This window comes from Rhodococcus sp. NPDC057014, from assembly GCF_042673295.1.
In the GTDB taxonomy this organism is placed as follows: domain Bacteria; phylum Actinomycetota; class Actinomycetes; order Mycobacteriales; family Mycobacteriaceae; genus Rhodococcus_F.
The window spans coordinates 1-57,671 of sequence record NZ_JBHUSF010000016.1 but is presented as its reverse complement, the minus strand read 5'-3'; the positions used below and the strand labels follow the sequence as shown (position 1 = coordinate 57,671).

50 protein-coding genes and 1 pseudogene (1 of these 51 running past the window's edge) are annotated in these 57,671 nt (G+C 65.2%); 15 read left to right on the top strand and 36 right to left on the bottom strand.

Features of this window, described 5'->3' with window-relative positions:
- From ACFTZB_RS05750 to ACFTZB_RS05730, 5 genes and pseudogenes are all read left to right on the top strand, one after another.
- Positions 1-567, top strand: the final stretch of a protein-coding gene (locus ACFTZB_RS05750) for an LLM class flavin-dependent oxidoreductase (RefSeq protein ID WP_072949192.1). 603 nt of this gene lie to the left of the window's left edge; the window shows 567 of its 1,170 coding nt (coding positions 604-1,170); its start codon lies beyond the left edge, outside the window; it ends in the stop codon at positions 565-567.
- 4 nt (positions 568-571) lie between these two features.
- Positions 572-829, top strand: a pseudogene (locus ACFTZB_RS05745) (SRPBCC family protein); the annotation flags it as partial.
- 231 nt (positions 830-1,060) lie between these two features.
- Positions 1,061-1,591, top strand: a complete 531-nt coding sequence (locus ACFTZB_RS05740; protein ID WP_378430524.1) for a flavin reductase family protein — start codon at positions 1,061-1,063, stop codon at positions 1,589-1,591.
- A complete protein-coding gene (locus ACFTZB_RS05735) occupies positions 1,588-2,220 on the top strand; it encodes a GTP cyclohydrolase II (RefSeq protein WP_378430519.1) in 633 nt (210 codons plus the stop codon). Before ACFTZB_RS05740 ends, ACFTZB_RS05735 begins: the two co-directional genes overlap by 4 nt.
- A gap of 16 nt (positions 2,221-2,236) precedes the next feature.
- Positions 2,237-2,581, top strand: a complete 345-nt coding sequence (locus tag ACFTZB_RS05730; RefSeq protein WP_378430518.1) for a hypothetical protein — start codon at positions 2,237-2,239, stop codon at positions 2,579-2,581.
- Here the strand turns inward: ACFTZB_RS05730 and ACFTZB_RS05725 are convergent.
- From ACFTZB_RS05725 to ACFTZB_RS05705, 5 genes are all read right to left on the bottom strand, one after another.
- Positions 2,571-3,344, bottom strand: a complete 774-nt coding sequence (locus ACFTZB_RS05725) for a LuxR C-terminal-related transcriptional regulator (RefSeq protein ID WP_378430517.1) — start codon at positions 3,342-3,344, stop codon at positions 2,571-2,573. The genes ACFTZB_RS05730 and ACFTZB_RS05725 overlap by 11 nt on opposite strands.
- A 65-nt stretch (positions 3,345-3,409) precedes the next feature.
- A complete protein-coding gene (locus ACFTZB_RS05720; RefSeq protein WP_378430516.1) occupies positions 3,410-4,759 on the bottom strand; it encodes an MFS transporter in 1,350 nt (449 codons plus the stop codon).
- 13 nt (positions 4,760-4,772) lie between these two features.
- The gene (locus ACFTZB_RS05715; protein ID WP_378430515.1) at positions 4,773-6,347 is read right to left on the bottom strand and encodes an acyl-CoA synthetase; all 1,575 of its coding nucleotides are present in this window, start codon (positions 6,345-6,347) and stop codon (positions 4,773-4,775) included.
- Entirely contained in the window at positions 6,344-7,573 is a 1,230-nt protein-coding gene (locus tag ACFTZB_RS05710) for an acyl-CoA dehydrogenase family protein (RefSeq protein ID WP_378430514.1), read from the bottom strand. The genes ACFTZB_RS05715 and ACFTZB_RS05710 overlap by 4 nt, the downstream gene beginning before the upstream one ends.
- A gap of 35 nt (positions 7,574-7,608) precedes the next feature.
- Positions 7,609-8,694, bottom strand: a complete 1,086-nt coding sequence (locus ACFTZB_RS05705) for a phosphotransferase family protein (protein ID WP_378430513.1) — start codon at positions 8,692-8,694, stop codon at positions 7,609-7,611.
- Positions 8,695-8,910: 216 nt separating this feature from the next.
- On the opposite strand from ACFTZB_RS05705, the gene ACFTZB_RS05700 reads away from it, so the two are divergent.
- A complete protein-coding gene (locus ACFTZB_RS05700) occupies positions 8,911-10,224 on the top strand; it encodes an MFS transporter (RefSeq protein ID WP_378430512.1) in 1,314 nt (437 codons plus the stop codon).
- Positions 10,225-10,272: 48 nt separating this feature from the next.
- Complete coding sequence (locus tag ACFTZB_RS05695; RefSeq protein ID WP_378430511.1) at positions 10,273-11,817, top strand: acyl-CoA synthetase; 1,545 nt, start codon at positions 10,273-10,275, stop codon at positions 11,815-11,817.
- A 4-nt stretch (positions 11,818-11,821) separates the two neighbouring features.
- Here ACFTZB_RS05695 and ACFTZB_RS05690 read toward each other — a convergent pair whose 3' ends face one another.
- The 4 genes from ACFTZB_RS05690 to ACFTZB_RS05675 all read right to left on the bottom strand — a co-directional run bounded on the left by ACFTZB_RS05690 (position 11,822) and on the right by ACFTZB_RS05675 (position 15,251).
- Positions 11,822-13,069: an MFS transporter gene (locus tag ACFTZB_RS05690; RefSeq protein WP_378430510.1), complete on the bottom strand. Its 1,248-nt coding sequence runs from the start codon at positions 13,067-13,069 to the stop codon at positions 11,822-11,824.
- A gap of 211 nt (positions 13,070-13,280) precedes the next feature.
- A complete protein-coding gene (locus tag ACFTZB_RS05685) occupies positions 13,281-13,643 on the bottom strand; it encodes a PH domain-containing protein (protein ID WP_378430509.1) in 363 nt (120 codons plus the stop codon).
- On the bottom strand, positions 13,640-14,641 hold the full coding sequence (locus ACFTZB_RS05680; RefSeq protein WP_378430508.1) for a YihY/virulence factor BrkB family protein: 1,002 nt from the start codon (positions 14,639-14,641) through the stop codon (positions 13,640-13,642). The genes ACFTZB_RS05685 and ACFTZB_RS05680 overlap by 4 nt, the downstream gene beginning before the upstream one ends.
- Positions 14,642-14,645: 4 nt before the next feature.
- On the bottom strand, positions 14,646-15,251 hold the full coding sequence (locus ACFTZB_RS05675; RefSeq protein ID WP_378430507.1) for a TetR/AcrR family transcriptional regulator: 606 nt from the start codon (positions 15,249-15,251) through the stop codon (positions 14,646-14,648).
- A 109-nt stretch (positions 15,252-15,360) separates the two neighbouring features.
- On the opposite strand from ACFTZB_RS05675, the gene ACFTZB_RS05670 reads away from it, so the two are divergent.
- The 3 genes from ACFTZB_RS05670 to ACFTZB_RS05660 are packed head-to-tail and all read left to right on the top strand — an operon-like array spanning position 15,361 to position 17,643.
- On the top strand, positions 15,361-16,218 hold the full coding sequence (locus tag ACFTZB_RS05670) for a crotonase/enoyl-CoA hydratase family protein (RefSeq protein WP_378430506.1): 858 nt from the start codon (positions 15,361-15,363) through the stop codon (positions 16,216-16,218).
- A complete protein-coding gene (locus ACFTZB_RS05665) occupies positions 16,215-16,619 on the top strand; it encodes a nuclear transport factor 2 family protein (RefSeq protein WP_378430505.1) in 405 nt (134 codons plus the stop codon). Before ACFTZB_RS05670 ends, ACFTZB_RS05665 begins: the two co-directional genes overlap by 4 nt.
- A 46-nt stretch (positions 16,620-16,665) precedes the next feature.
- Positions 16,666-17,643 carry an NAD(P)H-dependent flavin oxidoreductase gene (locus ACFTZB_RS05660; RefSeq protein ID WP_378430504.1) on the top strand — a complete coding sequence of 326 codons (978 nt, stop codon included), beginning with the start codon at positions 16,666-16,668 and terminating at the stop codon, positions 17,641-17,643.
- Between the two features lie 66 nt (positions 17,644-17,709).
- Here the strand turns inward: ACFTZB_RS05660 and ACFTZB_RS05655 are convergent, their stop codons facing one another.
- The 20 genes from ACFTZB_RS05655 to ACFTZB_RS05560 form a co-directional block, all read right to left on the bottom strand.
- Positions 17,710-18,861, bottom strand: coding sequence for an acyl-CoA dehydrogenase family protein (locus tag ACFTZB_RS05655; RefSeq protein ID WP_378430503.1), 1,152 nt, complete (start codon positions 18,859-18,861; stop codon positions 17,710-17,712).
- A gap of 10 nt (positions 18,862-18,871) precedes the next feature.
- Complete coding sequence (locus tag ACFTZB_RS05650) at positions 18,872-19,861, bottom strand: NAD(P)H-dependent flavin oxidoreductase (protein WP_378430502.1); 990 nt, start codon at positions 19,859-19,861, stop codon at positions 18,872-18,874.
- Positions 19,862-19,886: 25 nt separating this feature from the next.
- Positions 19,887-20,528, bottom strand: a complete 642-nt coding sequence (locus tag ACFTZB_RS05645; RefSeq protein ID WP_378430501.1) for a TetR/AcrR family transcriptional regulator — start codon at positions 20,526-20,528, stop codon at positions 19,887-19,889.
- 10 nt (positions 20,529-20,538) lie between these two features.
- Positions 20,539-21,300, bottom strand: coding sequence for a 3-hydroxyacyl-CoA dehydrogenase (locus ACFTZB_RS05640; protein ID WP_378430500.1), 762 nt, complete (start codon positions 21,298-21,300; stop codon positions 20,539-20,541).
- A gap of 40 nt (positions 21,301-21,340) precedes the next feature.
- Positions 21,341-22,534, bottom strand: a complete 1,194-nt coding sequence (locus tag ACFTZB_RS05635) for a thiolase family protein (RefSeq protein ID WP_378430499.1) — start codon at positions 22,532-22,534, stop codon at positions 21,341-21,343.
- 232 nt (positions 22,535-22,766) lie between these two features.
- Positions 22,767-23,819, bottom strand: a complete 1,053-nt coding sequence (locus ACFTZB_RS05630; protein ID WP_378430498.1) for an acyl-CoA dehydrogenase family protein — start codon at positions 23,817-23,819, stop codon at positions 22,767-22,769.
- 8 nt (positions 23,820-23,827) lie between these two features.
- Entirely contained in the window at positions 23,828-25,009 is a 1,182-nt protein-coding gene (locus tag ACFTZB_RS05625) for an acyl-CoA dehydrogenase family protein (protein WP_378430497.1), read from the bottom strand.
- A 73-nt stretch (positions 25,010-25,082) separates the two neighbouring features.
- Positions 25,083-25,904 (bottom strand): enoyl-CoA hydratase-related protein, encoded by an 822-nt coding sequence (locus tag ACFTZB_RS05620; RefSeq protein ID WP_378430496.1) that lies wholly within the window; start codon positions 25,902-25,904, stop codon positions 25,083-25,085.
- A gap of 249 nt (positions 25,905-26,153) precedes the next feature.
- Positions 26,154-26,450: a putative quinol monooxygenase gene (locus ACFTZB_RS05615; RefSeq protein ID WP_378430495.1), complete on the bottom strand. Its 297-nt coding sequence runs from the start codon at positions 26,448-26,450 to the stop codon at positions 26,154-26,156.
- Positions 26,451-26,629: 179 nt separating this feature from the next.
- Positions 26,630-27,379, bottom strand: coding sequence for a glucose 1-dehydrogenase (locus tag ACFTZB_RS05610; protein ID WP_378430494.1), 750 nt, complete (start codon positions 27,377-27,379; stop codon positions 26,630-26,632).
- Positions 27,380-27,592: 213 nt separating this feature from the next.
- Positions 27,593-28,714 carry an LLM class flavin-dependent oxidoreductase gene (locus ACFTZB_RS05605; RefSeq protein ID WP_378430493.1) on the bottom strand — a complete coding sequence of 374 codons (1,122 nt, stop codon included), beginning with the start codon at positions 28,712-28,714 and terminating at the stop codon, positions 27,593-27,595.
- A gap of 383 nt (positions 28,715-29,097) precedes the next feature.
- Entirely contained in the window at positions 29,098-30,762 is a 1,665-nt protein-coding gene (locus ACFTZB_RS05600) for an AMP-dependent synthetase/ligase (protein WP_378430492.1), read from the bottom strand.
- 33 nt (positions 30,763-30,795) lie between these two features.
- The gene (locus ACFTZB_RS05595) at positions 30,796-31,608 is read right to left on the bottom strand and encodes an SDR family NAD(P)-dependent oxidoreductase (protein WP_378430491.1); all 813 of its coding nucleotides are present in this window, start codon (positions 31,606-31,608) and stop codon (positions 30,796-30,798) included.
- 20 nt (positions 31,609-31,628) lie between these two features.
- Positions 31,629-32,414 (bottom strand): enoyl-CoA hydratase/isomerase family protein, encoded by a 786-nt coding sequence (locus ACFTZB_RS05590; RefSeq protein ID WP_378430490.1) that lies wholly within the window; start codon positions 32,412-32,414, stop codon positions 31,629-31,631.
- On the bottom strand, positions 32,401-32,871 hold the full coding sequence (locus tag ACFTZB_RS05585) for a Zn-ribbon domain-containing OB-fold protein (protein WP_378430489.1): 471 nt from the start codon (positions 32,869-32,871) through the stop codon (positions 32,401-32,403). The genes ACFTZB_RS05590 and ACFTZB_RS05585 overlap by 14 nt, the downstream gene beginning before the upstream one ends.
- The gene (locus tag ACFTZB_RS05580) at positions 32,871-33,614 is read right to left on the bottom strand and encodes a thiolase family protein (RefSeq protein WP_378430488.1); all 744 of its coding nucleotides are present in this window, start codon (positions 33,612-33,614) and stop codon (positions 32,871-32,873) included. The genes ACFTZB_RS05585 and ACFTZB_RS05580 overlap by 1 nt, the downstream gene beginning before the upstream one ends.
- Positions 33,615-34,048: 434 nt before the next feature.
- Positions 34,049-35,134, bottom strand: coding sequence for a hypothetical protein (locus tag ACFTZB_RS05575; RefSeq protein ID WP_378430487.1), 1,086 nt, complete (start codon positions 35,132-35,134; stop codon positions 34,049-34,051).
- Between the two features lie 47 nt (positions 35,135-35,181).
- Positions 35,182-36,333, bottom strand: a complete 1,152-nt coding sequence (locus tag ACFTZB_RS05570; protein ID WP_378430523.1) for an acyl-CoA dehydrogenase family protein — start codon at positions 36,331-36,333, stop codon at positions 35,182-35,184.
- Between the two features lie 435 nt (positions 36,334-36,768).
- On the bottom strand, positions 36,769-37,782 hold the full coding sequence (locus ACFTZB_RS05565; RefSeq protein WP_378430486.1) for an alpha/beta hydrolase: 1,014 nt from the start codon (positions 37,780-37,782) through the stop codon (positions 36,769-36,771).
- 793 nt (positions 37,783-38,575) lie between these two features.
- A complete protein-coding gene (locus ACFTZB_RS05560) occupies positions 38,576-40,141 on the bottom strand; it encodes a TetR family transcriptional regulator (RefSeq protein ID WP_378430485.1) in 1,566 nt (521 codons plus the stop codon).
- Between the two features lie 542 nt (positions 40,142-40,683).
- Here ACFTZB_RS05560 and ACFTZB_RS05555 point away from each other — a divergent pair.
- The 3 genes from ACFTZB_RS05555 (at position 40,684) to ACFTZB_RS05545 (ending at position 46,195) form a co-directional block, all read left to right on the top strand.
- Positions 40,684-41,187 carry a flavin reductase family protein gene (locus ACFTZB_RS05555; RefSeq protein ID WP_378430484.1) on the top strand — a complete coding sequence of 168 codons (504 nt, stop codon included), beginning with the start codon at positions 40,684-40,686 and terminating at the stop codon, positions 41,185-41,187.
- Entirely contained in the window at positions 41,184-42,461 is a 1,278-nt protein-coding gene (gene ribB / locus ACFTZB_RS05550) for a 3,4-dihydroxy-2-butanone-4-phosphate synthase (RefSeq protein WP_378430483.1), read from the top strand. The genes ACFTZB_RS05555 and ribB overlap by 4 nt, the downstream gene beginning before the upstream one ends.
- A 431-nt stretch (positions 42,462-42,892) precedes the next feature.
- A complete protein-coding gene (locus tag ACFTZB_RS05545) occupies positions 42,893-46,195 on the top strand; it encodes a protein kinase (protein ID WP_378430482.1) in 3,303 nt (1,100 codons plus the stop codon).
- 289 nt (positions 46,196-46,484) lie between these two features.
- On the opposite strand, the gene ACFTZB_RS05540 is transcribed toward ACFTZB_RS05545, so the two are convergent.
- Together ACFTZB_RS05540 and ACFTZB_RS05535 are read right to left on the bottom strand one after the other, a co-directional pair.
- Positions 46,485-46,937 (bottom strand): MarR family winged helix-turn-helix transcriptional regulator, encoded by a 453-nt coding sequence (locus ACFTZB_RS05540; protein ID WP_378430481.1) that lies wholly within the window; start codon positions 46,935-46,937, stop codon positions 46,485-46,487.
- Positions 46,938-47,003: 66 nt separating this feature from the next.
- On the bottom strand, positions 47,004-48,062 hold the full coding sequence (locus ACFTZB_RS05535; RefSeq protein WP_378430480.1) for an alkene reductase: 1,059 nt from the start codon (positions 48,060-48,062) through the stop codon (positions 47,004-47,006).
- Positions 48,063-48,696: 634 nt separating this feature from the next.
- Between ACFTZB_RS05535 and ACFTZB_RS05530 the strand changes: the two genes are divergently transcribed.
- Positions 48,697-49,086, top strand: coding sequence for a hypothetical protein (locus ACFTZB_RS05530; protein WP_378430479.1), 390 nt, complete (start codon positions 48,697-48,699; stop codon positions 49,084-49,086).
- Between the two features lie 1,673 nt (positions 49,087-50,759).
- On the opposite strand, the gene ACFTZB_RS05525 is transcribed toward ACFTZB_RS05530, so the two are convergent.
- From ACFTZB_RS05525 to ACFTZB_RS05505, 5 genes are all read right to left on the bottom strand, one after another.
- Positions 50,760-51,389: a TetR/AcrR family transcriptional regulator gene (locus ACFTZB_RS05525; RefSeq protein WP_378430478.1), complete on the bottom strand. Its 630-nt coding sequence runs from the start codon at positions 51,387-51,389 to the stop codon at positions 50,760-50,762.
- Between the two features lie 418 nt (positions 51,390-51,807).
- Positions 51,808-52,014: a hypothetical protein gene (locus ACFTZB_RS05520; protein ID WP_378430477.1), complete on the bottom strand. Its 207-nt coding sequence runs from the start codon at positions 52,012-52,014 to the stop codon at positions 51,808-51,810.
- A 455-nt stretch (positions 52,015-52,469) separates the two neighbouring features.
- A complete protein-coding gene (locus ACFTZB_RS05515) occupies positions 52,470-53,909 on the bottom strand; it encodes an aldehyde dehydrogenase (RefSeq protein ID WP_378430476.1) in 1,440 nt (479 codons plus the stop codon).
- A 1-nt stretch (position 53,910) separates the two neighbouring features.
- Positions 53,911-54,156 carry a 4-oxalocrotonate tautomerase family protein gene (locus tag ACFTZB_RS05510; RefSeq protein WP_378430475.1) on the bottom strand — a complete coding sequence of 82 codons (246 nt, stop codon included), beginning with the start codon at positions 54,154-54,156 and terminating at the stop codon, positions 53,911-53,913.
- Positions 54,157-54,158: 2 nt separating this feature from the next.
- Positions 54,159-54,956 carry a 2-keto-4-pentenoate hydratase gene (locus ACFTZB_RS05505; protein WP_378430474.1) on the bottom strand — a complete coding sequence of 266 codons (798 nt, stop codon included), beginning with the start codon at positions 54,954-54,956 and terminating at the stop codon, positions 54,159-54,161.
- A 585-nt stretch (positions 54,957-55,541) separates the two neighbouring features.
- Here ACFTZB_RS05505 and ACFTZB_RS05500 point away from each other — a divergent pair.
- Positions 55,542-56,888: an FCD domain-containing protein gene (locus ACFTZB_RS05500; protein ID WP_378430473.1), complete on the top strand. Its 1,347-nt coding sequence runs from the start codon at positions 55,542-55,544 to the stop codon at positions 56,886-56,888.
- Positions 56,889-57,671 lie beyond the last annotated feature (783 nt).

Genomic DNA, 57,671 nt, shown 5'->3' with positions numbered 1-57,671 from the left:
ACGGCGGACGGATTCAGTGCTCTGCAACATCATTGGGGAATGCTCGAGGAATTCGCGACGCTCGCGGGCCGGAGCGAGGACGTCGATCGCTCCAAGTGGCGGCTGGTGGGTCCCTTCCACATCGCGGAGACCCGGGAGCAGGCCTACCGCGACGTCGAGCACGGCATCGAACACTGGTTCAAGTACCTGCAGCACGTTGCCGCGTTCCCGCAGATGGCGGTCGAGGGTGAGAACAAGCGCGAGATGATCGACTTCATCAACAATTCGGGCATCGGCGTCATCGGCACGGCCGAGGAGGCCCGCGCACAGGTCCAGCGGCTCGTCGATCAGTCGGGCGGTTTCGGCACTCTCCTTCTGCAGGGCCATGATTGGGCCAACCCGCAGGCCACCGCGCGGTCGTACGAGTTGTTCGCCCAGGACGTCATGCCGTTCTTCCAGGGTCAGGCGCAGCCACTGCTCGACGCGGACGAGCGGGCCCGCCGTGTGCGGGAGGGGCAGGCGGACGAGCACAGGAAGGCCGTCGCGCACATGACGAAGAAGTACGAAGCCGAGCTGGGGCGGGTGTAGTGCGATGGCCGAGATCAGCATTCAGAAGCAGTTCCCCGTCGGCGCCGACACGATCTGGGCCCGCGTCGGCGACCCGGGATCGGTCGCCGAATGGATTCCGTCGGTGGCGGCAGCCCGGATGGAGCAGGGGATCCGCCACATCGTCTTCGCCGACGGTCAGCCCGCCCGTGAGCGGATCGCCGAGCACAGTGACGGCGAACGCCGGTACACCTACGAGTACATCGACGGCCCATTGCCGTTGACGCACTACCGGTCCACCATCTCCGTGCTCGGCACGTCCGCGGAGTCCTGCACCGTGGAGTGGGCCGCGACGTTCGCCGCCGACTCGGCGGAGGTCGAGTCGGAGTGGCGACGGCGATCGAGTCGATCTACCGCGCTGCGCTCGAGGAGTTGTCGATCCTCGTCTCGAATCCGTCCGTCCGCGGATAGACCTCGTTCGGAGTCCGCCTTCCGTCCGGCGGACTCCGAACATTCAGCACCGAAGAAGGTACCGATGCGAACCCCCACCTCCCCGCACATCACCGCCACCACCCCCGAAGACATCGCGGACGCCTACCGCACCGTGCTCGGTAAATTCTGCACCGGCGTCGTCGCCGTCACCGCGCTCGACGACACCGGCGATCCCGTCGGACTGACCGTCGGCTCCTTCAGCTCCGTCTCCCTCGACCCCGCCCTCGTCGCGTTCTTCGTCGGCCGGGGTTCGACGACCTTCCCCAAGGTGGCCGCGTCCGGCCGGTTCTGCGCCAACATCCTCGCCGCCGACCAGCACGAACTGGGCCGCACGTTCGCCCGCAGCGGCGCCGACAAGTTCCGCGGAATCGACTGGACCCCCGCCACCACGGGATCTCCCCGCCTCGCCGGCGCGCACGCCTGGGTCGACTGTCACATCGACCTCGTCCAACCCGTCGGCGACCACGACCTCGTCGTCGGCCGCGTCGTCGAACTCGGCGCCACCGACACCCCCGACCCGCTGCTGTTCTACACGTCCACGTTCCACCAGCTCACCACCGCGAGCCCGGCATGACTGCGGTGGACCCGACCACGTGCGTCGTCCGCTGCGCCGACGCCGTCGTCCCCACCGATCACGGCGCGTTCACCGCGATCGCCTACCGCTCGGCCACCGGGATCGAGCACCTGGCCATGGTGTTCGGCGACCCGACCGTCGGCACCGCCCTGACCCGCGTCCACAGCGAGTGCCTCACCGGCGACGTCCTGGGGTCGCGGCGCTGCGACTGCGGTCCGCAACTGTCCGCCGCGCTGGAGCGCATCGCCGACGCCGGCGCCGGGGTGCTGCTGTACCTGCGGGGGCACGAGGGCCGCGGCATCGGGCTGGCCGCGAAGATCGCCGCCTACCAACTCCAGGACCGGTTGGGCCTCGACACCGTCGACGCCAACCTGCGACTCGGGTTGCCCGTCGACGCCCGCGACTACGCCGACGCCGCGGCCATCCTCCGCGACCTGCGCATCGACCGGATCGATCTGCTCAGCAACAACCCGGCCAAGGCCGCCGGGCTTGCCGCGGCCGGCGTCACCGTCGCGGGCACCACGCCGCTCGAGATCGCGGCGAACGATCACAACGCCCGGTACCTGGCAACGAAGCGGGATCGGCTCGGCCACAACCTCACCCACGCACCTCTCGTCGGCCGCCGCTGACACGTCAGGAGAAACCATGGAACGCACCCCGCTGAGTCACGTATTCGAGAAGATGTCGGTGATGCACTCGACCGCGCACTGGGCGGAGACATTCGACGACCTCACCGAGGTCCTCGGCCCGGCCGCGTTCAGCGACGGGAGTGCGTGGGCGAAGTTCACGACCCTGTGCCTGTCCGACGAGACGGACGTACCGCCCTGGTGCCTGCTGGGGAAGACGCACGACGTCGCCGCGGCCGCGACGCTCGCGCGCGACGCGGGATGGGATGTGGGTGAACCGACCGTCGGCGATCACGAATGCCGGGTGGTGCTTCGATCACCCCACGGGCTGACCGTCATCGCCTATTCGCCGCTCACACCGTAGGTCGCCGGCCTCGCCGGAGCACGCACGCGGTCAGCGACGCCCGGTTCTTCAGGCCGGTGGACTCGAAGATTCGGCTCACATACTTCTTGACGGTGAATTCGGACAGCGAGAGCACCTCGGCGATCTCGTTGTTGCTGAGGCCGTCGCTCACCAACTCGGCCACCTGCATCTGGCGCGGGGTCAGACTGCCCAGCGGATCGACGGGGCCGTCGTCCCCCGACAGCTGCATCGACCGGCCCTGGGCGCGGAGTTGCCGGGCGAGAACCTGCACTGCCAGTGACTCGCTCGCATCCCAGCTTCGTTCACGGTCGAACATCCCGACCAGCGCTTCCCCGTCCGCGAACCGGAGGTGCAGCGCCGACGCCGTTCCCATTCCGTGTGGGTGCAGGTAGTCCTCGACGTAGGAGCGTTGCGGTGCGGGCAGCGTATGCAGGTGGTCCAGGGAGATGAACCCGGTATCGGTCAGCGAGCGGCGCGCCTCGGGGAGCGCGAAGATGTCCTTGTCCCGCCAGCGGGCGTGATACTCGTGGAGCAGCGGGGGGGCGGCACCCGTCAGCAGCGGTGCGGGGTCGGCGAAGATGTCGGCGTATGTCGGTCCGAAGAAGAACGTGACGTCGCGGACCCGGAACACCGTCGCGATGGATTCCACGACGGTCCGCTTGTAGTCGGCGGGGTCGTCGACGTCGCAGCACGATTCGAGAACCTCGAGGATGCCGTGCATCTGCGAGCGGGACAGCACGTCTTTCCAGGATTCGGTACCCATGTTCGCCTCCGATCCCCAGGTGAGTGGCAAAGCGTGCCCGACCACACTTTGCCACTCACGTCACCTCAGGCTGCCACAGTGGACCGGCGGGCCGCCGACTGCTGGACGTCCGGCGACGAGTACTTCCGCACGATCGCGACGAGGCAGAGCAGCCCGACGGTTCCGGCGCCGGCGAGGAAGGCCCCGACCCGCCACGCGTTGGAGGCGTCGCCGTTGATGAGCAGCACCATGACCATCGGCGAGAAGCCACCGATGATGGCGGAGATCTGATAGCCGAGGGAGGCTCCGGAGAATCGGATCTCGGGCGGGAACAGTTCCGCGAACAGCGTTCCCTGCGTTCCGGTCTGGAACGACATCACGATCACGGCGCCGAAGACGGCCAGCGCGAACGGCCACAGCTCGCCCTGGCTCGAGTGCCCGATCATCAGCCACATCGGAATTCCCCACAGCAGCATCCCGGCGGTGCCGATGCCGAAGACCAGCTTCCGGCCGTAGAGGTCGGAGAGGTATCCGGCGAACGGGACCAGCGGAATCATCAGGACGCAGGCGGCGAGGATGAACCCGAGGACGGTGGAACGTTCGATCCCCAGATACGTGGTGGCGAACTGCACGGACCCGGTGATCATCGTGTAGAAGAAGATGACGCCGATGGCGTTCGCTCCGGCGGCGGTGAGGACGGTGCCGGGGTTCTTGCGCAGCACCTGCAGGATCGGCGACTTCCGTGCCGCCGGCGCCTCGGCCAGCTTCTTCGACAGCTCCTGGAACTCGGGTGTCTCCTCCAGGTAGCGGTGGATGAGGAACGCGACCGGGAGCATCACGAGGCTGATCCAGAACGGGATGCGCCACGCCCAGGCGAGGAACGATTCGGAGTCGAATGCCGCTGTGATGACGAGGAAGACGACGTTTCCGAGGACGACGCCGATGGGCACGCCGAGTTGCGCGAAGCTGCCGTAGAACCCGCGACGTCCCGCGGGCGCGTTCTCGGTGGCGAGGAGGACGGCGCCGCCCCACTGCGCCCCCACCGCGAGGCCCTGGCAGATCCGCAGGGTCACGAGAATCGTGGGTGCGAGCCAGACGAGCTGGGTGTTGGGCACGAGACCGATCAGCGAGGTGGCGACGGCCATCATCACGATGGCGGCGACGAGAACGGGTTTGCGACCCACCTTGTCACCGAAGTGGCCGGCGAGCACGCCGCCGACGGGCCGGGCGATGAACCCGACCGCCACGGTGGCGAATGAATTGAGTGCGGCGACGACCTGACTGTCGGTCGCGAAGAAAGTGGTGTTGAAGACGAGGGCGGCCGCGGTGGCGTAGATGAAGAAGTCGTACCACTCGAGCGACGTCGAGATGGCGGCGGCGAAGGACGCGCGGGCCGCGCGCGGCTTCGGCGGGACCGCATGCGAGGCGGTGGGCATGGGGGTCTCCTGCTCAGTCTTGGGCGATGGAACCGAACGTGTCTCGGAGGACGCGCTTGAGGATCTTGCCGCTCGGGTTCTTCGGTAGGGAGTCGGCGACGATCACGTATTTGGGCACCTTGTAGCCGGCGAGCCGGGCGCGGCAGTGCTCGACGACGTCTTTCTCGTCGAGTTCGACGCCGGCGGACGGAACCACGACGGCGGCGACCGCTTCGATCCACCGGGGGTGCGGCACCGCGAAGACGGCGGCCTCACCGACGCCGTCGAGTTCGTACAGTGTTTCCTCGACCTCGCGGGTGGCGACGTTCTCGCCGCCGGTCTTGATCATGTCCTTCTTGCGGTCGACGACCCACAGGTATCCGTCCTCGTCGAGGTAGCCGAGGTCGCCGGAGTGGAACCAGCCGCCCGCGAACGCTTCCGCGGTCTTCTCGGGTTGCCCGAGGTAGCCGACGGTGGCGTGCGGGCTGCGGTGCACGATCTCGCCGACCTCGCCCGCGGGCACCGGCTGGTTGCGGTCGTCCACAATGCGCGTCTCCACGTTGAGGGCGGGCTTCCCCGCCGAACCGCCGCGCGTCTCTTGATCTTCCGGTCCGAGGGCCGTGGCGAGCGACGCCATCTCGGTCTGCCCGTAAAAGTTCCACAACCGGATGCCCGGAAGGCGACGGTTCATCTCCCGCAGGATCTCCACCGGCAACGGCGACGCACCGTAGTAGCCCTTGCGCAGCGACCGCAGGTCGGTGTGCTCGAACTCCGGCGACTGCAGCAGCGAGATCCACACCGTCGGCGGGCAGAACAGGTTGGTCACCCGCTCGGTCTCGATGGTGCGCAGCAGCACCCGGGGGTCGGGTCCGTCGACGATGATGCTCGTCGCGCCGAGGTAGATGTCGGTGCTGAGGAAGTTGTCGAGCTGGGCGCAGTGGTACAGCGGCAGTGCGTGCACTTCCACGTCGTCACTGCTCATGCCGCCGGTGACGATGCAACTGATGTACTGCCACATCAGCGACCGGCTGGTGAGCATCGCGCCTTTCGGCCGCGATTCGGTGCCCGACGTGTACATGATGCGGACCACGTCGTCGTCCTCCACGAACACCTCGGGTGGCGAGGCGAATTCGCCGACCGTCCAGCCGGCCGTCGAGACCCACCCGTCCGGAACCCCCGCCCCGGCCAGTGGGATCGCCGCCCGCACCCGGACGCTTCCCTTCGACTCCGCGAGCGCCGTCTCGGCGACGGGTACCAGCGCGTCCTCGACGACGAACGCGTCGGCGTCGCAGTCGTCGAGGATGTACCCGATCTCCCCGCCGGTGAGCATGAAGTTGATCGGGACGAGGACCACCCCGAGCCGGGCGGTCGCGAAGTTCAGCACCGGGTACTGCCAGCAGTTGTGCGACAGCAACGCCAGCCGGTCGCCCGGCGTCAGCCCCTCGGCGTGCAGGGCCGCCGCGACCCGGTCGATCACGGCGTCGAATTCGGCGAACGTGAGCCGGACGTCACGGTGCACCACGGCGAGCTTGTCCGGGAAGCGCGCCGCGGAACGACGCGGGATGTCGCCGATGCTCTGCTGCCGGGCGCGCGTCCTGTCCTCGGTCACCCGCGGACTTCTTTCAATACCGGGGTGGCGGCGAATTCGGCGCGGGCGAGAGAGCGGCGGTGCACCTGGTCGGGACCGTCGGCGATCTGCAGGAACCGGGCCTGCGCGTAGAGCACCGGCAGGATGGTGTCCTGCGACAGGCCGGCTCCGCCGAAGATCTGCATCGCGTCGTCGACGATCCGCTTGACGGTCAGCGGGACCATCACCTTGGCGGCGGCGATGTCGTGACGTGCCGCCTTGGTGCCCTCGACGTCCATCCGCCAGGCGGCCCGCAGCACCAGCAACCGGGCGGCGTCGAGGTGGATGCGGGCGTCCGCGACGGTCGCCTGCACGACGCCCTCGTCCGCGAGGGGCTTGCCGAACGCGACGCGGGTGCGGGCGCGTTCGGTCATCAGCGCGATGGCCCGCTCGGCCATCCCGATCAGTCGCATGCAGTGGTGGATGCGCCCCGGACCGAGCCGGGCCTGCGCGACGGCGAAGCCCTTGCCGCGCGGACCGAGGAGGTTCGCCTTGGGGACGCGGACCTTGTCGAAGACGACCTCGCCGTGGCCGCCCTCGTGGCGGTCGGTGAAACCGAGCACGGTGGTGGACCGCGCGATGGTCAGGCCGGGCGTGTCCATCGGGACGAGAACGATGCTGTGCCGGTTGCCGATCGGGGCGTCGGGGTCGGTGACGCCCATGACCATGGCCACCCGGCAGTCGTCGCGCAGCGCCGCGGTGGACCACCACTTGCGTCCGGTCAGCACCCAGTTGTCGCCGTCGTCGGCGATCTCGAGGCGGACGTTGTTGGCGTCCGAACTCGCGACGTCCGGTTCGGTCATCGAGAAGCACGAGCGGAATTCGCCGTCGAGCAGCGGGGCGAGCCACTGCTGCTTCTGCTCGTCGGTGCCGTAGAGGTGCAGCAGTTCCATGTTGCCGGTGTCCGGCGGGTTGCAGTTGACCGCCTCGGGGGCGATCAGCGGGCTCCAGCCGGTGAGTTCGGCGAGCGGCGCGTATTCGAGGTTGGTCAGGCCCGCACCCTCGCGGGCGGGGAGGAAGAGGTTCCACAGGCCCTCGCGTTTGGCGGCGGCCTTCAGGTCGGCCACGATCGGCGGCGCACCCCAGTGGTCCGGTTTGGACGCGAGCTGTTCCTCGGCGATTGCCTCGGCGGGCAGCACCCGCTCCTGCAGGAACTTCGTCAGCTTCGCTTGCAGTTCCACGACTTTCGGGCTGTACTCGAATTCCACTTCCGTGGCTCCAATCTATTTCGGTGATGCCGCGGTCAGCGGCGAAGCTCGGACACGGGCGACGCCGCGGCGAGGTCGAGCGCGCGCTGCAACAGCGGGCCGACCATGTCGCCGACGTCGTCGAAACCCCCACCGACGGTGTCGCCTTGCGCGTGCCGGGCGTTGATGCCCTCGAGGATGACGGCGATCTTGAAGTCGGCGAACACCGTGTACCAGTCGATGTCGGGGATCTCGATGCCGCGCCGGCCGGCGTAGCGGTCGAGAAGTTCGGCGCGGGTGGGGAATCCGTCGAGTCGGGCGAGACCCTTGGTCACCGGGTTGTCGACCGCGCCGGGCTGGTCCCAGAAGCTCAGCATGATCCCGACGTCGGCGAGGGTGTCGCCGAGGGTGGCCATCTCCCAGTCCAGGACGGCGACGATCTTCCCGGCGTCGCCGCGGGACGCGAGCACGTTGTCGAGTTTGACGTCGCCGTGGACGATGCCCGGGAACTGCGAGGTGGGCAGCGCGCGGCGCAGCTTGTCGAGCAGCACGGCCACCTCGGGGCGATCGGCGGCGCGCGAGGCCTCCCATTGCCGGGACCACCGGTCGAGTTGGCGTTCCAGGTAGCCGTCGGGGCGTCCGAACGAGCCGAGCCCGACCGCGTCCGGGTCGACGTCGTGGAGCGCGGCGAGGGTATCGGCCAGGTCCAGCCCGAGCCGGCGGCGCTCGCCGGGGGTGAGTGCGGACGCCTGCTCGACCGTCCCGACGGGCATGCCGTCCACCAGTTCCATGAGGTAGAACGACGCGCCGAGCACGTCCGCGTCCTCGCACAGGAGCACCGCGTCGGGCACCGGAACGGCGGTTCCGGCCAGCCCCCGGATCACGGTGAACTCACGTTTCATGTCGTGGGCGCTCGGCAGGACGTGCCCGTACGGGGGACGCCGCAGCACCCAAGTCCGGTCGGCGTCGGCGACCCGGTAGGTGGGGTTGGAGCGGCCGCCGCTGATGAGCGACACGGCGAGGTCGCCGCTCACGCCGCCGTCGAGCGCGCCGTCGAGGTAGTGGGCGAGGGCCGTGAGATCGACGCCTGCCGAATCCTCCCGGTCCTCGTGGGTGTCCGCTTCGGCGTGGGACGTCGTCATCCGCTGCGTCCTTTCGAGTCCTTCGATCGTCAGCCAAACGCTCGTTCGGCCAGTTCCCATCATCAGCCGAACGAGCGTCGGAAGTCAATATCCTCATATCCTGCAGTTAGCATCCGAGAGCACCACGAATCGAAGCGCTTGCCAAGCGATCGTTCAGTTGGCATGATCTCCCGGAAGTGATGCACGTCTCATCCGCCTCGAAAGGTCAGGACACCCATGACGGACCAGTTGACCGGGACTGCCGCCACCACCGAGTGGCGGGCCGAAGACCGCGTCCGAGCGCGCCGCGCCGCGATCGCAGGCGGCGTGGGCACCCTCATCGAGTACTACGACTTCAGCCTGTACGGCTACCTCGCGATCGTGATGGCCCCACTGTTCTTCCCCAGCAGCGACCCGGCCACCGCGCTGCTGTCCGCGCTCGCCGTGTTCGGCACCGCCTACCTCATGCGTCCGCTCGGCGGCATCGTGTTCGGGCACATCGGTGACCGGTTCGGGCGGAAGAAGGCCCTCCTCGCGACGCTCGTCTGTATGGGCCTCGGCAGCATGGCGATGGGATTCCTGCCCACCCACGCGCAGGCCGGGATCTGGGCCACGGTGCTGCTCGTCGTCGTCCGGATGGTCCAGGGGTTCTCGGCCGGCGGCGAGGTCGGCGGCTCGGCCACCTTCATCTCCGAATCGGCGCCCCGTCACCTCAAGGCCACCTACGGCGCGTTCACCCCGCTCGGCTCCACGATGGGGTTCGCGATGGCCGCCGCGGTCGCGGGCACGGTGTCGGCGTTCACCACCGACGTGCAACTCGAGAGCTGGGGATGGCGGGTGCCGTTCCTGCTCGCGCTGCCGCTGACGCTGCTCTGCCTGTGGGCCCGTACCCGGGTCGAGGAAACCCACGGCGAGGACGCCGATTCCGGCCCGGCCCAGGCGCCCGTCGTCGCCGTCTTCCGGCGTCAGCCGCTCGCCCTCCTGCAGTCGGTCGGAATCAGTCTGGCGTGCAACGGAACCGCGTACATCGGCCTCACCTACATGAGCATCCATCTGATGAAGAGCCTCGGCTACGAACGCACCCCGGTCTACTGGATCGCGACCGCGGTCATCGGCGTCGTCGCACTCGCGATGCCGCTCGGCGGCATCCTCGCCGACCGCATCGGACGGTTGCGGTTCACCGTGATCAGCTTCGCCGGATTCGCGATCGTCACCTACCCCGCCATGGCCGTCATGCACCACAGCCTGTGGATCGCCGCGATCGCCTATCTGCTGATCATGGTCAACACCATCGGAGCCCAGGTCGGCTCGTACACGCTCATGCCGCTGCTGTTCGACAAGGACGTCCGCTTCACCGGTGTCGCGATGGGCTGGAACCTCGGTGTCGTCATCGCCGGTGGCACCGCCCCGTTCGTCGCCGTCTGGCTCGTGGAGAAGACCGGAAACATCCTCTCCCCCGCCGTCTTCGTGATCGTGGCGGCGGTCATCGGACTGATCTCGGTGGCCGGCGTGGCACGCCGGTCCAAGGTCGCGCAGGAGCAACTCGGCTGACGCCGAGGCGGATTCACCACCCGAGATCCACCACGAATTGGAGTAACCATGTATCCCGGCGCTCATGCTGCCACCACACCCGACAAGCCGGCCGTGATCATGGCCGGCACCGGGCAGACGGTCACCTTCGCCGAACTCGAGTCCCGCTCGGTCCGCATCGCCCGCCACCTGCACGCCGTCGGCCTGCGCCGCGGGGATCACGTCGCGGTTCTGGCCACGAACACCCCCGCCATCTTCGACATCTATTGGGCCGCCATGCGTTCCGGGCTCTACCTCACCATGGTGAACTGGCATCTCACGCCGCCGGAGATCGCGTATGTCGTCGACGATTGCGGTGCCAGGGCGCTGATCGTCGACGCCGCACTCGACGCGGTCACCGGTGAACTTCCCGCGCTCACCCCCGGTGTCGAGCACCGACTGGCGTTCGGGGGAACGATTCCCGGCTACGCCTCCCTCGACGCGGCCGCGGCCGCGGAGTCCGACGTTCCGCTGCCCGACCAGCCGCGCGGAGCGGACATGCTGTACTCCTCCGGCACCACCGGCCGCCCGAAGGGCATCAAACCGGAGTTGCCGGCACGGCAGATCCAGGACCCGGGCGACACCATGACCGGGATGAACGCGACGGTGTGGGGAGTCACGCCGGACACGGTGTACCTGTCCCCCGCCCCGCTGTACCACGCCGCACCGCTGCGCACCTGCGCGTCGGTGCAGGCCCTCGGCGGCACCGTCGTCGTGATGGACCGCTTCGACGCCGAGAAGGCGCTCGCGTACATCGAGCAGTACCGCGTCACGTACAGCCAGTGGGTGCCCACGATGTTCGTCCGCATGCTGAAGCTGCCCGCGGAGACCCGGGAGAAGTACGACGTCTCCAGCCTGCGCGTCGCCGTGCACGCCGCCGCCCCGTGCCCGGTGGACGTGAAACGGCAGATGATCGACTGGTGGGGTCCGATCCTGTCGGAGTACTACTCGTCCACCGAACTCAACGGCATGACCCTGGTGAATTCGGAGGAATGGCTCCGCAGGCCCGGCACGGTCGGCCGCGCCGCGCTCGGCGTCGCCCACATCTGCGGAGACGACGGCGCCGACCTCGCACCGTGTGAGGTGGGCACCCTCTACTTCGAGCGGGACACCGTGCCGTTCGAATATCACAACGCCCCCGAGAAGACGCGCGACGCCCAGCACCCGCAGCACCCGACGTGGACCACCACCGGCGACGTCGGCTACCTCGACGAGGACGGGTATCTGTTCCTCACCGACCGGAAGTCGTTCATGATCATCTCCGGCGGCGTCAACATCTATCCGCAGGAGATCGAGAACACCCTCACCGAGCACGCGGCCGTCCTCGACGTCGCGGTGATCGGGATCCCGGACGAAGAGATGGGCGAATCGGTGCTGGCCGTCGTCCAGACCGTTCCGGGGGTGACCGGGGACGACGCGCTGGCCGGGGAACTCCTCGACCACGTGCGGGGACGGCTCGCCCGGTTCAAGGTCCCGCGGAACCTCGTCTTCAGCGACGACCTCCCCCGCACCCCCACGGGGAAGCTCGTCAAGGGCACGCTACGAGATCGCTACGCCGCCGGGGCCCCCGCCTGAACCGTCAGCCGGCGACCGGTTCGCTCCGGCGCCGGCGGTCGAGGAGGACGGCGATCGTGAGGACGATCAGTCCCGCGACACCGAGCAGGGCGCCGACGGCGGCCGGGGCGGTGTAGCCGTATCCGGCGGCGATCACGACGCCACCGATCCACGCACCACCCGCATTGGCGAGGTTGAACGCGCCGTGGATCAGCGTCGACGCGAGCGTCTTCGCGTCACCCGCCGCGTCCATCAGCCGCGATTGGACGGCCGGGAAGATCGACGTCACCGCCATGCCGATGAAGAACAGCACGATCAGCGCCGTCACCGGGTTGTGTGCGGCGGCGACGAACAGGGCGAGGACGCAGATCAGCGCGATCATGCATCCGAACAGACCCGGCACCACCGCGTTGTCGGCGACGCGCCCACCCACGACGTTGCCGAGGATCATCCCCGAACCGAACAGCATCAACGCCACCGGCACCATCGAGTGCGGCAACCCGGACACGTCGGTGAGCGTCGAACTGATGTACGTGTACACCGCGAAGGAGCCACCGAACCCGACCGTCGCGAAGATCAGCGTCATCCACACCTGTCCCCGGCGCAGCGCCCCGAGTTCGGCCACCGGGTTGCTCACGTGCACCCCGGCCAGCGACGGGACGAGACGCGCCAGTGCCACCAGCGTCACGATTCCGATGAGCACCACGAACGCGAACGCCGACCGCCAGCCGAGGATCTGGCCGAAGAACGCCGTCGCGGGCACCCCGATCACGTTGGCGACGGACAGCCCCATCATCACGGTCGCGACCGCCTTGGCGCGCTTGCCCGGTTCCGCGAGGTGCGCGGCGACGAGCGCCGCGACGCCGAAGTACGCGCCGTGCGGCAGCCCGGCGAGGAATCGGGCGGCGAGCAGTGTTTCGTATCCGGGGGCGAGCGTGGTCGCGAGATTGCCGATCACGAACGTGCCCATCAGCGCGATGAGCAGCGTGCGCCGCTCCACGCGGGCGGCCAGTGCCGCGATGACGGGCGCCCCGACGACGACACCGAGCGCGTACGCGGACACGAAGTGCCCGGCCACCGGCTCCGACACCCCGGTCGCGGAAGCCATCGCCGGGAGCAGACCCATGGACGCGAATTCCGTTGTGCCGATACCGAACCCGCCGAGGGCGAGCGCGAGCATCGCGCCCCGACGACTCGGTGACGGAATCCGCGGACGCAGAGACGGACGAGCGGTGACCGCAGGTTCGGTGAGGTGAACTGCAGGCGGCGTCATGGCAGCAAGACTCCCGTCGGGCTGATCGTAGGATCGGCGAGCACGTCCAATGGACTCGCCTGAGGATGGACCGGGCCGAGATCGTGGCAAACCGGCTCGTACCAGTATGGGCGAGGCCGCAAGCGAATTAACAATCGGCGCGGGCGTGATTCCACTCACCGGGCCCGCGGATGAGACGTGGGCCCGGCGCACCGGGCCGGAGCGACCTACGTCACGTGATGTGCTGCAGGATCACCGTGTGCACGTGATGGGCCTTGTCCATGCCGCGGAAATCGGCCTCGTACGTGGTGTCGGCGACGTCGACGGCGATGCTGCTCGAGGAGAAGAACTGGCCGGCCCACGACTTGTTGCTCAGGAACGACACGGACCGGATGTTCCTGTACGGGATGGACGTGATCGCGGTGCGCTTGCCGACGAAACTCTTGTCCTGGATCACGACGCGCAGGTTCGTGATCGCGAGGAAGCCGGTGCCCGCGCCGATGCAGTCGTACACGGCGATGATCGTCTCACCGGGCAAGATCCCCTGCTGAACCTGCTTCAGCTGTTCCGACTTGTCGAAGATCGGATCGGTCACGGCTCCTCCTTCGACGTCGGTGCAGACTCGTCCATGGTCTCAGAAAGTTCGTCGAAGGTGACGTGAATTCCCTCGTGCGGGACGGCCCGTTGCGCCTTCGCCTGGTCGGTGAACGTCCGCTTGTCGCCGTCCGCGAGTTCCGCCTTGTCGGTGAACGGCACGAGTAGCGCCCGCGGATGCAGCCTGTCGACGCGGACGACGTTGATCTCCACGCACACCACGACGGCCGCGGCGGCGAGGAAGAGGAACGCCAGCAGTCCCAGCACGACGGCGAACACCCCGTTCGTCACGGACGCGCTGCTCACCACCTTGCTCACGTAGTACGCACCGAACGACTGCAGCACCTGCCACAGCACGGCCGCCGCGACGGCGCCCGGGGCCACGTCGGCGACGGACAGCGGGCGGGCGGTGGCGAGCCGGAACGCGAGGACGAAGATCACCGAGTTGATCGCGATCGCGGCGAGCATCAGCAGCACGGCGAACGAACCGGACAGGTGCGTCGCGGCACCGATCCCGGCGACCGCGGCCGTCCCCAGGATTGCGAGCCCGATGGTGCCGAGCAGCAGCAGACCGCGCAGCCGTCCGCGGATCGGGTCGGGACGCATGTTGCGGGGCACCGACCACGCCGTGTTCATGGCGTTCTGGCAGGCCAGCGCCACGCCGAGGCCGCCGTAGAGGGCTCCGACCAGGCCGATCACCAGGCCGGTCACTCCGCCGCCGATCCGGTGCGGGTCGGCCAGGTCGGCTCCGATGACGGGGAACTGGCTGAGCGCCGAGTCGATGATGTCCTGCTGCAGTTCGGGATGCCCGGACAGCACGAACCCGAGCACCGTGGACAGCAGCAGCAGGAGGGGAAACAGCGAGATGAACCCGTAGTAGGCGATCAACGCCGCGAGGTACACGCCCTGGTCGTCGAGGAACTTGTAGGTGACGGCGATCGGGAAGCCCATCGCCGGATACCGCTGCTGGAGGGCGTCGAGTCTTCGGGCGAATTTCATGCGATCAGACGGCCGGTTTCACCATCGCGAGGGCGAGGTCCGCGTAGCGCTCGGCGAGTTCTTCGGGTTTCAGGGGTCCGTCGGCGTGCCACCACGTGCACACCGACTGGCCCATGTTGATGATGCCGCGAACCGCGTCCCGCGGGTATTCGGTCGCGAAGTCGCCCTCTTCGACACCCCGCTCGATGACGTCGCGGAACAGGTGCTCCTGTTCGTCGCGGAGGGCCACGACGAGGCGGCGGCCCGGGTCGTCGAGGCTGCGGATCTCGGTGGCACCGACCATCGCGTCCCGCTGCCGGGTGGTGTGGAACATGACCCACGCCCGCATCAGGGCCTGCAACTGGTCGGCGGGGGCGCCGCCCGAACGCAGCAGCGCGCCGCGGGTCATCGCGATGGCGTCGTGCAGTGCGCGCACCATGATGTCCTGCAGGATCTCCTGCTTCGACGCGAAGTGGTGGTAGATCGACGCGACGGTGATGTCGGCGCCGCGCGCGATGTCGCGCATGGACGTGCCGTGATAGCCGCGTTCGTTCATGTTGGCGACCGCGGAATCGAGGATCACCTGCCGCCCGGTTCCCGTGCTCGCAGCGGCCACCTTTGCAGCGCACATCCCTGGTACTCCGTCCCCGCTCCGATCGTCACACGACCTCACCAGAGTAGTGGGTCCCGTCACAGATTCTGCTCTAGCGATCGTTCGGTAGCGGTGTCATGCTGGTGCGATGGATCACATCGGACTCGCCGTCGCCGACGGCATCGCGACGATCACCCTGAACCGGCCCGACCAGCTCAACGCATTCACCACCACGATGGAGAACGAGCTGATCGCCGCATACGACCTGCTCGACGCGGACGACACGGTCCGGGCGATCGTGCTCACCGGAGCCGGACGAGCGTTCTGCGCGGGCGCCGACCTGTCCGCCGGTGCCGCCACGTTCGACGACTGGCAGGACGAGGACGAGGGTGCCGACGCCCGCCGCGACGGCGGCGGCCGGGTGGTGCTCCGGATGTTCGAATCCCGCAAGCCGATCATCGCCGCGATCAACGGTCCCGCCGTGGGCGTCGGCATCACGATGACCCTCGCCGCCGACTTCCGTCTCGCCGCCGACGACGCCCGCATCGGATTCGTGTTCAACCGCCGCGGCATCGTGCCCGAATCCTGCTCGACGTGGTTCCTCCCGCGCCTCGTCCCCCTGCAGACGGCCCTGGACTGGGTGTACTCCGGCCGGGTGTTCCCCGCGACGGAAGCCCACGACGCCGGCCTCGTGTACAAGCTGTATCCGCGCGAGTCCCTGCTCGGCGAGGCCTACGCGCTGGCCCGGAGCCTCACCGAGCACTCCGCCCCGGTGTCGGTGGCGCTGTCCCGGCAGATGATGTGGCGGGCGCTCGGCGCCGAGCATCCGATGATCGCGCACCGCGTCGAAACCCGCGGCATCAACATCCGCGGCATCGGGCCGGACGCCCGGGAGGGCATTTCCGCGTTCCTCGAGAAGCGGCCCGCCGTGTTCCCCGACAGCGTCCGCGACGACCTTCCGGACGTGTTCGGCGAAGACCTTCCGACGCCGGCGTTCCGCGGATGACCGCCGCACAGCCGCCCCGGCCCGGCGTCGTCGACCGCTGGCATCACGTCGTCGAACACCGCGACCTCGCCGCTCTCGACGCCCTGGTCGCCGACGACGCCGTGTTCTCCTCCCCCGCGGTATTCACGCCGCAGGAGGGGAAGCCGAAGGTCCTGGCCTACCTCGGCGCCGCCCTGACCGTCTTCGACGGCACCGGCTTCCGGTACGTCGAGGAGTGGTACGGCGACCGTTCCGCGGTCCTGGAATTCGCCACCGAACTCGACGGCATCCATGTCAACGGCATCGACCTGATCCACTGGAACGACCGCGAGCAGATCACGTCGTTCAAGGTGATGGTTCGGCCCGTCAAGGGCCTGCAGGCGCTCATCCCGCTGATGGCCGCCCAGCTGTCCCAGTCGTAAAACCCTGCACCACTGCATCACTCATCACTGCACGAAGGAGAAATTCATGAGCCTGCCCCCCATCCTGCAAGACCGGCTCCGCCTGCCCGTGGTGGCCTCGCCGATGTTCATCGTCTCCGGTCCCGACCTGGTGATCGCCCAATCCACCTCCGGCGTCGTCGGGTCCTTCCCCTCCCTCAACGCCCGCCCGCAGCCCGTGCTGCGCGAATGGCTCACCCGCATCACCGAGGAACTCGCCAAACACGACGCCAACAACCCCGAAACACCCTCCGCGCCGTACGCGGTCAACCTCATCGTCCACAAGAGCAACGACCGCCTCGACGAAGACCTCGCCACCATCGTCGAATTCGAGGTCCCGATCGTCATCACCTCCCTCGGCGCCCGCGCCGACGTCAACGATGCCATCCACAGCTACGGCGGCATCGTCCTCCACGACGTCATCAACAACAAGTTCGCCAAGAAGGCCGTGGAGAAGGGTGCCGACGGCCTCATCGCCGTCGCCGCCGGCGCGGGCGGACACGCGGGAACGCTGTCGCCGTTCGCGCTGATCCAGGAGATCCGCGAATGGTTCGACGGACCGCTCCTGCTGTCGGGCTCCATCGCCCACGGCCGCTCGGTCCTCGCCGCGCAAGCCGCCGGCGCCGACCTCGCCTACGTCGGCTCCGCGTTCATCGCCACCGAAGAGGCCAACGCCGATCAGGGTTACAAGCAGATGATCGTCGACTCCACCGCCTCCGACATCGTCTACTCCAACCTGTTCACCGGCGTGCACGGCAACTACCTGCGCGGCAGCATCGAAGCCGCCGGCCTCGACCCGAACAACCTCGCCGTCTCCGACCCGTCCGCCATGAACTTCGGCGTCGGTGAGGACGCCGACACCACCGCGAAGCCCGAAGCCAAGCCCTGGCGCGACATCTGGGGCGCCGGGCAGGGCATCGGCGCCGTCGACGCCGTCGTCCCGGCAGCGCAGATCGTCGAACGCCTCGGCCGTGAGTACGCCGACGCGAGGGCCCGCCTGGGATAGGCGCTCCGCGCCCGTGCGCGGTTAAGGAGTCCAGAGACTCGTCAACCACGCACGGGCGCTTCGCGCCTACCCCGCCGCGATGTCGCGACCGATGATTTCCTTCATGATCTCGGTGGTTCCGCCGTAGATCGTCTGGATCCGGCTGTCGACGTACGCGCGGCCGATGGGGTACTCCATCATGTAGCCGTAGCCGCCGTGCAACTGGACGCAGCGGTCGACGACCCGCTTCTGCAGTTCACTGGCCCACCACTTGCCCTTCGCCGCGTCGACGGCGGTGAGTTCGCCGGCGTTCAGGGCGAGGACGCACCGGTCGATGTGCGATTCGGTCACCTCGATCTCGGTGAGCATCTCCGCCAGCGCGAACCGGGTGTTCTGCAGATCCCCGATCGGCTTGCCGAACGCCTTGCGCTCGAACACGTAGTCCCGGGTCCACCGATAGGCGGCCTTCGCGACGGTGATCGCGTTGACGGCGATCGAGATACGTTCGAGGGGCAGGTTTTCCATGAGGTGGACGAAGCCGCGACCTTCGGTCCCGAGCAGGTTCGCCGCGGGAACCCGCACGTCCTCGAACACGAGTTCGGCGGTGTCCTGTCCGGCCAGGCCGACCTTGTGCAGTTTGCGGCCCCGGCTGAAGCCGGGCATGCCCCGCTCCACGACCAGGAGCGAGAAACCCTTGGAGCCGGCGTTCGGGTCGGTTCGGGCGACGACGATGACGACGTCGGAGTGAATACCGTTGGTGATGAACGTCTTCTGACCGTTGATCACCCAGTCGTCGCCGTCCCGCACCGCGGTGGTCTTGATGCCCTGCAGGTCGCTTCCGGTGCCCGGCTCGGTCATCGCGATCGCACCGATCAGTTCGCCCGCGGCCATGCCTGGCAGCCACCGCTGCTTCTGCTCGTGCGTGCCGAGATTCGCGATGTACGGAATGGCGATGTCGTCCTGGAGCGCCAGCCCCGAACCGAACGACGTCGTCGCGGTGCGAGCGATCTCCTCCGCGACGACGTACCGGAATCGGAAGTCGGTGACACCGGAGCCGCCGAACTCCTCCGGCACGGCGAGACCGACGATCCCCGACTTTCCGGCGGCCAGCCACGCCGAGCGGTCGATCAGCCGGTCGGCTTCCCACTGTTCGTAGTTCGGTTCGATCTCGCGGGCGAGGAACTCGCGCACCGTCTCCCGGTACGCTTCGTGATCCTTCTCGAAGATGGTGCGCTGCATGACTTCTCTCCTACGATCTGGCGCTGACGGGGGCCGACAGGCCGGCGAGGCGTTCCGCGATCAGCGCCTCCGCCTCGGCGACGATGCGTTCGACGAGTTCACCGGCGGTCGGGATGTCGTGGATGATGCCCTGGACGGTGCCTGCGGTCCAGATGCCCGCCTCGGGGTCGCCGTTCTCGAACACGGTGCGCCCGCGGGCGCCGGCGACGAGCTCCCGAACGTCCTCGAATTTGCCTCCGCGGTCGAGGATCTCGACGACCTCCCGGCTCACGGTGTTGCTCGCGACGCGGGCGGTGTTGCGCAGCGGACGGAAGATCAACTCGGTGTCGGTCTCCTTGGCGGCGACGATCGCTTCCTTGATGTTCTGGTGGATCGGCGATTCGGCGGTGCACATGAAGCGGGTGCCCATGTTGATCCCGTCGGCGCCGAGCGCGAGGGCGGCAACCAGCCCACGCCCGTCCGCGAATCCGCCCGACGCGACCATCGGGATGGTGATCTGTTCGGCGGCGGCCGCGATGAGCACGAGCCCGGGGATGTCGTCCTCGCCGGGGTGGCCGGCGCATTCGAAGCCGTCGATGCTGATGCCGTCGACGCCGCTGTCCTGGGCCTTGATCGCGTGCCGCACGCTGGTGCACTTGTGCAGCACCTTCACGCCTGCGGCGTGGAAGTCGGGCAGGTGCGGGGCGGGGTTGGAGCCGGCCGTCTCGACGATCTTGATGCCGGACTCGATGATGACCTGCCTGTACTCCTCGTACGGCGGCGGCGTGATCGCCGGCAGGATCGTCAGGTTCACGCCGAAGGGCTGGTCGGTGAGTTCGCGGGTGCGGGCGATCTCCTTCGCGAGGTCGTCCGGGGTCGGCTGGGTCAGTGCGGTCAGCAGACCGAGCGCGCCGGCGTTGGCGACGGCGGCGACGAGTTCGGCGCGACCGACCCACTGCATACCGCCCTGCACGATCGGGTGGCGGACGCCGAAGGTCTTGGTGAATGCGGTGGAGAGCATGGCACGGCTCCTCTGGGGAAACGGTTCAGTGGGCGGGGAGATACCCGACGGTGTGGAGAGCGATGTCGACGTAGCGGCCGGCGACCTGCTCGGGAGTCAGTGCTCCGCCGAGCTGATACCACCGCGGAATCGACTGGAACATCCCGAGGAGAGCGCGCACGGTCTCGGGGACGTCGCCGCTGTGGAACACGCCGCGGGCGACGCCGTCGGCGACGAGGTCGACCATCATCAGTTCGAGCCGCTTGCGGGTCGCGGCGTAGCGACTGCGGCTGTCGGCGGAGACGTGCCGCAACTCGGTGTCGAGGGAGACGTGCCGCACCCGGTACGTCATGTACAGGACGATGGCCTCGACGACGTTGGCGAATTGCGCCAGCACGTCGTCGCCGGCCTCGCGGGCGGCTGCCTCGGCGCGTTCGTTCAGTTCGCGCATCTGCAGTTCGAACAGGGCCACGAGAACGGCTTCCTTGCTCTCGTGGTGGTAGTACAGGGCGGGAACGGTCACCCCGACACGACGGGCGATCTGCCGCACCGTCGTGCCGTGGTAACCGTTCTCGTTGAACAGATCCAGTGCCTGCTCGAGGATGGGCGTCAGCGTCAGGGCCTCGAAGGTCCGCCAGTCGGCGTACACCGTCTCGGCGGTGGCGGGCCCGTCCTCGCGCAGAGTCACAGGTCGCCGATCAGCGCGGTGCCATGCGGATGGCGCCGTCGAGACGGATGGTCTCACCGTTGAGCATCGGGTTCGACAGGATGTGCGCGGCGAGGGCGCCGTACTCCGACGGGTCGCCGAGACGCGAGGGGTGCGGCACCTGGCCACCGAGCGACTGCTGCGCAGCCTCCGGCAGGGACCCGAGCAGCGGCGTCTTGAACAGGCCGGGAGCGATCGTGTTGACGCGGATCAGCAGCGAGGCGAGGTCGCGGGCGATCGGCAGCGTCATGCCGACGACGCCGCCCTTGGACGCGGAGTACGCGGCCTGACCGATCTGGCCCTCGTACGCGGCGACGGAGGCGGTGTTGATGATGACACCGCGCTCGCCGTCGATCGGCTCGTTCTTCGAGATACGTTCGGCGGCAAGACGGATCACGTTGAACGTGCCGATCAGGTTGACGGTGACGACCTTGGTGAAGTCGGCCAGCGGGAACGCGCCGTTCTTGCCCACCGTCTTGACGGCGTTGCCGATGCCGGCGCAGTTCACGGCGACGCGCAGCGGTCCGAGCGACTCCGCGACGTCGAGTGCAGCGGATACGTCGGCCTCGCTGGTGACGTCGCCGGCGGCGAAACGCACGCGGTCGCCGAGTTCCTTGGCGACGGTCTCACCGTCGGAGGAGGGCAGGTCGATGATGACGACGCTGGCGCCGTCGGCGAGCAGTGCCTTGGTGGTGGCGAGGCCGAGGCCGGAGGCACCGCCGGTGACGAGTGCGACGCTGTCGTTGACGATCATGTCTTACCTTTCGGAAGCAGGGTTTTCGGGGGGGTGTGGGTCAGATGCGTTCGATGATGGTGGCGTTGGCCATGCCCGCGCCCTCGCACATGGTCTGCAGGCCGTAGCGTCCGCCGGTCGCCTCGAGGTTGTTGACGAGGGTGCTCAGCAGGCGGGTGCCCGAAGATCCGAGCGCGTGCCCGAGCGAGATGGCGCCGCCCCACGGGTTGAGCTTGGCCGGGTCGGCACCGAACTCGTGCGCCCATGCCAGCGGCACCGGCGCGAACGCCTCGTTGACCTCGTAGGCGTCGATGTCGTCGATGCTCAGCCCCGACTTGGCGAGGATCTTCTTCGTCGCCGGGATCGGCGCGGTGAGCATGAACACCGGGTCGTCACCGGCGACGGCGAACGAGTGGAACCGTGCCCGCGGGGTCAGACCCAGCTTCGACGCCATCTCCTCGCTCATGATCAGTGCCGCGGACGCACCGTCGGTCAGCGGCGACGAGTTGCCCGGGGTGATGTGCCACTGCGCCTCGGGGAACCGGGCCGCGTACTTCTCCGAGTAGAACGACGACTTCAGCCCGGACAGGCCCTCGGCGGTGGTCGTGGCGCGCACCGTCTCGTCGACGGTGTGCGTGACCGTCTCCCCGGCAGCGTTGGTCACGTCGATCGGGATGATCTCCTTGGCGAACAACCCCTTCGACGCGGCGTCGGCGGCACGCTGATGCGACTGCGCCGAGAAACTGTCGAGGGTGTCGCGGTCGAACTTCCACTTGGCGGCGATCAGTTCCGCGGAAATGCCCTGGTTGACAAGACCTTCCGGGTAGCGGGCGGCGATGCCGGGGCCGGACGCGTCCTGCCCGATGGTGGTCGTGCCCATCGGAACCCGCGACATCGACTCGACACCCGCGGCAATCACGATGTCGTAGGCGCCGGCGATCACGCCCTGCGCCGCGAAGTGCGCCGCCTGCTGGCTCGAGCCGCACTGGCGGTCGACGGTGGTCGCCGGAACCGAATCCGGGAACCCGGCCGACAGCACCGCGGTCCGGGTGATGTTGAGGGCCTGCTCGCCGGCCTGGCCGACACAGCCGCCGATGACGTCGTCGACCAGCACGGGGTCGATGCCGTTCCGTTCGACGATGGTGCGCAGCACGTGCGCGAGCAGTTCCACCGGGTGCGTACCCGACAGCGCACCGCCAGGTTTGCCCTTGCCGGAGGCGAGGCGGACTACGTCCACGATCACGGCTCTACTCATGGGATGACCTCTCTGGTCGGTGGATGACCCTTGTCGGGCGGGGTTTGCGTAACCGCGGATATGCACCTCGACGGGTCGAGACCACATTCACAGTTCCTGCCTAGCCGAACTATCGCGGTAGTGCATGGTGCGGCGGTTCGAGGGACCGTCGATCGATAGCAAGCCACCTCGGCCTTCGATGACGCAGGCGTCGGCAACTGGTGTCACCTACCTGCGGATGCAGTCTCTGCTCTCAGAGAATGTGGTGAGCGATGCGGGCGTGTAGCTCACCACTGCCGGCCTCGAAGGACTCCAGCCATTGCGCGCGTTTGTAAAGTCGATGCAGTATGTGCTCCCACGTGATCCCCGTGCCGCCCGACACCTGGATAGCGCTCTCGCATGCCTCCACTGCAGCGGTCGCGGCGGCGGTTTTTGCCGCAGCACAGGCTGCTCCGGCAGACGGGTCATCCGATTCGACACAGCCTGCCGCCCAGTAGGTCAGCGACCGGGCGAGTTCAAGGCTCACATACGAATCCGCCAGCCGATGGGACACCGCTTGATACGTGCCGATCGGCTTGCCGAACTGCACGCGTTCCCTGGCGTGGTTCACCCCCAACTTCAGAGCCGCCCTTCCGACTCCCAGCGACTCCGCCGCGGCGAGGACCGACGCGCGGTGTTGGGTCTGCGTCAGCGCTCGGACGACCCCCTCCGGCTCCACCAAAGTGGTGGACGGTACGTCTCGGAACTCGACTTCGGCCATGCTCCGAGATCGGTCACTGGTCGCCCGTCTACGAACGATTGTGTCCGAGGCCCGGACCTGACAGAGCACCGGCCCGGCGGATCCAACTGCAACAACGACCAATTCGTCCACTTTGTCTGCATCCGGAACAAGGACCTTGCGGCCGGTGACTCGTCCCGCCGGGTCTAGCGAAGTGTGATATCCGTCGGTGCCGGTGATCGCGTATGGAAGCCCGGTTTCAGCCCAGGCCAGAGTCGAGGCGAGGGGTCCGCTCTCGGCTGTTGACTGCGATCGAGGGGTGCGGGCCGCCCAGGTCAACGCGAGCGTCGAATACAACGGCGCGGCCAACAAGACAGCTCCGGCTTCTTCGACAAGAAGGGCATGATCGAGGAGAGTCAGTTCGTCGTCGAGCCAGCCGAGGTCGGCAATCTGCGACCACGCGCTCGGATCCCAGCCGGGCTCGTCATCCACGATCGAGGGGACCCCGTCGAGTGGATACTTTTGGGTCAGAAACTGCTGCGCCGAGTCAGCCAAGAGCCTGTGTTCGTCAGAGAGTGCGAAATCCATGATTTTCCTTAGCGGCTTCGGGGCAAGTCGAGGACTCGTTCGGCAATGATGTTGCGCAAGATCTCCGAGGTCCCGCCCTCGATCGTGTTCCCGCGGCTTCGCAGCTGTTCGTACTGCCAGAACCCGTCCCACACCGCGTCGGGTCCATCGAGTGAACCGTCAGCGCCCTGGATGCTGCGGGCGAGTTTGGTGAGCCGTTGGTTCGCCTCGGACCATGCGAGCTTGGTCACCGATGATTCTGGACCGGGTGAGCCGGTCTTGAGAATGGTCGTCATCGAACGGTAGTTGGTGAATCGGAGTGCCTGGTAGCTCACCCACTCGTGCGCGATGGCATCCCGGATCAGCGGGTCGTCGGCCGGGATTGTTCCATCCCGTCCCCTTTCGTGAGCGAGATCGATCAGGCGTGAGAGGTTTCTTTGAAGCCAGGCGGCCAGAGCGAATGAGGCGGTCCCGCGCTCGTGCTCGAGTGTCGTCATGGCGACCTTCCACCCATCCCCGGGGGCGCCCAGAATCGACTCACGTGGGACGCGGACATCGGTGAAGAAGATCTCATTGAACTCGGACTCACCGGTCAATTGCCGAAGTGGGCGAACCTCGACACCGGGGGAGTGCATATCGACGAGCAAATAGGACAGGCCCGCGTGCTTGGATGCGCTGGGGTCGGTGCGCACGAGAAGGACACACCACCGCGCCAAGTGCGCAAACGATGACCACACCTTCTGCCCGTTGACAATCCAGCTGCTTCCGTCCAGAACCGCTTTCGTGCGTGCCCCGGCGAGATCCGAGCCACTGCCAGGTTCGGAGAAGCCTTGGCACCAGATCTCGTCACCGGACAGCAGGGGAGGGAGGAACCGCCGCTTCTGCTCGTCGTTACCCCACGCGATGATCGTCGGCCCGGCAATATTGAGGCCGACATAGTTGTTGGAGGCGGGCGCGTCGGCCGCAGCAGTCTCCTCATGGAAGATTGCTTGGTAGGTAGGGGCAAGACCCTGCCCTCCATACTCGCGAGGCCACGTCAGCCCCGCATAGCCCGCCTCGTGAAGTGTGCGATTCCAGTTGTGGCGGACCGATTCCAAGTCCGTGTCGGCAGCAGCCTCGCTGGTACCTGTGCCTGTGGGCACATTGTTCGTCAGCCACGTTCGCAATTCTGCGCGAAAGACGGCTTCATCAGGAGTGTCGCGAAAATCCATTACCAGAATCCTCAGTTGTGCGTGACGAGCAAAGGTCAGGTCGTTCGGAAGCGGACCAAGAAGGACGAGTCAGTTACCCGGACGAGACCGCCGCTCCCGAAGCCCAGGGCAGGAAACCGGGCAGGTCCGAGTCGGTCCGACCGGTGAACTGGGGCGCGCGCCTCTCTAGGAACGACGAGATGCCCTCGACACTGTCCGCGCTGCTGAAGGCATGCGAGATGAGTTTGGCGTCGAGCGCGAACGCGGCATCTGGGGTCTGCATGGTTGTCATCTCGACAAGCGCCCGGCGGATGACCGCAACCGAGACAGGCGCCGTCGTCGCGATCAATTCCCGCGCCAGTTCGTAGGCCTTGCGGAGGAGGTCGTCCGTTTCGTAGACGGCTGTGACAAGGCCCGCTGCCAAGGCTTCTGTGGCGTCGATGATGCGACCGGTGATCATCCAGTCCTTGGCGGTGCCCAGGCCGACGATGCGTGGGAGGAACCATAGCGACCCGCCTTCGGGGAAGAGCCCGCGTCGCGCGAAGACGTAACCGAATCGTGCGTCACGAGAGCAGATCCGAAAGTCTGCCGGCAAGATCATGGTTGATCCGACTCCGATGGCGGCGCCACGGATCGCGGCGATCACTGGTTTGTTCATCCGGTACATCGGACGGGCTACGCGTGCTGCCGGTTCGACCCAATCCGGTGCGGTGTGGTCTTCGGTACCGGACTCGCCCTCGGTCATGTCCATACCGACGCAGAAGTTCGCTCCGGCGCCCGTGAGAACCACGGCTCCGACGCCGCTATCGGCGTCCGCGGTCCGCATCGCCGCACCCAACTCATCTGCCATCGAGAGCGTGAATCCGTTTCGGGCAGCGGGTCTGTTCAGTGTGATCGTGGCGACCTGATCGGCCACGTCGTAGGTGATCGTCTTGTACGACATTGTTGTCCTTTACGGTCCCGCGTCTGGGAGGCCCGAATCGGTTGTCGGCGCCTTGTGTGTGCCGATGACCAGTTGTTGTCGGGCGCGCCACGGCGGCATCGCCCGAAGCGGAGGGGCGTTTCTCGGCGAGTGGAGGTATCCGCTCTGGTCCTGGGCGGGATCACAGCCTGTGCCATTCGAACGAGTACGCCTGGTTTGTCCGCGAAGCTGCGTGGCGCCGTGTCAGACGTCGATGGCACGAAGCGGGTGAATCACCGGCTTCGCCGCGAGATGGCTACCGATCGCCTCGATCGCGGCCTTCATATGAGGTGCTCGAGCGTGCCGGTTCAGGTCTTCCTGGCTATTCCAGGTCTCGACGACGATGAAACTTCCCGGCGACGCCTGCGACTCAGAGATCGTGTAGTTGACGCATCCTTCCTCGGCGCGGGTGGCCGAGATCACCGGGGACAACGCGGTGCGCACGTCGTCGGCCGCCTCGGGCTTTGCTTCGAAGATCGCAACCAGATTCACAGTACTCATCTATCGTTCCTTTGGGTAAGTCCGTTGCGACGGCCTTTCCATCGCATCGGTTGATTCGGGATCGGTTCGGGTGGGTGGAGTACGCGTCTTCCCGTACCGGGTCGGCGGTGTAGGTGCAGGGCACCCGGCGCCCCGCCCGCACCTACAGTGATCTGCTTTCTTATCGACGGACTAGGCGGTTAATGCGCCAGCATTCCGCCGTCGACGACGAGTTCTGTGCCCGTGACATAGGAAGATTCGTCGCTTGCAAGGAAGAGCGCTGCGTAGGAGATCTCGCCGGGGTCGGCCAGTCGGCCGATTGGCACGGACACGGCGATCGCCGCCTGAGTGGCTTCGTCAAGCGCCGCCGCAAGCATGGGGGTGATAACTCCACCGGGGTGGATCGAATTCACCCGCACCCCCTGCGAGGCGTACTCAACAGCAGTCGCTTTCGTCATGCCGCGGACCGCGAATTTGGCAGCGGTGTATGCCACGTTCGGCGTGCCGGGCACGTGAGCGAATCCCGCCACCGACGAGATGTTCACGATAGAGCCGCCACCAGCCGCGATCATTCGCGGGAGGGCGGCACGCATGCCGTAAAAGACTCCGTGTTCGTCGACGGCGACCGTGCTGTGGTAGTCAGCATCCTCGAGGTCGGTAGTTGTGACATTCGGGCCGGGCAGCCCTGCGTTGTTAACCAGCACGGTGACCGGACCGAATGCCGCCTGTGCCTGATCGAGCACCGACTCCCACGACTGGGGGTCTGTCACGTCGTGCTTGAGGTAGATCGCATTGCTTCCGAGTTCTTCGGCCAGTTTTTCTCCATCGATGGCGTTGATGTCGGAAATGACAACCTGCGCGCCCTCGGAGACGAACAGTCGTGCGTGAGCTGCCCCCATGCCCACAGCTGCTCCGGTGATAAGGGCGACTTTGCCCTGCAATCGAGGCATCTTCTCTCCAGACTAATAGTGTGAGTTGCGTCTAGGTCGTTCTCGGCAAAGCCGCTCAACTCGGAGTTTCGTGACTTCTGTTCGGAATGTTTCGGCTTACAAAGGAATAGTCCTCTTTGCATGACGTCACACCCGTCATCGCACGTGTCCGACGGCTCGTGCGATGCAGATCCTCGGTGGTGCGATCACGCGGGTGATCGCACCACTTCGGGATCAGGCCTTGTTGCGGTGGTGCGTGGTGCGGTGGACCGGGTCGGTGTCGAGCTTCGGAATGACGTGGGCGCCGACGAGGTCGATCATCTTCTTCGTCCCCTCGAAGGTGTTCGCGCCGCGGCCGATCATGAGCTGGTCGATACCAGTTTCTTCGAACCGCTTGACCTGGGCGAGGACGTCGTCGGGGTCCCCGACGATTGCAGCACCCATTTCGATCATCATATCCAGCGTCGCCTCATCCGGGTTCGGCGGAATCTGCGGCCACTCAGGGAATCCGGGCGGCTTCGGTGCCTGGTCGTGGTACCGCATTGCGTTGCCAACGAGGTAGGAATGGTTGCTGTCGAAGAAGGCGCGGCGTGCGGCATCACGGTCCTCGTCGATGAAACAGGCGAGGACACCGGCCAGGACGTTGTCGTTGACGTACGATCCGACCGGCTCAGCGTCCACGATGGCCTTCTTGTACACCTCGACCGCCTTCACTGCAGGGCCGATGCCTTCGACCGCAAAGCCGAGGACGCCCAGCCCCATACGGCCGGCCATCTCGAAGCTGGACGGGTTTCCGGCGGCATACCACATCGGAGGGTGAGGCTTGCTGTACGGCTTGGGGAGGATCGGACGGGCATCCATCGACCAATGCTTGCCGGAGAAGCCTTCGTAGACCTCCTGGGTCCACATCTTCGCGAACTCGCCGATCGTCTCTTCCCAGATTTCACGGGTGTTGTTGGCGTTCTCGAACTCCGGATAGAATCCGACCACTTCCTGACTGCCGGACCCGCGTCCGGTACCGAATTCGAATCGGCCGTTGGACAGGTGGTCGAGCATGGCTGCGCGTTCCGCGAGGGCTGCCGGGTGGTTGAACCGCGGCAACGGGTTGAAGATGCCCGACCCGAGGTGCATTCGTTCGGTGCGGGCGGTTAACGCCCCGAGGAACACGTCGTTGGCAGACATGTGCGAGTACTCGTCGGTGAAGTGGTGCTCAGGCATCCACGCGTACTTGAATCCCCCGGCGTCGGCGGCGACGCACAGCTCGAGATCCTCACGGATGACGCGATGTTCGGCGCCGGGATCGGACCGTTGCTCGGACGCAGGGACGTAGCCCTGAACGAAGAAACCGAACTCCATCTTGTCGACCTCTTTCTTTCGGTTCGTCAGTTCGATCGAATCTGACGGTGGAATGTGGGTAGCGCAGTCTCGGCGCAGCGCGGGTCTATGCGCCGAAGGAGGGTGGGCGGTGCGCGTTATGTGATGCAGATTACTTTCTACCCAATATAATGATGGGTGTCAACGATCGATTCCTGCAGTTCGATCGTGCGCACAGTGCCGCCCCTTTGGGCGCGCGCCGCAATGCGCTGCGAAGCAGTTGTAACCGGAGATCCAGACGCGAACGTGCCAATCTTCAGGTAGAACTGCGCGTTGACCCAGTACGAGCTAGCCGGGGAACGTGGAACGTCCGGGTGGGGCGGTCTGCGATATGTACCCGCCTGTCATCGGCACCCTCGCTTGGCTCAGGTGTAAAGACCTTCGATCTCGGTGGAGTACTTTTCGGCGATTTGACGGCGGCGGAGTTTGCCCGTCGGGGTCAGTTCGTCCCCGTTCGATACCCAATCGGTCGGAAGTATCGTGAAGCGTTTGACCTGCTCGACGCGGCTGAGCCTCGCATTCGCTGTTTCGACGGCAGCCGTGACGAGTTCGTGTACAGCGGGTTCGGTCGCCAATGCCGACGGGGACGAGTCGGCTAGCCCCATCGAGCGTGCATATGCAGCCGCACCGTCTGGGTCCAGGACGATCAGCGCCGTGACGTAGCGACGGGCATCGCCGATGGCGACAGCCTGACCGATGAGGGGACTGGCATCCTTGAGGACCTTCTCGATGTTGGCGGGTGACATGTTTTTGCCGGCGGAGTTGATGATCAGCTCCTTTTTCCGGTCCACGATCCGGACGAAACCGTCGGCATCGATTTCCGCGATATCGCCAGTGTGGAGCCATCCGTCCTCATCAATCGCCTCGGCGGTACGGATCGGGTCGTTCAGGTAGCCGGGTGTCACGGTGGGCCCGCGCTGCAGCAGCTCGCCGTCGTCGGCAAGCTTCAACTCCACTCCCGGCATCGCCTTCCCTACCGTTCCGGTGCGCCTGTCACCGAGGGAGTTCATCGTTCCGGCGCAGGTGTTCTCAGACATTGCCCACCCTTCGAGGATCGGCAAGTCCAGCGCCGTGAAATAGCCGATCACACCTGGAGGTATTGGCGCGCCCCCGGATCCGCCGTAGTCGAGCTGATCCAAACCGATGTGCGCGCGAGCAGCCGTCCTTTCCTCCGGGGAGAGGACGGACGGGTCGGTTATCCCTTTTGCTTCCAGCGCGGCCTTGAACTTCTCCCATATGCGCGGCACACCGAGCCAGGATGTCGGGCGTGCATCGACCAGCCCGGCGAGAACGTTGTTGGGATCGTCGACGGCAGTGATCGACGACCCGGTGACCAGCGACGAGTAGTGCACCGCGAACCGGTCGGAGAGGTGCGCGGCCGGCAGATACGAGACGAGCCTGCCCGTTGGGCGCAGGGGGACTGCCTGCGCGTAAGAGTCCAACGCGCACATGATGTTGCGGTGGGTCAGTTGAACGGCCTTCGGTGAACCGGTGGTGCCGGACGTGTAGATCAGTGACGCGACGTCGTCCGCCCCTACGGCGCGCCACGCTGCCTCGAAGTCGGGGTGCTCGGCCTCGGGCAGCCCGTCTTCGACCACGATGATGTGTTCCACGCCAGGGGCGGCGACCGCCCGAATCAAGGCCTCGAATCGCCGCTCGGTGATGACCACCCGATTGCGGGAATGTGAGAACAGATACTCGATCTGTTCGGGCGCCGACGAATTGTAGATACTGAAGGCGATCGCGCCGAGATGCAACAACGCGGTGTCAACGAGATTGAACTCCGGCCGATTCGCCAGCATCAGGCCAACGGTGTCACCGGCGCCGACACCCAGTTCGGACAGTCCGCCGGCCAGTCGTTCGACGCGATGCGCGTACTCCGCCCATGTCAGTGCGCTACCGCCCGGGGTACGCAGGGCGGTGAGGTCTCCGTGGCGAGAGGTCGTGACCTGAAACGCCTCGCAGAGGTTAGCGGCGTCAAGTCCTGGCGCGCGGCTGATGTCGAGCAGTGATTGTCCTGATGTCCGCATGTACTATTCCCTTCCCTGTCCGTGGCCGTCGTGTCAGAACACCGAGTAGCCGCCGTCGACGACGATCGATTGGCCGGTGAGGTAGCGCGCACCATTGCCGGCGAGCAAAACCGCAATGGCTTCGAAGTCTTCGGGAGTGCCCCAGCGCCGCAAAGGAATTCGAGTCAAGATCTTGCTCTTCACAGCGTCGCTGTCGAGCTGTCCTTGCTGCATGGAGGTGTCGATCCAGCCGGGGACCAGGGCGTTCACTGTGATGCGGAACCGCGCCAATTCGACAGCGAGTGCGCGCACCACGGAATTGATGGCACCTTTGCTTGCCGCGTAGGGGGCGTATCCGGGGAGGCCCTCAATCGAGCCCAGGCTACTGGTTACCACGAGAGAACCGCCTTCACCTTGCTCGCGCATCTGCCGTGCCGCCGCCCGTAGCGTGTAGAACGAGCCGTCGAGGTTGACAGACAACGTTCGCTTCCAGGCCGCTGTGTCGAGCGTATCTGTCGCGGAAGCCGCTCCGCTGATTCCAGCATTGGCGAAGCAGGAGTCGATCTTGCCGAATCGGGCGACCACGTCCCGCATGCCATTTTCGACAGCCTCCTCGTCGGCGATGTCGACGGTGAACGCAGCGGCAGATACCCCGGGCGCGCGGGCGGAAAGTTGCTGCACCGCGGCTGCGTTGCGCTCCGGGTTTGTCCCCCAGATCGCGACGGCGGCACCTGAATCGATGAGACCTCCGGCGATTCCAAGTCCAATGCCGGCATTTCCGCCGGTGATCACGGCGACGTGATCGGTGAGACGGTGCCACGGGGCGGACACTGTCGTGGTTGCGCTCGGCGCTTCGGATGTGGGCATGTCGATCTCTCCTCTGGGCGTCATCGCCCGGTCCAAGTCGGTTTGCGGCGTTCGATAAATGCGCTCGGGCCCTCGCGGGCGTCGTCGCTGCGCTTCACCCGCTCCGCCAGCGCATACTCGAGGGCGAATCCAGCCTCGAGTCCGAGAGCGCGGACGGCGATCTCCTTCGCTGTAGTGACCGCGAGCGGTGCGTTCCCTGCGATCTCGTTGGCGAGTTCGATGGCCCGGGTGAGAACATCCGTGCGAGGAACGACCTCGTTGACCAGTCCGACTGCGTAGGCGCGGTCGGCGTCGACCGGTCTGCCGGTGAGTATCAGCTGCATCGCGACCGCCCACGGGATTTGCCGTGGAAGGCGTACGTGTGTGCCCGCCGACGGGATCACTCCCCAGCGGACCTCACCCAGCCCGAAGGTGGCTTCGCGGGCGGCGATTCGCAGGTCGGTTCCCAGCATGATCTCGAACCCGCCCGCGATGCATGCTCCGTTCACTGCTGCGATTATCGGCTTGAAGACGTCGGAGAAGAACCGTTTGGACGGGTCCGGCACGACGATGTTCTTGTCACTGCGAATCACCTGAGGAATCAGCTCACCGAGGTCGCCGCCCGCGCAGAAGGCTTGTTCCCCCGCGCCGGTGACGACTATGGCCCGCACCTGCGGATCGGACTGGGCGGTCCGGGAAAAGTCCTCGAGCAATGTCAACAACTCGGGTGTGAGACTGTTGTACTTCTCAGGTCGGTTGAGGGTAATGATGGCAACCTGGCCGCGCAGCTCGTAGAGCGCAGGAGCCGCCGTGTCAGCGCTGTTCATCGATCGGGGCGAAGTATGCGATATCGAGAATCTGTCCGGTGCGCTGCTCGCTCCATACCGCCTCGACGCGGTCTCCGGGCCGGAGATCGCGGACCGTGCCAGCGCTGTCGAACTCGACGTTGCCGATGTGGTGGTGGAGCAGACCGTCGGCGCCGTCGAGGCGGATGGTTGCCAGCACGAATGGCGGCGGCGGCCCGCCGGGTGCGATATGGACAACGGTGAAAGCGTCAATCACCCCGGTCTGTGCGATGTCGACCCACTCGTCGACGGGGTGCATGCAGCGCTCGCAGTACGCCTGGGGGGGAACGAACGTCCATTGACAGTTCGTGCAGCGGGTACCGCGGATCTGCTGGTCGCGCAGACCTGCCATGAATCGTCCGGCCGTCTGGCCCAGCTTGAACTGGAAGTTCAAATCCCAACGGACGGCGATTGTTGCCGCCTCTTCCTCAATAGTCATCAATCTTCCTTGCTTCGGTCCTGCGGGTCACGCTCGAGCACCCCGAGGACGTTGGACATGAACCAGGTCGAACCCATCGAATGGGCGATTCCCCGGCGTGCGCCGTCGACCTGTTCTCCGAGTGCCTGACCCATCAGCTGCAGTGCCACATAGCCGAACGGTGCGAGTTCGGCCGCGACGCCGGCGTTGCTGCACAAAGGTCCGCCCGACACGTTGACCGGAAGGTCGCCGCCGACCCGCGTGGCTCCGCTCCGCAGCAGGTCACCGGCTCTTCCCGGCCCACACAAGCCGAGTGCCTCGTACTGCATCAGTTCGAATGGGGCATAGGGTGAAAAGATCTCAGCGACATCGAGATCCTCGCGAGGACGAGTGATACCTGCCTTCGCGAAAACCCGCTCCGCCAGCAAAGCCAGGCTGTACATCGCACCAACATCCTGGCGCCCGGACACCCGCCCGGTATCGGCGGACGATCCGATCGCTCGCACCCGAACGATCGGATTGCGCAGGTCATGCGCACGCCGTTCCGACGTGAAGAGCAAGGCCGTCGCCGAGGACGAGACCGGGCATACCATCCCGACACGCAAGGGCGTTGCGAGTAGCGGGCTGCTGAGGACGTCTTCGATCGTGACCTGATTGCGCAGGTGCGCGTTCGGGTTCGACCCTGCGTGGTCATGCGCCTTTACAGCGACCAGCGCGATGTCGGTGTCGGCGATCTGGTGGCGCTGCTGGTATGCGGCCGCCATCGACGCGCCGATGTGTACCGGACCGATTCCGAGAGGTGGCTCGATGGCGGCGAACGTCTTGCTGAGCGTCTTCTGGAAGTCGACGACACCATCGAAAGTTGGTGGACCCACACATAATACGGATTCATAGTCCCCCGATCGGACGAGGTGTGTGGCCACTTGCGGCAAGGTCGCACCAGTTGCTCCGCCGCAGGAGACGACGAAGACTGGGACAGGCCCGAGGCCGAGCTGCTGGGCGATATGGCGGCTGCCGACATTCGTTGGTTCGAGGCCGTCGATCTGACCGATCACGATGGCATCGACGAGATCCGGGGTGGCCCCGGCGTGCGCGAGTGCGGCAGCTGTCGCTTCCTGACACAGTTCTGCCCGGGAGCGGTTCTGGCGGTGCGACGCGACACTCGTGGTCATTCCGACCCCGGCGACAACTGCTTCGGTCATGAGACGCGCTCCAACACGTGCACGGTACTGGTTGCTCCGATCGGCCCGGTGAGATTGTCGACGCTGTGTACGAGCGCACGGCTTCCCCGCCTGCCGTGGTTGTCGAGCCAGTCCACTGCCTCGAGAACGCGCAATGCTCCGTTCGCGGCGCCTGCGTAGGCGCTACGGGCCCCGCCGGACGGGTTCAGGCGGGCATCGTTAGGCGCCCAGTCGATACCCAGGGCCTCGCACAGCGGGTCGACGAGCGCCGGCGTGGGTGCCGTGAACTCGACGACGTCGAATTCACGGTTAGGGAAATCGACGTCGGCCCTTCGGTATGCGGCCGCGGCGGCACGCCGGGTGCTCGCCTGCGGGTCTGTGACCCATTCGTTCACGGCACCGTTTCCGCCGTTGGAGATTCCGTGCCCCCTGATTGCAGCGCGTGGCCGCGGGCACAACTGTGCGCGTGCCGGCGAGGCGAGCACCAGCGCTATCGCCCCGCTGACCGGCGCGGGCAGCATCAGTTCCGTAATCGGGCTGGATACCTGCGGTGAGGCGAGTACCTGCTCGGCGGTAGCCACCGTGCGACGCCCGCTTCGGGGGCGGCCCGAGCCGCGTGAGATTTCATTCGCGGCGATCGTTGCCATCTCTTCGATCGTGGTCTCACCTAACGCGAGCTGGCGTGCCGCGTGCAGCGCCAGGCTCGTTGTAGCGGTGAGCCCGACCGGACGCTCGTAGAGCGGTTCGAGCGACAGGGCGGCGACGCGCTCGGCGAACTCTTGTTCGGCCAATGCGAACGACGCCCCGGACGCCGGGTAATGCAGGCCCACGACGATGGCGATCTCGGCGTCGCCCGCGGCGATCGCCGCACCCGCGCTGACCAGCGCGACACCTGCATCATCCTCGAGCCGGTACTCATTCGTCATCCATCCGGCAGCGGACGGGGTTGTCACGCTGTTCGACATCGCGGTCCCGTCGAAGAGATCGATCGAGGCGACCACAGACAGATCCACTTCTGCCCGTGAGACGCCGGCATCTTGCAAAGCCCTGAACGTAGCGTCGAACACCACTTCGTCGATGGACCCGTTCTGCGGCTTGGTCATCCCAGTTTCTGCCATTCCCACAATGACGGGGTTTCGCCTCGTCATGATCAGTACGACCTCGGCAGGCCGAGCGAATGCTGGGCAACGTAGTTGAGAACCATTTCGCGCGAGACCGGTGCAATCCGGTAGAGCCGCGCGATCCAGTACGCGTCAGTCAGGCCCGTCTCGAGGGCCATCCCATTGCCGCCGTGCACCTGGATCGCCTGGTCGATGGCGTGCACCGCCGCGTCGGCGGACGCCATCTTGGCGATGTTCGTCGACTCACCGGCGTCGACGCCCGCGTCATACAGCGCGGTCGCCTTCGCGGTCATCAACCGCGCCAGTTCCAACTCGATCTTGGCCTCCGCGAGCGGATGGGCAACGCCCTGATGCTCGCCGATCGCTACACCCCACACGTGGCGGTCGTTGGCATACCGGGCCGCCTTGTCGAGCGCGAACCGCGCCAGGCCGTTGCACGTGGCAGCCGCCAGGATTCGTTCAGGATTCAGGCCGTCGAACAGTGGCCTCCAGCCTTCATTCTCAACACCTACGAGCTGGTCGGCCGAGACCTCGACGTCGTCGAAGAACAACTGAAAGGACTTGCCGCCGACCATGGGGGCGGTGGGGATGTGTTGACGGACCAGACCCGGTGCGTTCGGATCGACGATGAACAGCGACAGAAGCCCATGCCCGGACCGCTCGTGCGTGCCGGTGCGCGCCACCACCAAGATCGCATCCGCTCGATCGGCTCCGGAGCAGAAAGTCTTCTGACCGTTGATCAGGTAGCGGTCACCGTCGCGCCGGGCCGTGGTGGTGATGTTGTGCGCATTCGATCCCGCATCAGGCTCGGTGATAGAAAACGCGAATGTCACCTCGCCAGCGGCCAGTCCGGGAAGCCATCTCAACTTTTGCTCGTCGCTGCCCCAACGGCTCAGAATGCAACCGACGATGGCGTGCACGATCATCTGTTGGACGGGGCAGCCGGCGGCGGCAGCTTCCTCGACAACAATCGCCAACTCCGTCAAACCCTCGCCGCCACCATCGAATTCGCTCGGCAGGTGAACTCCGAGGAATCCGTTCGCGCCCAGCTGCGCCATCAGGTCCACCGGCTGCTGGTACTGCCGGGCCATTTTCGTGTAGTACTCCCAGCCAAAGCTGCCGGCAATGGCGCGCACGGCACTTCGTAGAGCGGCTTCCTCGTCCGTCGGGAGCAGGGGCATCGTCACCGCGCTCGAATCTACGGTCGTACTCATCGCGGCGACTCCGTCCTTCCGGCGGTGGTAGGACCCATCCAGACGGTTGGTGCCTGTTTCGATGCTTCGCTCATGGACTATCAATTCTCCTCGAGATACGCGTTGAAGTACGCGCCTGTAGTGGCCCGGGCAGCCACCGTGTCTGCGTGGTGCAGCGATGCGACGCTCGTGGGTGGTCTACGCCTGCTATGTCCGGGTGGGGTCTTCACGCCGGTGCTTTGGGCTGGCCGACCAACTCGTGTCGCCCTCTGTCGGCGTTGCCCGGTGATCTTGGTAGTGCCGTGTCCGCGCGTGAACACCGCAGGTAGGGCTGGCGATGTTCTACTGCGTCGACGTATCGGCGTTCGCCGCGGAAGAGATTGCTGCGAGTCTCGGCGGATGTCTACCAGGGTCGGTCGTCGCTTACCGAGCGCCGACGTGGCGCTGGATGAACTTGCCGATCTCCTCGATGGCGGCCTGCCCTTCGGGTAGCTGGTCAGCGAACATCTGGTAGACGTGGATCATGTCGTAGCTAAGTTGCAGGTCGACGTCCACACCGGCCTTGCGTGCGTTCTCGGCAATTCGAATCGCATCGTCGAGAACGATTTCAGCCGTTCCCGCTTGGACCAGTAGTGGCGGGAGCCCCGTGAGGTCGCTGAACATCGCTGAAGCACGAGGATCCGTGGCGTCTCCTTCACCGATGTACAGAGCCACTCCCTGTTCGGCGGCGCCGCGGGTGGTATTGATGGGGTCGAGGGACTCATTGGTGTTCAGTGAATTTGCGGATAGTGTGAGGTCGCCGAACGGTGAGAGCAGTGTCAAGGCGGCGGGCAGCGGATCCCCGGCGTCGCGAAGAGCGACCACGGCGGCGAGGGCGAGACCTCCGCCGGCGGAGTCCGCCGCGATTGCGATGTTGTGCGGGGATATCCCCTGGTCGGTTATGAGGCCGCGGTACACCGCGACGACGTCGTCGAATGCTCCGGGGAACGGCGTTTCCGGGGCGAGTCGATAGTCTGGAATGAACGCGGAGGCGTCCGACACCCGAGCGATCCGCGCTGCAAGACCGCGGTAGCCGAATGACGAGCCGAGTATGAATCCGCCGCCATGGACATAGAGGACGACAGTCGATCCCGAGGTGGGAGTGCTGACCCAGCGTCCTGGGATCCCAGCGACGGTGCTCTCCGCGACCACAACATCGTCGGCGGGCTCCGGCAACATGTTGTCGAAACCTTTGCGGAGGCTCGCAAGATCAGCAGTCGGCGAGTGCCACGCACCGTATGCTTCGGTCGCAACAGCGTTCGCTCGTTCGGAAACCATGGCGTCGAGATCCTTTTCGCTTTGAGGGCACGGGTTTATCCGCGAGAGTGTCCGGGCTGGACGATATTCGCTTGCTGCTCGCTTGGTGTCGAAACAGTCGAGTCGAGGACTGGCAGGCAATCCTTGCGCGATCCCTTTGTCGGTCTATCGAATTGGCGGATCGCGCGCTCGGCATCATGTAGCCCGGCAATGGGGATGCGACGCCGGACGATTTCGATCGCGAGCACTTCATATGTGATGTAGATCAATTTCTACACCACATAATTTTGGTCGTCAATGGCCAAACCCGATGAAAGTCGACGGCACCGCTAACGAGCGGGGACGGAACTTGGTCGTGCACCGCCCAGGCAGCGTTGTGGGCGCAACCATGTGTGGCCGGGCTGTGGTGATGCACAGGCCGAACCGCCCCTCCGTACCTAATTGTGTTGGGGCTGCTGTAGCGCTGCGCCGTGATCGGCGGGGGAGTGGGGGAGCGGTGTCGAGCACGCAATCGACGAAAGAACCCCTCCGCCGTTGATGAAGCGTCGGCCTCAGCGAAGGTTGCCGGGCGGGGAGGGTTCGGTTTCGTACACCAAGAACCGTCGGGGAGGCGGGATCGCCGACGTTGAGGGAAGAGGTCCTGTCAGTGACGCAAGAGCTAGGGCTACCAGTGCGTCAGTCTCACCGCAGGAGGTCGAGATACCGTCAGGATGAGCGAGTGGCACCGTCGCGCCATGGTCGGCAGTCGGTTGGGTGGGTGGGACTTCAGCAGGGCCAAACTCGCGATGCTAACCGTTCTCACACGAAGTGCGAGGTGGTGCGTGAGTCCACCCCCGGCGATGCCGGATTGTCGTGGCGATGGGAGGCGGATCGATTGGGCACCCATCGATGCGGGGGTGGTTGCCGGTGCGCAGTGCGATAGGGATCCCGCTGTCTATGTGAAGTTCGCCGACAGCGCCCCGTCGAGGACTAGCTTTACCGTCTCGTCCGCGATCTCCGATGGCGTGAGGGTGTCCGCGGGGCCGCGAAAGGCGCGGTGCAGGATGGGTCTGACGGCGGCGAGAAACACTGGAAGGGCACCAATCGCGTAGAGGAGAATCTCGCGGTCGAACTCCTTGAACTCGTCAGCCGCGCAACCGAGTTCGATCGCCTCACGGACGGCCGCGAAGTATGGTTCGGCGAGTGCGGCAAGCGCGCTATCCGCTGCGGCCGTTCCGTGTACCAGGAACTGATCGAGCAGGAACTGGGCCAATTGCGGGCGATCGACGACCATTTTCACCACAGCCGTCAGCCCCGACCGCAACTGTTTCGACCCTGCGTCAGCAGGGATGGCGCCGGCGCCCGCACGGTACGCCGCGACGAGGTCGGTCACGACCACCGCAGCAACCGCCTGGTACAGACCCCGCCTACCGCGGAAGTAGTACGTGACCAGGGCTGGGTCGCAGCCGGCTCGGCCCGCGACAGCTCGCGCGGAAACTGCTTTTCCGTTCTCTTCGATCAGCTCGATCGCCGCTTGAACCAGCCGGTGTTCAAGCTCCGGATTCTGCGTCGTCGGACGGCCACGTGGCCGAGGGGTTCGTGTCGGCTTACCCAAAATTCTGGCAGCGGCCCGCGCAACCTCTGTCATCAGCGAGAGCGCGTCCGGAAAGCACTCTGCCACGAGTTGGGTGTCATAGCCGACGGCTTCGGCCACCTTGTGGGGCGTCAGGTCTGCGTCGGGTTCTTCACGCATCATGTCGAGCGCCGCCTCGACAAAGGCGGCCCGCACTGTCGCAGGGACGACATCGGTCGGGTGCGAGACCGCCGAATGCCCCAGAGCCTGCGGCTTCGACTTTCGCCGCCGAGGCTTGGGTGCTCCGTTCGTGCTCCCGGTACCGAGAACCCCATGGAGAACGACCTCCGCGAGCTGCCACGAGAATGCCTCGGCGTCGTATTGCGAGCCGCGGACGGATGGATTCCGCCTGAACCACGGCTCAAGAAACCAGCGGAAGATCGTGATCGACACAAGGGTGTACATCAGGCCTCCGTGGTGGCCGTGCAGGCCCACCGCCTGACGGCTACGTTCTAGTGCTCGTTGTACCTCCTCGAAGTAGGGCATCCCAAGATCGTGGAGCACCTCATCAGTGTGGGGGTCACCGTTCAGCAAGAGTTCCGCAACGTACAGCTGGGCCAGCAGCGGCTCACGCGCAAGAACGGCGGCAGGATCGGCAACAGCTGCGTGCAACGCCTGATCTAGGTCACCCTTCTCGGCATACTGCACCGTCATACGGTTTCGTAGCATGACGAACGTTTCTCGGGCAATAGCCGCAATCAGTCCGCTGCGGCCGCCGAAGTAGTACGTGACGAGGGCTGGGTCGATTCCGGCGGATTCCGCGATCTCCTTCGCGGAGACCCTCACCCATGGCTTCGATCCCATCAAGGCCAGACCCGACCGAATAAGTGCATCGCGCGGCGCACCTTCTCGTCCGTCCGGATGACGCGCGTTCCCTGTGTCGACCATGGGCATAGTTTCCCAGGTGTTGCTTGTCATAGCCTTGACCACCACCCTTATGGTGTGTAGAAATAGATCTACATCACATTAGCGAGGCGTTGCCTTGATGGAAGTCGAAGCCACACCTTCCACTGCGGAGCCAACTTTTGTGCGAACCAAACCGGCACACGAGCAGGCGACCGATACAGAATTGGGGGTGCCGAGATGACATATATTTTGCCTGCTCAGGGCGAAATCCGTGCCGCCCCAGTCGGCGCCCATTCAGCTCGTTCCTCGTGTGCGCCGGCGGTACCCGTGCGAATGGACTCCGTGTCCTGAAGCGGGTAGTTGGTCCTGAGCACCAGCCGCGCTTACGGAAAACCGGGTGACCCGAGAGGATCGGATCGGGGTTTGTCCCACTGGCTCTACCTGTTGGGCGAGAGGCACACAGGATGCTCAGGTCGATTTGACGTTTGCAACTACTCGCTTTCGGTGCCGCTCCCTACCTTCTCGGCCTTGGCGTCGACGCACCACCGCAACACCATTTTGCTTGAGTCTCGATGGAGGATGATATGAGCACGGAAACAACCGAATCTCAGGCGCAGGCGTTTCGCGACGCCATGGCGGCCGTGTGCACACCGGTATCGGTGATCACTGCAATGGAAGGCGATCGTCCGCACGGTACGACGGTCAGCGCTTTCGCCTCGCTGTCGGTTTCACCGCCGATGGTTTTAGTGGCACTAGATTCGGGCTCCGATCTACTGGAGATCATTCGGTCTCGCCGCGCGTTCGGTGTCAATATCCTGGGCACTGACCAGCAAGGGGAGGCGCTGTCTTTCGCTCGCAAAGGCCTCGACAAGTTCGAGGGAGTGCCCTGGACTCTCACCGGCGGATCGCCGCGTCTTCCCGACATATGCGGCTGGCTCGCCTGCGAGGTAGCCGACTTCGTCCCCGGCGGCGATCACGTCATCGTGCTCGGAAACGTTCTCGAGGCGGAGTCGAATCCAAGAGATCCCCTCACCTACCACTCTCGTGTCTTCGGCACTCATAGAGCTCTCCAGGAAACGGCGTCATGACCTCGACCTCGACCTCGGTGCAACGGGCCGTCAACGCAATAGCGGCCGGCCGGCTCGTCATCGTGACCGATTCCGCTGATCGTGAGAACGAGGGCGACCTAGTTGGCGCGGCTGCGAAGGTCACCTCCGAACAGATCGCCTTCCTCGTTCGCCACACGACGGGAATCGTATGCGCTCCGATGTCAGCCAATCGGGCCGACGCGCTCAATTTGCCCCACATGGTCGTCGACAACACAGACAGTCACGGAACCGCATTCACTGTGTCCGTCGACTACCACGACGTCGGAACCGGCGTCTCTGCCGCCGACCGTGCACGCACCCTCCGAGCGCTTTCAGACCCGACTACGCGCGCTGATCAACTACGCCGGCCCGGGCACATCTTTCCGCTGCGTGCTCGCCCTGGGGGCGTTCTGGAACGGCCCGGGCACACCGAAGCTGCTATTGATCTCATGACTTTGGCCGGCGAGGAACCAGTCGGAGTTATCGCTGAGATCGTCAACGACGATGGAACCATGACCCGGGGACGAGCCCTCCAGCAATTCGCCGATGAGCACAACCTGCCAGTTGTGACGATTGCAGAGCTCGCCCAGCACCGACGTTCACTCGGACATGAACGTGTCCCCCCTTCCGAAGCGCATATCGAGTTCGTCGCCAGCTCGACCATGCCGACTCGCTTCGGTAACTTTCGTGCCTACGCCTTCCGGTCCCCTGCCGGGACCGAACACCTCGCTCTGGTGATGGGTGACGTTGAGGCCGCGAGCAACTCCCATCCTGGCCCGCTGGTGCGCCTGCACAGCGAGTGCCTTACCGGTGACATTCTCGGATCCCTCCGCTGTGATTGCGGAGCGCAACTTGAAGCCGCCTTCCGTGCAATTGCGGAAGAAGGGTGCGGTGCGATCGTCTACCTCCGCGGTCACGAGGGACGCGGCATCGGACTGGCTCCGAAGATTGCCGCATACGCGCTTCAAGATTGCGGATTCGACACGGTTGATGCAAACACCGCCCTCGGCTTCGAGGTGGACGCACGCACGTTCGCCGATGGGGCGGGAATTCTCAAACACCTCGGGGTTCACCGGCTCAGGCTGATAACCAACAATCCGGTAAAGATCCGGGAACTCGACGACCAAGATCTTACGATCGTCGACTGTGTGTCGCTGCCGACTACCCGTAGCGTCCACAACATCCGTTACCTGCGCGCGAAGCAGCAGCGAATGGGACACCGCATTGTCCTCGATGACATCGAAATGTGCGTGGACAGCAGCTCCGACCGTTGATTGTGAATCGTCACAGATCTTGTGGCGGGCCATTTCTCAGTAAGGAGAAACCGGTGCGCGAATTTCCACTCGGCGAGACCGAGTGCGAGGTGTGTGGATACCCGGCGATAGCGCTATTGCCGGGTGTCGGGATACGACACGATTCAAAGGTATGCTTATTGGGAAGGCCACCTCAGCATTCCGTCCGGGGTACCAGGGTTCCCGCGCGACGTTAGTTGATCAACTATGCCGACCACGGGTAGGGGCTTAGACCACCTAGACTCTCGGCGGTCGGGAGTCGCGATATTGCCCCGAAATTTGCTCGCGGGTCTAGGACGTCGGTCGTGTGCCGGCTAGAGCGGTCGGCGATATCCTGGACGGGGCAAGTCCTCGAGAGGTGAGCTGTGCTGTATTTGTCGTCAGTGGTCGGTCCGGTCGAATCGATGTAGTTGATGAACGATGTCGATCCATTCGCCACGCAACGCGACGCTTCCGGTTCAGTCGCGGCGGAGTTGGCGGTGGCCGGGTTCGAGGACGCGCAGGAGATCGGCCGCGGCGGGTTCGGGATCGTGTACCGCTGCACGCAGGCTTCATTGAACCGCATCGTGGCGGTCAAGGTCCTTACCGCTGACCTCGACGAGCAGAATCGGGCTCGGTTCCTTCGCGAACAGCAGGCGGCGGGCCGCCTGACCGGGCACCCCAATATTGTCAATGTTCTCCACGCCGGCGTCACCGACAGTGGTCGGCCGTTCATTGTCATGCCGTACTGTGCTCAGGGCTCCCTCGACTGGCGGATCCGGCGCCACGGGCCGCTTCCGCTGGGCGATGCATTGCGGTTCGGGGTGAAGGTGGCGGGCGCCCTGGAGACCGCAAACCGGTTCGGGATCCTTCATCGCGATGTCAAGCCCGGGAACATCCTGATGACTGACTACGGCGAGCCGGCGTTGTCGGATTTCGGCATCGCTCATATCGTCGGCGGGTTCGAGACCACTTCCGGGATTGTGACAGGTTCGCCTGCGTTCACTGCCCCCGAAGTTCTCGCCGGCGAGCCGCCGAGTCCTGCAGCGGATGTTTACGGTCTCGGCGCAACATTGTTCGCGGCGATCACTGGTCATGCCGCCTTCGAACGCCGGACCGGGGAGCAACTGGTCGCCCAGTTCGTTCGAATCACCTCCGAGTCTGTTCCGGACCTGCGCGTGCACGGCGTTGCCGAAGACGTCAGCGCGATCATTGAACACGCAATGTCGCGCAACCCCCAAACCCGCCCTCATGCGGCGGAACTGGGTCGACAACTCCGCGAATGTCAACTTCACCACGGCCTCCCCATGGACGAGATGGCCCTGACCGACGAGCCAGGCGTTGCCAAAAGTTCCACCTCGACAGGCCGAGTACCGCACGGCAGCGGGCCGGAGCCTGCGCATGTGTCGAACCGAACGGGCAATCTTCCGCTGGAGCTGACGAGTTTCGTCGGTCGCCGCGCGGAGTTGGGCGCGGCGAGGAACCTGCTGTCGACCTCGCGGTTGGTGACGTTGACCGGCATCGGAGGTGTAGGAAAGACCCGGCTGGCGCTGCGTGTGGCCGCAAAGTCTGAGCGTGATTTCTCCGATGGTGTGTGGCTTGTGGAGTTGGGTGAGCTGCGTGACGAGTCGCTGTTGGCGGATGTGGTGGCAGGTGCCTTGAGGTTGCGGGACCGTTCCGCGCGACCCGTGTATGAGGTTCTTGTCGAGTTTCTTGTCTCTCGGAAGCTGCTGCTGGTTTTGGACAATTGCGAGCACATGGTGGATGCGGTCGCCAAGCTTGCTGAAGGCCTGCTACACGGCTGCCCTCGGCTGCGGATTCTCTCAACAAGCCGCGAACCACTTGAAATCGGCGGGGAAGCGGTACTCCTGGTCCCCCCGCTCGCCGTCCCAGATCCGGAACACCTACCGAAGAGCCTGCCCCGCAATGATGCGCTGGCATTGTTCGCCGAACGTGGTGCTGCAGCTGTTCCGGGTTTCGAGCTCACCCAGGAAAACAAGACCGCCATCGTTCGAATCTGCCGACGACTGGACGGCCTGCCGCTACCGATTGAGTTGGCAGCCGCCCGGCTACGGTCGATGACACCCGAGCAAATTCTGCACAGGCTGGCCGACCGCTACGCACTGCTCACCCGAAGCAGAAGGGACGCGCCGTCGCGTCAGCAGACACTGCGAATGTGCATCGACTGGAGCTACGAGCTCTGCACGCCGATGGAACAACGTGTGTGGGCGCAGCTATCGGTATTCGCAGGAAGCTTTGAACTCGATGCCGTAGAACAGGTCTGCCGCGGCGTCCTCACGGACGGACAGCTTCTCGATACGGTGACCTTCCTGGTCGACAAGTCCATACTGTCCCGCGAAACCTCCGGTGCCGTGGTGCGATTCCGAATGCTGGAGACCCTGCGCGAATACGGCCGCGATAAGGCACAGGACATGGACCTCTTTCCGGAGCTACGCCGTCGGCACTGCGACTGGTGCGAGTGGTTGGCGCTGGAGGCGGAAACCGACTGGATCAGTGCCCGACAGCTCGACTGGATCAACAGGATTGAGGGGGCACAAACCAATCTGCGAGAGGCGCTGGAGTTCAGCGTCTCCGACAATCCCGACGCCGGACTTCGGATCGCCGGCGCCCTCCTCCAGTTCTGGCTTTCCCGTGGCTTGCTCAGCGAAGGGAGGCGCTGGCTTGACCGTCTCCTGACCCACCGGACCGGCCCTCCGACCATCGAACGGGCAAAGGCGATTTACGCCAGCACCCTGATGGCCGGCATGCAGGGCGACCTCCGCGCTGCGACAACTCTGGTGGAAGAAGGACGCGCACTCGCCAACCAGACAACCGACCCCGTGACGCGAGCGCACATCGACCTCGCCGACGGCTATCTGGCACTGTTCGAGGGAAACCTGCCCGCCGCGCGCTCGCACCTTGACAAAGCCGTCCAGGTATACGCCGCACGAGATGTTCTCCTTCTCCAAGTCGCCGCTCTCAATGGCCTCGGTATGACCCACGAACTGCTGAATGACACGGAGCGTGCCATCGAATACTACGAGCGCGTCCTGGCGATCACCGAAACGCGCGGCGAATCGGTATACCGGTCGTATGTTCTTTGGGCTCTCGCTGTGGCGGTCTGGAGAGCAGGTGAGCGCGCCCGCGCGGTGCTGCTGCTCGGGCTGGGCCTACACGAGACCCGGAGGGTGAATGACCGCCACAGCGCGAGCATGTGCCTGCAGGCACTGGCATGGATTGCCGCTGAGGAAGGGAACTTCCGTCGTGCAGTCCTACTGATCGGAGCCGCCGAACAACTCGGCCGGTCGGTGGGGAGTTCGATGGTGTTGTTTCCCGGCCTGCTCCCGTACCACGAGGAGTGCGTACGCAAGTGCCAAAGCGCGATGAGTGCGCACGCATTCGAGATGACCCGCGGAGAGGGCGCTGCGCTCAGTTTCGACGCTGCCATCGCTTACGCCCGGGGAGAGCAGACCCCTCCGACGCCAAAGTCTGCTGGTTCGTCGGGCAAGCCGACCAAACGAGAGCAGGAGGTCGCCGAACTGGTCGCCGAGGGGTTAACAAACAAGGAGATCGCCGCTCGTCTGGTGATCTCCCCCCGCACCGCGCAAGGACACGTCGAACACCTTCTGAGCAAATTGGGATTCACCTCACGCGCACAAATCGCGGCGTGGGTCGTGGAACTGCAGAAACAGTCTTCCCGAGCGTCACTCGACCCCGATTTTCCGCCCTCCCGGTAGCGAACCGCCGTTTCCACGGAATCCAATTCGCGCACGTCTGAATTGCCGACCAGTAGGTGCTTTTGGGAGCCATTTGCGGTGCGAGCACACGCCGGCGGGCACTGCCGCTTCGCGCTCGGCGCGAGTCTGCGGCAGGGATGGGGGGTTGGTGCCGAACGGGTATGTCCGCTTCGGCACCGCTTGGACGGTGGAATTCGACCTCAATTTGATCCGGCCTGGATAGTTGACGTCGTCGATTGGTCAGCACAATGCCTGGCGGCATTGGTATTTCAGGTCCCTATAGCCACAGCTACGGCGCGGCGTGCAGGCTCTCGAAGGCGGAGACCAGGGGGGCGAGTTCCGGTACCGCGGCCGCGTCCGCAAGTGCCTCCCGTAGCGCCGAATCGTAAATCGGCCGGGCCTGAGCGAGGATCTCCGATCCTGCGGAAGTCAACTCCGTGTAGATGCCGCGCCGATCGTCCACACAGAGGAACCGCGACAACAACTCCCGCGACTCGAGCCGGTTGACCAACCGTGTTGTGGCACTGTTCGAGAGCGCCGTCGCGCGCGAGAGTTGCTGCATACGCATGTGCAGCACACTGTCCTGACGACTGAGGACATCGAGAACTGTGTACTCGATGACCGATAAATCGAGCGTCGATTGCAGCGCATTCTCGAGTCTGGTCTCGATCAGATCATGAAAGGCCGCGACCGTCCGCCATCCCTGCGCACGAATCTCGACCGCGTCGTCAGCGAAGGCCACGTCGACTCCTTTCCACCCCCACATCGTACGCACGAGGTACCCGCGGCAGCCGCACCGCCAGTGCCGTCAGAGGCGGTTGAGCACCGGATAGTCGGTGTATCCCTCGGCGCCGCCACCATAGAAGGTCGACGGGTCCGGGGCGTTCAACGGGGCACCGGTGGACAGGCGCTCCGCCAGGTCGGGATTGGCGATGTAGTCACGACCGAAGGCAACCGCGTCGGCGGCACCTTCTCGCAGAAGACGCTCGGAATCCTCGTGCGACATCTCCTCGTTTGCGATCACCGGACCACCAAAGAGCGTCTTGATGTGCGAGAGCAGGCTGTCTTCGGCCTCGATCTCGCGGATGAACAGAAAACTCACCCCACGCTCGGCGAGCTCCTCGGCGACGTACCCGAAGAGGGCCTTCGGGTCACTGTCACCCATGTCGTGCTCCTCCCCGCGCGGCCGAAGATGCACACCCACCCGCTCCGCTCCCCACACCGAGATGACAGCGTCGGTGATCTCGAGCAGAAACCGGGCCCGATTCTCGATCGTTCCGCCGTAACGGTCAGATCGCACGTTGGTGCTGTCCTGCAGGAACTGATCAATCAGGTAGCCATTCGCCGCGTGAATCTCGACACCATCGAACCCCGCCGCCTTCGCATTGACGGCGCCGCGCCGGAAATCCTCGACGATACCCTCGATCTCGTCGGTCTCAAGGGCGCGGGGGACCACATAGGGACGGTACGGGCGCAGCTGTGACACCCTGCCTGCGGCAGCGATGGCGCTCGGAGCGACCGGAAGATTGCCATCGAGCAGTTCCGGGTCGGAGATCCGACCGACATGCCATAGCTGCAGGAAGATACGTCCACCCGCTTCGTGCACGGCATCGGTCACAGAACGCCAACCCTCAGTCTGTTCCTGCGACCAGATGCCCGGAGTGGCCCGGTAACCCACTCCCTGAGCACTCACACACGTCGCCTCACTGATGATTAGACCAGCGTCTGCACGCTGCGCGTAATACTCCGCCATCAGTTCGGTGGGCACCTGACCCTCACCGGCGCGGCAGCGTGTCAACGGCGACATGATGACACGGTTCGGCAGAACGACATTGCCAATGGTCAAAGGGGCAAACAGAAGCGACATCGCGCAGATCTTCCTCCAGGATGCGCACGGCACAGTGCCATACGGAAGCGGAACTCAACAGTTTTCACGACGCCGATAGTTGCTTGCGCCTGATTAATACTTTCACAACTAACTATACGGCGCAAGCAACTAATTGGCGGTGGTTGCCTTCTCCGCTCCTCCTCGGGGGTCGCACCCGTTCGTCGCGGCTGTCAATGCTCCTGTTGGGCACGTCGAGCTGCGCCGTGGGTCTCTGCGGTGCCGCATGCTGCCGACCCCGCGCCTCTGCGCGAAGCCGCTTCCGCTATGGCTCAATATAGCCAGATTCTTCACTTCAATCTACCACTATTGACAACTGGACTACACGAAATGCATGATGCCAGTCACAATTATTTATCTACATTGAATGCATGCTGAAGCCAGGGACGGCGTGGAGCAACTCCGACCGACGGCGAATCGATGGTCGACGCACTCCTCGGCGTCCCGCCCCGCGGAATGATCTACAAGCACCGCCCCGGTGCGGCGCGAGCTAGGGTTACCGCCACCTGCGGTGGAATCGTCCCAGGGCTCTTCAATATTCACCGGCACTCGCGAGTGCCGGTGACCGTTCGACCGTCGTTCTCGTCTCGACGAACGAAACATGGAAAGAGAACACATGTCCCACCCACGTATCGTGGCCGATACTGGATGCCCCAGCGAGATGCATGGGCTGCACGGTGGCCTCGGAGTCAACCGTTGGAAGCGGTTCGTCACCGAACTGATGTTGCATGCCGACTGGGATTCGTTCGAGCACAACCGATTGGCACCCGGCGCAGCGATCGGTGAACATGTCTATACGCACGCTGAAGAGATCTATTTCATCGTCGCTGGTAGCGACAGAGAGTTCCTCAACGGTGAGATGCGCGACGTCGGGCTCGGAGACCTCGCCTTGACGTCACCCCGGGCACGTGGCCGTCCTCCACAGGTCACGCAACCGACGGCTTCGGCGGGTCACATGACGATGGACTGGAGCAGAAGGCTGGTCGACGCAGGAAACGTCGGGTGATTCGGCTAGGCATTCGTCAATGCCCTCGTGGTGCCGCCACCGGATCGGCGACAGGTCCCGCGCGAGAAGGCCCGTCGACTGCGTCGAACTCATCAGATGTGACGGCTGGAGGTCTGCCGGCGAGGTCTCTTGTATTGCCCAGGTCTTGAATGCTGACCCGTCGTCGCCAACCCTGGGCACGACGACCGGGTAGTGCCAGCGGCCAGTGCGTTGCCTCTCGGCTGTTGCGGCGTGGTAGCTGAACACCTCGGCATGAGAAGGTGGGCGGAACCTCGGGCATCCACGGCGGTGTTCTGCGTACAGGACCGCACATACTCGCCATCTCGCCAACAGTTCCCCGACCTGCTGTGGGCGGCCGCGACCGTATTCTGCAACGCCCTCGACACCCTCGCCTGGCGCAGGCCAAAAGCAGCCTGAAACATTAAGCAGCCGAACAAGTTACGAACACAGCAAACTTGACCCCAGAATCCGCTTCTGCGCTTGTAGTGCGGGGGGCGAATGACCTGACAGGCAGGGCGAGAGATGACAGACCCGGCCGCGGATCACACATCCAAGTTTCTCATTCACTATTAGAGGCATGGATTTCTATGAACTCGCGTGAATATCGCCTACTACGTCAAAGACGTCGCGCCGCCGGAGCGAACCGCGAACGCAACCATCTTGACAGCGAGGCAGAACATCTCCTGGGGTTCGCCCTTATGTGGGCACCATTCGGAGGCGCTTCAGAGGAGGAAATCTTCGTACGCTTTGGTATGACAGCGCAGCGGTTCGTCGACCGACTATGGCAGATCATCGCTGAATCGAAATGCAGCGAAGAGGAGATACTCGGCCTAGCGAGCGCATACCCGCAACACCTGGACATAACCGAATCCGATCGCTGACCGAGCTTGTCCGGCGTTGGCAGTCGCTCGCGATCGAGAAGAGCCTCTAGATCGCTGGGGGTGATTGAGTCCGAGCAATGACGCTGGTTCAGTTTCATGCGGCGCGCGGGTCTGCCGCTGACCTGGGCGACGGAGGATGTCGACATGATTCTGCATATCGAGACTGGTGCCGCGACGTGCCGGTGGTGTCCGCGCCCGGCTTGAGCAGCGCGGATACGAGTTGTCGATGCCGGTTAGGGGTGGGTGCACCGCTTTTACCTTCAGGTGGTGTCGAGCAGGTCGATGTGATGGTTCCCGACTACATGGCACCCAAGTAACGCTCGATGGTGTCGGGGCGTGAGGTCGGATTTCCCGCGGTGACTGACTGCGTAAGACGGGGGATTGTCGGATCGAGATGGACGGGGTGTCGACGAAGTTGAGTGTGCCTGACGGCTCAGGGCGGTGGTTCTCAAAGGCGGACACATCTCGAGGATCCCCGTGATCGGGAACTTCATCTCGACGATGTCGTGTGGTGTTGGTTCCGCCATCGAGAACCCGGTGATGGGTCGAGCGCTGATGAGGGGAAGTGATCGTCGCAGGGGCCGAGCCCTGGCAGAGGTGTTAGCCGATCCGGAGCATGACTTGTGGCTGTCGATGCGCAGCAACGCCGGAGACGAGGACGGATCGTTACTGCTGATCCTGGAAACGAATGCGAGAGCAGTGCAGCGGCAACGGAATACACGTATTGAGTCAACTCCCATTGATTGCGCAGTATCCGCAAAGCCGAGGGTGTGCCGGTGTTGAGGTTGCTCCTCAACTCGCAGCATTGGTCGCGATGCTGCGGAGTGTGGTCCGTGCGGCTTCTCGCACAGTATCGATGTGCAAGTGTTGGGGGTCGACTACGACTTGCATCGCTATTCCGCCCAGCATTCCTTGAACCACCGTCGCGAGGGCGTCAGGGTCGACCTCATCGACGATGGTGCCGTCGCGTTGGCCGGTGCGGATGCAGTTGGCGATTTTGTCGCGCATTTCCTGGTACCGCATCTGGATCGCGTCGAGGATCCCGGGACTGTCGTCCACGGAGTGCATGGTCAACGTCAGTATCGTTTGGGCGGGCTTGGGGTCTCGGGCGAGTCGGGCGATGTAGAGATCGACCATTTCTTCAAGCTGCTGCATGCCCGACGTTTCGCGCCGAGCCTCGCTTGGTGCAACGTCGATTGAGGAATCGCGAATGGCATGCACGACGGCCTCAAACAGTGCCTCCTTGGTGCCAAAATGATATCCGATCAGGCCGCGGCTCACGCCCGCGACTTTTTGGATCCGCGTGAACGTGGTGCGCCCGTAGCCCTCCGTGGCGAGAACTTGAATCGTTGCTCCGATGAGAGCGCGGCGAGCGGCGCTCGAACGCTCATCTTGAGTCCTCGGCGACTGGGCTTGGGTCATGATCGATGCATCCTTTTCGTCATACTCGCTCTGGCGCTGCACGTGCTGCTCGAGCTACTCGGTAGTAGGAGGTCAATGGCGAGCATGACTGCGGAGGCGAGGTCGAAGGGGAACACAGTCGCGCTCGGGGCCATCTCGGTGGTCTGTCGAACTGTTTTTGCTCCTGTGCATAGTGCCGCAACCGGTTTCGGTTGACCATCGCGTAGGCGAATGCGGTGGGAAGGAGTACGGCGCCGGCTATGGGTACCCAGACGCACGCGGCGGTCAAAGCCACCACGGTGTTCTCTCGGCCGATCGGGATGGGGCCGGTGAGGTTGCCGTCGGTGTCGACGCTGATGGTGACGCAGATCGTGCAGGCTGACGTTGGTCCCGAGCTGGTCGTTGATCCGTGTCAGGACAGCCCGCAGGGCGATGTAGGTCAAGGGCCGCAACGGGCGCCGACGGGTCCACCACAGCAGTTCAGCCAGTTCGGGGCGATGCCCCGCGTCGGCCAGTTGCCGAGATAGAGCGTCAGCGAGGCAAACGCCTCCGGTGCGGCCGGACACGCCTGCCTGACTCCACTGAGCCCCTTGGTCTGCAAATAGATCCGGCCGTCACCGGGATGCGCGTCGGTGACCACCGTCATCCCCAGTACCTCGCCTGCCCGAGCCCGCTGGATAGAAACATGCTGAACAACGCCCGATCGCGATTGCAGCCCAAGCTGCCGAAGAGCTCGTCGAGCACGGCTGCACGACAGCACTGGACGGCACCTCGTCGCCGCCGGCGTATTGCATGTCGTCGAACAGAACCCCAAAGTCGGGCTGGTGACCCAGAGCTGGGCCGGCCTGCACCACGTCGGACGTCAGGCCAACCTTTCGGCTGACCACCGCGTCACCTCCAGTCACGCGGGCTTTCGTGATGATCGACTGGACGGTGTACGCCGCGGCGTTGTCGCGGCCGATCAGGTCACGCACCGGAGCAGTCGGAGTTCCGTTAAGGGCAGCCCCCTGCAGTTGCCTCGCGGCTTCAGCGACGACCTGGGTCACCGCCGCGGCGGCCCAGGCAGTGGTGGTCGTACGGTCTCTCTCAGGCTCGACATACTCAGGGCGCCTGGTCGATCTGCATCACCACGGCCTTGGGCTCGGTGAAGAACTCTCGACTGAACGATCCGCCCTCGCGACCGACTCCCGAGTCGCCGACGCCTCCAAAGGGTGCTCGGAGGTCGCGGATGAAGAAGCAGTTGACCCATACGGTTCCGACGTTGAGTTGCGCAGCGACGCGGTGTGCGCGCGAGAGGTTCTCGCTGAAAAGCATCGCGTTGAGCCCGTATGGCGAGTCGTTGACTGTGCGAATGACGTCGGCCTCTGTGTCGAACGGGGTCACGGTCAGGATGGGTCCGAAGATCTCCTCGCGCTGGTGCGGCGCGTCTGCGGGCAGCCCGATGACGACGGTCGGCCGGACGATCAGCCCATCGTCGAGTGAGCCGGTGACAATCTTGCCGCCAGCTTCCTCGATGCTGTCGAAGTAGCTGCGGACCTTGTCGTAGTGCGTCTTGCTCGACAGTGGACCGATCTGGGTGACGGGCTCCTTCGGGTCACCGACCACCATTGCCTCGGCCGCCGCGACCAGGCGGGCGACGAACTCGTCGTGGATCGACTGGTGTACATAGAGGCGCGAGCCGGCCAGACAGACCTGCCCGGCGTTGGTGAAGACGGCCCGGATGGACCAGGCGACGGCGTTGTCGATATCGGCGTCGTCGAAGACTACGTTCGCGCCCTTGCCCCCGAGCTCGAGGCTCACCGGCGTGAGGTTGGCGGCCGCCGCGGCGGCAATCACGCGGCCCGTTGTGGACTCACCGGTGAACGTGATGCGGTCGACGTCAGGGTGTCGGGTGAGCGCCTCGCCCGCGCTGTCTGGGCCGAAGCCGTGGACGACGTTGAACACCCCCGGCGGCAGGCCTGCTTCAATGGCGAGGCGCGCAAGGATCGTCGCGGAGGCAGGGGAGTCCTCCGCAGGCTTGAGGACGACCGTGTTGCCCCAAGCTAGCGCTGGGGCGACCTTCCAGCTCTCCAGCATCATGGGGAAGTTCCACGGCGCCACCGCGGCCACGACTCCGGCAGGCTCATAGCGCGTGTACGCGTGGTGGCCAGAGTCCATCGGCAGAGTCTCGGCCGGCGTGATGGCGGCATGGTCGGCGAAGAAGCGGAAGTTGTCCGCCGTGCGAGGCACGTCATTCCCCTTGCTCTGGGTGACGGGCTTGCCCATGTCACGAGTGTCGGCCAGGGCCAACTCCTCTGCGTGCGCCTCGATCAGGTCGGCGAATCGGTGGATGATCCGCTTGCGCTCCGCGCGCGTCATCCGCGGCCAAGGGCCCTCCGCGAAGGCACGCCGGGCCGCGGCGACCGCGCGGTCGACCTCCGTCGCACCGCCCACGGGGAACTGTGCCCACGGCTCGCCGGTGTAGGGGTCGATGGATGTGAAGCTCTCCGCGGACTCGGACTGCTCTTCGCGTCCATCGATCACGTGGCCGAACGTCTCCATGTCAGTGCCTTCCTTCGTTCGTGCTGTAGTCGTGAGGCGCGTTCGCCGCGGCGGTGGCCGCATCTCGCTCCTCGAGGGTCTGGTCGCCTGCTGCCCACATCGCCCGCGGGACCTCGCGGACTATGATGCGCACGCTCTGCGGGTTGGCGCCCACGCTGTCGACGACGGCGCGGTGCAGCCGGTGGATGAGCTCGCGGACGATCTTGGTGTCGCGGCCTTCGGTGATGGTCACCTCGACGAGGGGCATCGTCACCCTCCTGAAACGCTGACGGTTCCGAGGTTGGCGAACCTCACGGCGACGGTGCTGCCTCGGTTCAGGAACACGGCATCGGTCATGCCACCGGTCAACACGATCCAGCCGGCTTCGAGCACTTGCCCGCGGCGGCCGAGATCGTTCGCCGCAAGCGCCAGGGCCTGTGCGGGGTGGCCCTGTACGGCGGCACCGGTGGCTCGGTCGACGACACTGCCATCGACCTCGACGATCGCCTCTTCGGCGACGAGGTCGAGGCTGTTCGGATCCAGGGCGATTGACCCCAGCCCGAAGCGCGCAGCCGACGCATTGTCGGCGACGACATCGGGCAGGGTGAACTTGAAGTCGGTGAACCTGGAGTCGATGACCTCGTAGCCGCCGTAAACCTCGGAGACGGCGGCGAGCGCGCGCTCGGCCGTCACATCCGGTCCCCTGAGCTCCTCCCCGAGCACGAACACGATCTCGGGCTCGACGCGTGGGTGGATCAGCTCGTCGAGGACGGCGGGAGCGCCAGGCTCAAGCACCATCGCGTCCGTGAGCCAAGCGGTCAGCGGGGCGTCGATGCCCATACGCTGCTGCTTGGCGGCCGAGGTGAGCCCGAGTTTGACGCCGATGATCTTCTCGCCCGCGGCTACCTTCCGCTCGATGAGCATGCTCTGTGCCTGATAGGCCATCTCGAGATCCAGGCCGGGGAACTGATCGACCACGCGGCCGCGGTCTCGGCGCTCGGTCTCGGCGGTGAGGAGCTCGTCGACGACCTGGTCGAGGGTCCACTCGTGCTGGTTGGGAGCGCTCACGTGCGTGGCCTCTTCGGGCTGGTGCCGTCGGCATCGGCTGGTGTCCTGGTGTCGATCACGGGTCCTCCTTTGGCTACATGCAGTGCATGATGAACGCAATCATTACATCTAATTAGGTCAAAGTGCTAGACCGGTGACGGGCTGCTCCGCTGGGTTGAGCCCGCCGGGGCGCATCGTGGGCGTCGCAGACCCCTACCGAAGGTCGGTCAGTCGACGGGTTGAGCCTTTCGTCGGCACCTGGTACTTCGTGCTGGCTCGCGCGTGCGACCCGAGTCCCATGTCGATCGAGCCCACTCCTCGTTCGGGTCGAACCAAACTGGCCGTCCAAGCGGAGTCATCCTCGATCCGGCGGACCGGAGACAGCCTGAGTGGCACTGGCGGGGTTGTGATAACGCCGAGCCGCTGCGAAACGCGGACGACGGCGGGGACTAGGCCATGTCGCGAGAGCGTGGCGCCGGCCCTCGCAGGCTCTGCGGGAAGGGGCACGGGATCTGTTTTCAGCCATGATCGGCCCAGTATTACTACATAGGAATATCCAAGGTAGGAACTGTTGGAACCGGCCGAGTAGTCGTACGCTCCCTTGTCATGTCCTTGAAGTACGCGCTGCTCGGCGCCCTGACTGCTCGCTCGATGAACGGCTACTCGCTAGCGAGGTTCTTTGCCGGTGCCCAGAACTTGATCTGGTCGGCACCGCAGAGTCAGGTCTATGGCACATTGAAGCGGTTGGAGAGCACAGGTCTTGTAGAGGTGACGCGAGCGCAAGGAGCTAATGGTCTCGACACCAAGGTCTTCTCACTGACGAGCGAAGGCGAGGGCGCCCTCCAGGAGTGGGTAGCAGGAGTGCATCCGACCCCACCCAACCGAGACGCTTTCGCACTGCAGGCTCTCTACTTCGACTCCATCAGCGCCGAGGACACTTGTGCTGTGCTTGAGGACTACATCGAGTCGCAAAAGGCGTTGCTTGAACAGTGGGAAGCGCATCGCGACGCGCTCCTCGACTTGAGGACGCCGCTCCTGCGGGAACGCCTCAAAGGCAGGACTCCTGACGAGCATCGGCGGATCGGACGCCTCAAGGCGCACGTCTTCGAAGGCCAGGCGGCACAAGCGAAAGTTCGGATCGCGTGGGCCCGAAAAGGAATTTCCTTGTCAGGGAAGGCTGGAAGACTATCGACGCCGGACTTGCCTGGGCGAAACTACGATTTCGATACGACAGCGAACTCGACGGGTCCCGTCTCCAGATCCAGCGAGTGGACATCACGTGCCGAGGCGGTCGCTCAGAAGCTCACCGAGAGGATCCTGAGCAAGCAGGTCGAGCCCGGCCACCGTCTCGGGACCAAGGCGGAACTGCGCACCGAGTACGGCGTCGCTGGTGGCACTCTCAACGAGGCGATCCGCCTGCTCGAAACCCGCGGACTGGTTTACGCCAAGCCCGGTCCTCGGGGCGGCATCTTTGTCGCCTCTCCGCCGGCTCACATCCGGCTGAGTCACCTGGTTCTGGAGCTGGGCAACGAGGCGATGTCGGTCGCCGACAAACTCGAGATCCGCAACGCTCTTGAGGTGCCGGTAGCAGTCCATGCCGCACACGCTGCAAGTGACGAGGATGTCAGCCAGCTTCGCAACCAGGTCGAAGCGATGGGACGCTGCGGCGACGCGCCCGCCGAGTACTTCCGCCTCAATTGGGACCTACACGAGGCGATCGCGCAGCTCGGAAGCAACCACTTGCTCCGAACACTTTACCTGTCACTATTGGACGGCGCCCGCGACGCAGTACGGGATGTAGTCCCTGATGATCAGTTCCGGGCTACCTGGAAGACGAACTGGCAACTTCATGTCGACCTCGTGGAGGCTATCGCGTCGCGTGACCCCCATTTGGCCGCTCGCGCCGCTGAGGCGCACACGCCGACGGCGGAGACAGTTTCGTCCCGCGAGTGAAGGCTTTTCCATCCGCGCCATCCGACTAGGCGCTGATCAGAGCGCGTCTGACCATCTGGGATGGAGACCTGTCTGTCGTCGAGGAAGCACTCGTGCGCGCCGTCGACGGGCGAGAAGTAACGCGCGCCCATTCGGCGGGCTCCGCCAGCGGGAGATACTGTGCCCGCTCGTCCGTCGCGGGCGTGCACGATAACCGTGACGGCGAACCCGGCCGAAGGATTCATCCGGAGGCGGCGACAGATACATGCCCGATTCTGAACCGGACGAGATCCGAGCGTGGGTGGGGTTGGCGGAGCTGACGCAGGACGCGGGCTTTCGGAACATGATGAGACTTCCGGTCAAACACCCTGCCGCAGAACGTGCCCCCCACGGAACTGGCGTCTACTGCGACACCGTCGCGATGATCCGCGACCGCGTCCGCCCCGCACTGACCACGGGAATTGATCCATCCTCGTCAGAGTCAGATCCACTAGTGGATGCAGGCACAGCTCGTTTCGCTCAGGTTCTCGACCAGCAGCCCGACGGCCACACTGCGACTCCGGGGGCCCGTCAACAACATTCGTAAACGAGCCGAACCCGTATAGAGCATAGACGCGCATCGGCCTCGGATTGAGTGACGAGAGGCTCAGGTCAGCCCCGGTGGTCACCGCGGCGTCGATGACGCGATCGGCGCGGTGCCGACGAAGCAGTTGTGCGCTCGATCTCCGCTGTGAAATCGGCACCCGCGCCTGGGCGCGGGTGGCGATTCGGAGAGCGTAGCGTGTCTAGGCGCTAGTTTCGTTC

Bases quoted from the DNA above. Each gene is read 5' to 3' on its own strand.
- ACFTZB_RS05740 (WP_378430524.1), top strand. From the start codon at position 1,061: ATGCGAACCCCCACCTCCCCGCACATCACCGCCACCACCCCCGAAGAC.
- ACFTZB_RS05735 (WP_378430519.1), top strand. From the start codon at position 1,588: ATGACTGCGGTGGACCCGACCACGTGCGTCGTCCGCTGCGCCGACGCC.
- ACFTZB_RS05730 (WP_378430518.1), top strand. From the start codon at position 2,237: ATGGAACGCACCCCGCTGAGTCACGTATTCGAGAAGATGTCGGTGATG.
- ACFTZB_RS05725 (WP_378430517.1), bottom strand. From the start codon at position 3,344: ATGGGTACCGAATCCTGGAAAGACGTGCTGTCCCGCTCGCAGATGCAC.
- ACFTZB_RS05720 (WP_378430516.1), bottom strand. From the start codon at position 4,759: ATGCCCACCGCCTCGCATGCGGTCCCGCCGAAGCCGCGCGCGGCCCGC.
- ACFTZB_RS05705 (WP_378430513.1), bottom strand. From the start codon at position 8,694: ATGACGACGTCCCACGCCGAAGCGGACACCCACGAGGACCGGGAGGAT.
- ACFTZB_RS05700 (WP_378430512.1), top strand. From the start codon at position 8,911: ATGACGGACCAGTTGACCGGGACTGCCGCCACCACCGAGTGGCGGGCC.
- ACFTZB_RS05695 (WP_378430511.1), top strand. From the start codon at position 10,273: ATGTATCCCGGCGCTCATGCTGCCACCACACCCGACAAGCCGGCCGTG.
- ACFTZB_RS05690 (WP_378430510.1), bottom strand. From the start codon at position 13,069: ATGACGCCGCCTGCAGTTCACCTCACCGAACCTGCGGTCACCGCTCGT.
- ACFTZB_RS05680 (WP_378430508.1), bottom strand. From the start codon at position 14,641: ATGAAATTCGCCCGAAGACTCGACGCCCTCCAGCAGCGGTATCCGGCG.
- ACFTZB_RS05675 (WP_378430507.1), bottom strand. From the start codon at position 15,251: ATGTGCGCTGCAAAGGTGGCCGCTGCGAGCACGGGAACCGGGCGGCAG.
- ACFTZB_RS05670 (WP_378430506.1), top strand. From the start codon at position 15,361: ATGGATCACATCGGACTCGCCGTCGCCGACGGCATCGCGACGATCACC.
- ACFTZB_RS05665 (WP_378430505.1), top strand. From the start codon at position 16,215: ATGACCGCCGCACAGCCGCCCCGGCCCGGCGTCGTCGACCGCTGGCAT.
- ACFTZB_RS05660 (WP_378430504.1), top strand. From the start codon at position 16,666: ATGAGCCTGCCCCCCATCCTGCAAGACCGGCTCCGCCTGCCCGTGGTG.
- ACFTZB_RS05655 (WP_378430503.1), bottom strand. From the start codon at position 18,861: ATGCAGCGCACCATCTTCGAGAAGGATCACGAAGCGTACCGGGAGACG.
- ACFTZB_RS05650 (WP_378430502.1), bottom strand. From the start codon at position 19,861: ATGCTCTCCACCGCATTCACCAAGACCTTCGGCGTCCGCCACCCGATC.
- ACFTZB_RS05640 (WP_378430500.1), bottom strand. From the start codon at position 21,300: ATGATCGTCAACGACAGCGTCGCACTCGTCACCGGCGGTGCCTCCGGC.
- ACFTZB_RS05635 (WP_378430499.1), bottom strand. From the start codon at position 22,534: ATGAGTAGAGCCGTGATCGTGGACGTAGTCCGCCTCGCCTCCGGCAAG.
- ACFTZB_RS05630 (WP_378430498.1), bottom strand. From the start codon at position 23,819: ATGGATTTCGCACTCTCTGACGAACACAGGCTCTTGGCTGACTCGGCG.
- ACFTZB_RS05625 (WP_378430497.1), bottom strand. From the start codon at position 25,009: ATGGATTTTCGCGACACTCCTGATGAAGCCGTCTTTCGCGCAGAATTG.
- ACFTZB_RS05615 (WP_378430495.1), bottom strand. From the start codon at position 26,450: ATGAGTACTGTGAATCTGGTTGCGATCTTCGAAGCAAAGCCCGAGGCG.
- ACFTZB_RS05610 (WP_378430494.1), bottom strand. From the start codon at position 27,379: ATGCCTCGATTGCAGGGCAAAGTCGCCCTTATCACCGGAGCAGCTGTG.
- ACFTZB_RS05605 (WP_378430493.1), bottom strand. From the start codon at position 28,714: ATGGAGTTCGGTTTCTTCGTTCAGGGCTACGTCCCTGCGTCCGAGCAA.
- ACFTZB_RS05600 (WP_378430492.1), bottom strand. From the start codon at position 30,762: ATGCGGACATCAGGACAATCACTGCTCGACATCAGCCGCGCGCCAGGA.
- ACFTZB_RS05595 (WP_378430491.1), bottom strand. From the start codon at position 31,608: ATGCCCACATCCGAAGCGCCGAGCGCAACCACGACAGTGTCCGCCCCG.
- ACFTZB_RS05590 (WP_378430490.1), bottom strand. From the start codon at position 32,414: ATGAACAGCGCTGACACGGCGGCTCCTGCGCTCTACGAGCTGCGCGGC.
- ACFTZB_RS05585 (WP_378430489.1), bottom strand. From the start codon at position 32,871: ATGACTATTGAGGAAGAGGCGGCAACAATCGCCGTCCGTTGGGATTTG.
- ACFTZB_RS05580 (WP_378430488.1), bottom strand. From the start codon at position 33,614: ATGGCGGCCGCATACCAGCAGCGCCACCAGATCGCCGACACCGACATC.
- ACFTZB_RS05575 (WP_378430487.1), bottom strand. From the start codon at position 35,134: ATGACCAAGCCGCAGAACGGGTCCATCGACGAAGTGGTGTTCGACGCT.
- ACFTZB_RS05570 (WP_378430523.1), bottom strand. From the start codon at position 36,333: ATGCCCCTGCTCCCGACGGACGAGGAAGCCGCTCTACGAAGTGCCGTG.
- ACFTZB_RS05560 (WP_378430485.1), bottom strand. From the start codon at position 40,141: ATGGTCGACACAGGGAACGCGCGTCATCCGGACGGACGAGAAGGTGCG.
- ACFTZB_RS05555 (WP_378430484.1), top strand. From the start codon at position 40,684: ATGAGCACGGAAACAACCGAATCTCAGGCGCAGGCGTTTCGCGACGCC.
- ribB (WP_378430483.1), top strand. From the start codon at position 41,184: ATGACCTCGACCTCGACCTCGGTGCAACGGGCCGTCAACGCAATAGCG.
- ACFTZB_RS05545 (WP_378430482.1), top strand. From the start codon at position 42,893: ATGAACGATGTCGATCCATTCGCCACGCAACGCGACGCTTCCGGTTCA.
- ACFTZB_RS05535 (WP_378430480.1), bottom strand. From the start codon at position 48,062: ATGTCGCTTCTGTTTGCCCCTTTGACCATTGGCAATGTCGTTCTGCCG.
- ACFTZB_RS05530 (WP_378430479.1), top strand. From the start codon at position 48,697: ATGTCCCACCCACGTATCGTGGCCGATACTGGATGCCCCAGCGAGATG.
- ACFTZB_RS05525 (WP_378430478.1), bottom strand. From the start codon at position 51,389: ATGACCCAAGCCCAGTCGCCGAGGACTCAAGATGAGCGTTCGAGCGCC.
- ACFTZB_RS05520 (WP_378430477.1), bottom strand. From the start codon at position 52,014: ATGACGGTGGTCACCGACGCGCATCCCGGTGACGGCCGGATCTATTTG.
- ACFTZB_RS05515 (WP_378430476.1), bottom strand. From the start codon at position 53,909: ATGGAGACGTTCGGCCACGTGATCGATGGACGCGAAGAGCAGTCCGAG.
- ACFTZB_RS05510 (WP_378430475.1), bottom strand. From the start codon at position 54,156: ATGCCCCTCGTCGAGGTGACCATCACCGAAGGCCGCGACACCAAGATC.
- ACFTZB_RS05500 (WP_378430473.1), top strand. From the start codon at position 55,542: ATGTCCTTGAAGTACGCGCTGCTCGGCGCCCTGACTGCTCGCTCGATG.